General features: G+C 65.4%; 50 protein-coding genes (1 of these 50 cut by a window edge). 19 read left to right on the top strand and 31 right to left on the bottom strand.

Annotation, left to right across the window (positions count from 1 at the left end; genetic code table 11):
• Window positions 1-128: 128 nt before the first annotated feature.
• Window positions 129-368, bottom strand: a complete 240-nt coding sequence (locus IE126_RS25960; RefSeq protein ID WP_229825492.1) for a hypothetical protein — start codon at window positions 366-368, stop codon at window positions 129-131.
• Entirely contained in the window at window positions 365-604 is a 240-nt protein-coding gene (locus IE126_RS13480) for a hypothetical protein (protein WP_229825491.1), read from the bottom strand. The genes IE126_RS25960 and IE126_RS13480 overlap by 4 nt, the downstream gene beginning before the upstream one ends.
• Window positions 605-906: 302 nt before the next feature.
• On the opposite strand from IE126_RS13480, the gene IE126_RS13475 reads away from it, so the two are divergent.
• The 10 genes from IE126_RS13475 to IE126_RS13430 all read left to right on the top strand — a co-directional run bounded on the left by IE126_RS13475 (window position 907) and on the right by IE126_RS13430 (window position 11,419).
• The gene (locus IE126_RS13475) at window positions 907-1,380 is read left to right on the top strand and encodes an Lrp/AsnC family transcriptional regulator (protein WP_189381312.1); all 474 of its coding nucleotides are present in this window, start codon (window positions 907-909) and stop codon (window positions 1,378-1,380) included.
• Between the two features lie 94 nt (window positions 1,381-1,474).
• Window positions 1,475-2,056, top strand: a complete 582-nt coding sequence (locus IE126_RS13470) for an RBBP9/YdeN family alpha/beta hydrolase (protein WP_229825490.1) — start codon at window positions 1,475-1,477, stop codon at window positions 2,054-2,056.
• 264 nt (window positions 2,057-2,320) lie between these two features.
• The gene (locus IE126_RS13465; RefSeq protein ID WP_054302107.1) at window positions 2,321-3,328 is read left to right on the top strand and encodes a LacI family DNA-binding transcriptional regulator; all 1,008 of its coding nucleotides are present in this window, start codon (window positions 2,321-2,323) and stop codon (window positions 3,326-3,328) included.
• A 55-nt stretch (window positions 3,329-3,383) separates the two neighbouring features.
• Window positions 3,384-4,256 carry a carbohydrate ABC transporter permease gene (locus IE126_RS13460; RefSeq protein WP_229825488.1) on the top strand — a complete coding sequence of 291 codons (873 nt, stop codon included), beginning with the start codon at window positions 3,384-3,386 and terminating at the stop codon, window positions 4,254-4,256.
• Window positions 4,246-5,079 (top strand): carbohydrate ABC transporter permease, encoded by an 834-nt coding sequence (locus IE126_RS13455; protein ID WP_189381311.1) that lies wholly within the window; start codon window positions 4,246-4,248, stop codon window positions 5,077-5,079. Before IE126_RS13460 ends, IE126_RS13455 begins: the two co-directional genes overlap by 11 nt.
• Before the next feature lie 24 nt (window positions 5,080-5,103).
• Complete coding sequence (locus tag IE126_RS13450; RefSeq protein ID WP_189381310.1) at window positions 5,104-6,378, top strand: ABC transporter substrate-binding protein; 1,275 nt, start codon at window positions 5,104-5,106, stop codon at window positions 6,376-6,378.
• 79 nt (window positions 6,379-6,457) lie between these two features.
• A complete protein-coding gene (locus IE126_RS13445; RefSeq protein ID WP_189381309.1) occupies window positions 6,458-7,903 on the top strand; it encodes an FAD-dependent oxidoreductase in 1,446 nt (481 codons plus the stop codon).
• 60 nt (window positions 7,904-7,963) lie between these two features.
• Entirely contained in the window at window positions 7,964-9,058 is a 1,095-nt protein-coding gene (locus IE126_RS13440) for an ABC transporter ATP-binding protein (RefSeq protein WP_189381308.1), read from the top strand.
• A gap of 11 nt (window positions 9,059-9,069) precedes the next feature.
• Entirely contained in the window at window positions 9,070-9,798 is a 729-nt protein-coding gene (locus IE126_RS13435) for an SDR family oxidoreductase (RefSeq protein ID WP_189381307.1), read from the top strand.
• 10 nt (window positions 9,799-9,808) lie between these two features.
• Entirely contained in the window at window positions 9,809-11,419 is a 1,611-nt protein-coding gene (locus IE126_RS13430; RefSeq protein ID WP_189381306.1) for an FGGY-family carbohydrate kinase, read from the top strand.
• A gap of 8 nt (window positions 11,420-11,427) precedes the next feature.
• Here IE126_RS13430 and IE126_RS13425 read toward each other — a convergent pair whose 3' ends face one another.
• The 7 genes from IE126_RS13425 to IE126_RS13395 all read right to left on the bottom strand — a co-directional run bounded on the left by IE126_RS13425 (window position 11,428) and on the right by IE126_RS13395 (window position 19,324).
• Window positions 11,428-12,954 (bottom strand): L,D-transpeptidase family protein, encoded by a 1,527-nt coding sequence (locus IE126_RS13425; RefSeq protein WP_189381305.1) that lies wholly within the window; start codon window positions 12,952-12,954, stop codon window positions 11,428-11,430.
• Window positions 12,947-13,954: an ABC transporter ATP-binding protein gene (locus IE126_RS13420; protein ID WP_229825486.1), complete on the bottom strand. Its 1,008-nt coding sequence runs from the start codon at window positions 13,952-13,954 to the stop codon at window positions 12,947-12,949. The genes IE126_RS13425 and IE126_RS13420 overlap by 8 nt, the downstream gene beginning before the upstream one ends.
• Window positions 13,947-14,924 (bottom strand): ABC transporter ATP-binding protein, encoded by a 978-nt coding sequence (locus IE126_RS13415; RefSeq protein WP_189381304.1) that lies wholly within the window; start codon window positions 14,922-14,924, stop codon window positions 13,947-13,949. The genes IE126_RS13420 and IE126_RS13415 overlap by 8 nt, the downstream gene beginning before the upstream one ends.
• Entirely contained in the window at window positions 14,921-15,739 is an 819-nt protein-coding gene (locus tag IE126_RS13410; RefSeq protein ID WP_054302096.1) for an ABC transporter permease, read from the bottom strand. The genes IE126_RS13415 and IE126_RS13410 overlap by 4 nt, the downstream gene beginning before the upstream one ends.
• Before the next feature lie 9 nt (window positions 15,740-15,748).
• Window positions 15,749-16,681, bottom strand: coding sequence for an ABC transporter permease (locus IE126_RS13405; RefSeq protein ID WP_054302095.1), 933 nt, complete (start codon window positions 16,679-16,681; stop codon window positions 15,749-15,751).
• Window positions 16,682-16,743: 62 nt separating this feature from the next.
• The gene (locus tag IE126_RS13400) at window positions 16,744-18,381 is read right to left on the bottom strand and encodes an ABC transporter substrate-binding protein (RefSeq protein WP_189381303.1); all 1,638 of its coding nucleotides are present in this window, start codon (window positions 18,379-18,381) and stop codon (window positions 16,744-16,746) included.
• A gap of 43 nt (window positions 18,382-18,424) precedes the next feature.
• Window positions 18,425-19,324, bottom strand: coding sequence for a serine hydrolase (locus tag IE126_RS13395; protein ID WP_229825506.1), 900 nt, complete (start codon window positions 19,322-19,324; stop codon window positions 18,425-18,427).
• Window positions 19,325-19,465: 141 nt separating this feature from the next.
• Here IE126_RS13395 and IE126_RS13390 point away from each other — a divergent pair, with 141 nt between their 5' ends.
• Window positions 19,466-20,392, top strand: coding sequence for a LysR substrate-binding domain-containing protein (locus IE126_RS13390; RefSeq protein ID WP_189381301.1), 927 nt, complete (start codon window positions 19,466-19,468; stop codon window positions 20,390-20,392).
• A 5-nt stretch (window positions 20,393-20,397) separates the two neighbouring features.
• On the opposite strand, the gene IE126_RS13385 is transcribed toward IE126_RS13390, so the two are convergent.
• The 4 genes from IE126_RS13385 to IE126_RS13370 all read right to left on the bottom strand — a co-directional run bounded on the left by IE126_RS13385 (window position 20,398) and on the right by IE126_RS13370 (window position 24,068).
• A complete protein-coding gene (locus IE126_RS13385; RefSeq protein ID WP_189381300.1) occupies window positions 20,398-21,729 on the bottom strand; it encodes a type II toxin-antitoxin system HipA family toxin in 1,332 nt (443 codons plus the stop codon).
• Window positions 21,729-21,986 carry a helix-turn-helix domain-containing protein gene (locus IE126_RS13380; RefSeq protein WP_108129552.1) on the bottom strand — a complete coding sequence of 86 codons (258 nt, stop codon included), beginning with the start codon at window positions 21,984-21,986 and terminating at the stop codon, window positions 21,729-21,731. The genes IE126_RS13385 and IE126_RS13380 overlap by 1 nt, the downstream gene beginning before the upstream one ends.
• Window positions 21,987-22,068: 82 nt before the next feature.
• Window positions 22,069-23,412 (bottom strand): sensor histidine kinase, encoded by a 1,344-nt coding sequence (locus IE126_RS13375; protein ID WP_189381299.1) that lies wholly within the window; start codon window positions 23,410-23,412, stop codon window positions 22,069-22,071.
• A complete protein-coding gene (locus IE126_RS13370; RefSeq protein WP_189381298.1) occupies window positions 23,409-24,068 on the bottom strand; it encodes a response regulator transcription factor in 660 nt (219 codons plus the stop codon). The genes IE126_RS13375 and IE126_RS13370 overlap by 4 nt, the downstream gene beginning before the upstream one ends.
• Before the next feature lie 144 nt (window positions 24,069-24,212).
• On the opposite strand from IE126_RS13370, the gene IE126_RS13365 reads away from it, so the two are divergent.
• On the top strand, window positions 24,213-24,524 hold the full coding sequence (locus tag IE126_RS13365; RefSeq protein WP_108129549.1) for a PepSY domain-containing protein: 312 nt from the start codon (window positions 24,213-24,215) through the stop codon (window positions 24,522-24,524).
• Window positions 24,525-24,539: 15 nt separating this feature from the next.
• Here IE126_RS13365 and IE126_RS13360 read toward each other — a convergent pair whose 3' ends face one another.
• A complete protein-coding gene (locus tag IE126_RS13360) occupies window positions 24,540-25,433 on the bottom strand; it encodes a serine hydrolase domain-containing protein (protein WP_189381297.1) in 894 nt (297 codons plus the stop codon).
• Between the two features lie 150 nt (window positions 25,434-25,583).
• Here IE126_RS13360 and IE126_RS13355 point away from each other — a divergent pair, with 150 nt between their 5' ends.
• The 4 genes from IE126_RS13355 to IE126_RS13340 are packed head-to-tail and all read left to right on the top strand — an operon-like array spanning window position 25,584 to window position 29,579.
• Window positions 25,584-25,913: a hypothetical protein gene (locus IE126_RS13355; RefSeq protein ID WP_189381296.1), complete on the top strand. Its 330-nt coding sequence runs from the start codon at window positions 25,584-25,586 to the stop codon at window positions 25,911-25,913.
• Between the two features lie 33 nt (window positions 25,914-25,946).
• Window positions 25,947-26,417 carry a DUF2271 domain-containing protein gene (locus IE126_RS13350; protein ID WP_189381295.1) on the top strand — a complete coding sequence of 157 codons (471 nt, stop codon included), beginning with the start codon at window positions 25,947-25,949 and terminating at the stop codon, window positions 26,415-26,417.
• A gap of 11 nt (window positions 26,418-26,428) precedes the next feature.
• Entirely contained in the window at window positions 26,429-28,636 is a 2,208-nt protein-coding gene (locus IE126_RS13345) for a PepSY domain-containing protein (protein ID WP_189381294.1), read from the top strand.
• A complete protein-coding gene (locus IE126_RS13340) occupies window positions 28,617-29,579 on the top strand; it encodes an FAD:protein FMN transferase (protein ID WP_189381293.1) in 963 nt (320 codons plus the stop codon). The genes IE126_RS13345 and IE126_RS13340 overlap by 20 nt, the downstream gene beginning before the upstream one ends.
• On the opposite strand, the gene IE126_RS13335 is transcribed toward IE126_RS13340, so the two are convergent.
• The 9 genes from IE126_RS13335 to IE126_RS13295 all read right to left on the bottom strand — a co-directional run bounded on the left by IE126_RS13335 (window position 29,574) and on the right by IE126_RS13295 (window position 39,774).
• Entirely contained in the window at window positions 29,574-30,662 is a 1,089-nt protein-coding gene (locus IE126_RS13335) for a 4-oxalomesaconate tautomerase (RefSeq protein ID WP_189381292.1), read from the bottom strand. The genes IE126_RS13340 and IE126_RS13335 overlap by 6 nt on opposite strands.
• A 97-nt stretch (window positions 30,663-30,759) precedes the next feature.
• Window positions 30,760-31,356: a glutathione S-transferase family protein gene (locus tag IE126_RS13330; protein WP_189381291.1), complete on the bottom strand. Its 597-nt coding sequence runs from the start codon at window positions 31,354-31,356 to the stop codon at window positions 30,760-30,762.
• Between the two features lie 2 nt (window positions 31,357-31,358).
• Window positions 31,359-32,723 (bottom strand): MmgE/PrpD family protein, encoded by a 1,365-nt coding sequence (locus tag IE126_RS13325; RefSeq protein ID WP_189381290.1) that lies wholly within the window; start codon window positions 32,721-32,723, stop codon window positions 31,359-31,361.
• 19 nt (window positions 32,724-32,742) lie between these two features.
• On the bottom strand, window positions 32,743-34,098 hold the full coding sequence (locus tag IE126_RS13320) for an MmgE/PrpD family protein (protein WP_189381289.1): 1,356 nt from the start codon (window positions 34,096-34,098) through the stop codon (window positions 32,743-32,745).
• A gap of 4 nt (window positions 34,099-34,102) precedes the next feature.
• On the bottom strand, window positions 34,103-35,500 hold the full coding sequence (locus IE126_RS13315; protein ID WP_189381288.1) for an MmgE/PrpD family protein: 1,398 nt from the start codon (window positions 35,498-35,500) through the stop codon (window positions 34,103-34,105).
• A gap of 57 nt (window positions 35,501-35,557) precedes the next feature.
• Window positions 35,558-36,277, bottom strand: a complete 720-nt coding sequence (locus IE126_RS13310; protein WP_369814581.1) for an amino acid ABC transporter ATP-binding protein — start codon at window positions 36,275-36,277, stop codon at window positions 35,558-35,560.
• A 78-nt stretch (window positions 36,278-36,355) separates the two neighbouring features.
• Window positions 36,356-37,462 (bottom strand): amino acid ABC transporter permease, encoded by a 1,107-nt coding sequence (locus tag IE126_RS13305; RefSeq protein WP_189381287.1) that lies wholly within the window; start codon window positions 37,460-37,462, stop codon window positions 36,356-36,358.
• A gap of 3 nt (window positions 37,463-37,465) precedes the next feature.
• A complete protein-coding gene (locus IE126_RS13300; protein WP_054302077.1) occupies window positions 37,466-38,662 on the bottom strand; it encodes an amino acid ABC transporter permease in 1,197 nt (398 codons plus the stop codon).
• Window positions 38,663-38,748: 86 nt separating this feature from the next.
• The gene (locus IE126_RS13295) at window positions 38,749-39,774 is read right to left on the bottom strand and encodes an amino acid ABC transporter substrate-binding protein (RefSeq protein WP_054302202.1); all 1,026 of its coding nucleotides are present in this window, start codon (window positions 39,772-39,774) and stop codon (window positions 38,749-38,751) included.
• A gap of 138 nt (window positions 39,775-39,912) precedes the next feature.
• Here IE126_RS13295 and metC point away from each other — a divergent pair, with 138 nt between their 5' ends.
• The gene (gene metC / locus IE126_RS13290) at window positions 39,913-41,079 is read left to right on the top strand and encodes a cystathionine beta-lyase (protein WP_189381286.1); all 1,167 of its coding nucleotides are present in this window, start codon (window positions 39,913-39,915) and stop codon (window positions 41,077-41,079) included.
• On the top strand, window positions 41,076-41,735 hold the full coding sequence (locus IE126_RS13285; RefSeq protein ID WP_189381285.1) for a GntR family transcriptional regulator: 660 nt from the start codon (window positions 41,076-41,078) through the stop codon (window positions 41,733-41,735). The genes metC and IE126_RS13285 overlap by 4 nt, the downstream gene beginning before the upstream one ends.
• A gap of 19 nt (window positions 41,736-41,754) precedes the next feature.
• Here the strand turns inward: IE126_RS13285 and IE126_RS13280 are convergent, their stop codons facing one another.
• The 3 genes from IE126_RS13280 to IE126_RS13270 form a co-directional block, all read right to left on the bottom strand.
• On the bottom strand, window positions 41,755-42,453 hold the full coding sequence (locus IE126_RS13280; RefSeq protein ID WP_054302074.1) for a GntR family transcriptional regulator: 699 nt from the start codon (window positions 42,451-42,453) through the stop codon (window positions 41,755-41,757).
• Between the two features lie 134 nt (window positions 42,454-42,587).
• Window positions 42,588-44,165: a hydantoinase B/oxoprolinase family protein gene (locus IE126_RS13275; protein WP_054302073.1), complete on the bottom strand. Its 1,578-nt coding sequence runs from the start codon at window positions 44,163-44,165 to the stop codon at window positions 42,588-42,590.
• Window positions 44,162-46,243, bottom strand: coding sequence for a hydantoinase/oxoprolinase family protein (locus tag IE126_RS13270; RefSeq protein ID WP_189381284.1), 2,082 nt, complete (start codon window positions 46,241-46,243; stop codon window positions 44,162-44,164). Before IE126_RS13270 ends, IE126_RS13275 begins: the two co-directional genes overlap by 4 nt.
• 155 nt (window positions 46,244-46,398) lie before the next feature.
• Between IE126_RS13270 and IE126_RS13265 the strand changes: the two genes are divergently transcribed.
• The gene (locus tag IE126_RS13265) at window positions 46,399-47,061 is read left to right on the top strand and encodes a TetR/AcrR family transcriptional regulator (RefSeq protein WP_189381283.1); all 663 of its coding nucleotides are present in this window, start codon (window positions 46,399-46,401) and stop codon (window positions 47,059-47,061) included.
• Here the strand turns inward: IE126_RS13265 and IE126_RS13260 are convergent.
• The 5 genes from IE126_RS13260 to IE126_RS13240 form a co-directional block, all read right to left on the bottom strand.
• On the bottom strand, window positions 47,043-48,377 hold the full coding sequence (locus tag IE126_RS13260) for an NAD(P)/FAD-dependent oxidoreductase (protein ID WP_229825483.1): 1,335 nt from the start codon (window positions 48,375-48,377) through the stop codon (window positions 47,043-47,045). The two genes, IE126_RS13265 and IE126_RS13260, sit on opposite strands and share 19 nt — an antisense overlap.
• A 7-nt stretch (window positions 48,378-48,384) precedes the next feature.
• The gene (locus tag IE126_RS13255) at window positions 48,385-50,205 is read right to left on the bottom strand and encodes an ABC transporter ATP-binding protein (RefSeq protein WP_189381281.1); all 1,821 of its coding nucleotides are present in this window, start codon (window positions 50,203-50,205) and stop codon (window positions 48,385-48,387) included.
• Between the two features lie 16 nt (window positions 50,206-50,221).
• The gene (locus IE126_RS13250) at window positions 50,222-51,034 is read right to left on the bottom strand and encodes an ABC transporter permease (protein ID WP_054302069.1); all 813 of its coding nucleotides are present in this window, start codon (window positions 51,032-51,034) and stop codon (window positions 50,222-50,224) included.
• Window positions 51,031-51,978 (bottom strand): ABC transporter permease, encoded by a 948-nt coding sequence (locus tag IE126_RS13245; protein ID WP_189381280.1) that lies wholly within the window; start codon window positions 51,976-51,978, stop codon window positions 51,031-51,033. Before IE126_RS13245 ends, IE126_RS13250 begins: the two co-directional genes overlap by 4 nt.
• A 101-nt stretch (window positions 51,979-52,079) precedes the next feature.
• Window positions 52,080-52,793, bottom strand: partial view of an ABC transporter substrate-binding protein gene (locus tag IE126_RS13240; RefSeq protein WP_054302067.1) — the 3' portion only. Its footprint extends 816 nt past the window's final position; the window shows 714 of its 1,530 coding nt (coding positions 817-1,530); its start codon lies beyond the right edge, outside the window; the stop codon is at window positions 52,080-52,082.

Raw genomic sequence — 52,793 nt, 5'->3', positions numbered from 1 at the left:
ATGATCTTCGTCTGACCTTCAACGGGCGGACGCCCCCCTGATCTTGCGCGGCCCGGCTGAATGCCGGGAGCCGCCGGGGCCAAGAAGGCCCCGGCGGCAGTTGCGCAGGCCGCACTCCTGCGCGGTGGTCAGTTGCCCCGCATCACGCGCGGCACCGGCCAGCCGGTCAGGCGCTCGCGCCCGGTTTCGATGGTGACACGGCCGTCATTCAGTTCGGCCACTTTCAGGCCCTGGGCAGTGACGGTTCCGGCGAGTTTGATCGTGATCAGCATGTCGGTCTCTTTCGTTTCGGGGGCCGGGCGATGCGCGGCAAAACGAGGGAAAACGGGCAGAAGCCCCAGCGGGATGGCAGGAAAGGCCATGGTCATCGGCGTGCCAGCGGGTCAAGCGGTTCGATAAGTGCTTCCCAGACCGCAGGGTCGCGCCCCTCCAGCAATTCTGCTGCGGCTTCGGCCGGACGGCGCGAGAACAGGGTCAGCGGCCTCCCGTTGATCCGGTGCAGGGCGCCGGTGCGCCGGTCGACCAGACGCACGGCACAGGTGCGCAGATCGCCTTGCATCTTGTGCATCGACACGGGCTGCGCATGGGCGGCAAATACGGTCATCTTGCGATCTCCTTTGCTTGGGGCGGCGGGCTGCCGCCGTTGTTCATTAATAACGACATACTTGATCGAGTATTTCCAGAGAAAATTCACGTTCATTTTTATCGTGTATATGGAATTTTCCTGCTGCGGGCGCTCTTCTGGCTGAAGGCCCGTTCTTTAAGATAAAAGAATCAATATCTTGTGAGCAATCTGAGTGCCGCAAAAAATCACGATCAAATATATAGACATTTCTTCAAACCCTGCCATGCTGGAGATGTTGGCCCGGAAGTTCATCGCAGCTCATCCCGTCAGGAGGACCAAAGATGGAGGCACTTGATCTGATCGACCGCAAGATCATGGCCGAACTCATGCGGGACGCCACACTGCCTCTGGCCCAGATCGGCGAGAAGGTCGGCCTGTCGCAGACGCCGTGCTGGAAGCGTATCCAGCGGCTTCAGGAAAGTGGCGTGCTGACTGCAAGGGTGGCCATGGCCGATCCGGCCAAGCTGGGCTTTGGCCTGACCATCTTCGTCGGGATCGAGGCGCCGGATCATGGCGCAGACTGGCGTGCGGCCTTCACCCGGGCAGTGACGAGCCTGCCCGAGATCATGGAAGTCTATCGTATGGCGGGCGAGATGGATTACCTGCTGCGCATCGCGGTACCGGACATGACGGCGTTCGACACGCTGTACAAACGGCTGACCGATGCGGTGCCGATCAGGAATGTCACCTCGCATTTTGCGATGGAACGGATGAAGTTCACCACCGCCTATCCGGTGGATACCCGCAGCCGCTGAGAAGGATTTTTCCTGCAAGGGGGGAGTCTTTGGAAACAAAATCACGACAAGATTGATAGATTTATCTGGTGCAACCCGAGGAAAGGAGCCCGCCATGACCATGACCAAGACGCTGATCGTGCCCGGCCTTGATGGCTCACCCGCGCCGCACTGGCAGCATTGGTGGGCGCAGACCGATCCCCATGCGCAGATGGTAGATCTGTCCTTTCCGCATCATCCCTCGCCCGAGGTCTGGGAGTTTGAGCTTGCGGGCGCAATCCTGCAACATCCCGATACGGTGCTTGTCGGTCATTCGCTTGGTGCGGTGCTGATCGCGCGGCTGTTGACGAAATGGCCGCATCTGCGCGTGTCGGCGGCGTTGCTGGTGGCACCGGCGGAGACGGCGGGAAATGATCACATCGGCCATTTTGGCGCCATTCCAGAGCAATCGCTGGATCTGCCTGCAATTGTCGTGGGCAGTCGCAATGACCCGTGGATGTCGTTTGAACGCGCCAGCGCGCTGGCCGGTGTGTGGGGGGCGCAACTGGTTGATCTGGGCGACGCCGGTCATGTGAATGTCGCCTCGGGCTATGGGCCCTGGCCGCAGGGGAAAGCCCTGGCCGCCATGCTGCGCCCGGAGCCGCTCGCTTCTGCGTCGAGGCGGATGGCGCATAAGGAGGGCGGGCTCTGGCTGTGACCTTCAGCCACGGACCGGCATGCTGCCTGCCGTGGCCGCGCGAAACGGTTCGCTCTGCACAATGTGCGGCAGATCACGGGTTCGGGGCGGCTGCTCCGGGAATTTGACATCCCCATGCGGCCGGATCGGCAAGGTCCGGTCGCATAAGTATGAGCATCGGATGTCCCGCAAAACGTCCCGGCGAAAGATCCCGGTTGACAGAAGGTTGCAGTGAAGGTTAAACGTTTAACGAATGAAGTTAAACGTTTTGCCAAGCGAGGCGCCGTGTCAAGAATCACCATCAAGGATGTGGCGGCACAGGCGGGCGTGTCGATCGCAACGGTTTCCAATGCGTTCAGCGGGCGGAAATCCGTCAGCCCCGATATCATCCAGCGGGTCGAGGACGCCGCCCGCGCGCTTGGCTATCAGAAGAACATCGCCGCCTCGCAGTTGCGGTCGGGCAGGGTGCGGGTGGTGGGCGTGCTGGTGCCCAGCCTCGCGGATACATTCTTCGCCTCGCTGGTGTCGCATCTTGAGGAACTGGCCGAGGCTGACGGCTTTCAGGTGCTGGTCGCCACCTCGCGCGATGATGCCCGCCACGAAAGGGCGCAGCTCGACGCGCTGCTGGGGTGGAAGCCTTCGGGCCTGATCGCAGTGCCCTGCACCAACCAGATCCCCGAAAATCTGCGCCGCGAATTTCCGGGCCTGCCAATGGTTCTGGTCGACCGTATCGGTGAGGACGACCTGCCGGTCGACACCGTGACAGTGGATAACCATGCCGCCGGGCGCGAGGCGGCCGAGCATGTGCTGGATCTGGGGCACCGGGATATCCTGATCGCGGCCTCCGTCGCGGCCCTGCGTCCGATTGCCGAGCGTATCCGTGGCATCAGCGGAGCCTGCCATCACCACGCAGGCCAGCCGCCCCGGATCATCGAGCTTGGTCCCGACGTGGAAACCGGGGCGGCCCGGCTGGAGGCATGGCTGGCCCGGAACAGCCATCCGACAGCGGTGATCGCAATGACCAACGTGACCACACTCGCGGTTCTGACCGCCTTTGCACAGCGCGGAATCGACATTCCGGGGGCGGTCTCGCTGGTGGGATTTGACGACTACGCCTGGATGACGGCCCGCAAGGTGCCGCTCTCTGCCGTACGCCAGCCGATCCGCGACATCGCGGCTGCGGCCTGGACCAGGCTGATGGAAAGAATGGACGGTTCCGAGGAAGCACCGGCCCGGATCGTGCTGGAGGCGCCGCTGCAACGCCGCGATTCCGTGGGGGCGGTTCCGGCCTGACCGGACCGGCCGACCGAAGGAGAGACCGGCCTCGCGCCGGTCGGGGAGATATGCCGTGAGGAAGACCAGGTTTCTGGGGGTAATACCCCTGCTTGCGCCCGTGCAGCTGTTGCTGCTGTGCGTCGTGATCCTGCCAGCGCTCTATGTCGTCTGGCTGAGCTTTCATCTGTCGAGCTTCGGTCAGGCACCGGAATTCGTCGGGTGGCAGAATTATCTGCGCGTCCTGTCGGACCCGGCGTTCCGAAGTGCAATGTGGAACACGGTGATCATCGTGGTGGTCGCGGTGCATCTGGAAATGCTTGTCGCGCTGGGGATGGCGCTGCTGTTCAACAGCGGGGTGAAGTTCCGCCGCTTCCTGCTGGTTGCCGTTCTGGCGCCCTATGCGGTGTCCGAGGTGGTCGCGGTCGCGATGTGGCGCTTTCTGTTCGATCTGGACATCGGCCCGGTCACGCTTGCCTTGCAGGCGCTGGGTCTGCCCGTGCTCGAATGGTCCTACGAGCCCAGCCATGCGATGATCATGATCATCCTGCTGACCATCTGGATGCATCTGCCCTTCACCTTCGTCATCCTCTATGCGGCCCGGCTGGCCATGCCTGCCGACCTGTACGAGGCGGCGCGGATCGACGGCGCCACGCGGCTGCAATGCTTCTGGAGGGTGACGCTGCCGCTGATGGGGCCGGCGATCATCGTGGCGCTGCTGTTCCGCTATATCTTTGCGTTCCGCATGTTTTCCGAAGTCTGGCTGCTGACCGGGGGTGGCCCGGCCCGCTCGACCGAAGTGGTGGCGGTTTATCTGTATCAGGAGGCGTTCAGCTACAACGCTTTCGGCACCGCCTCGGCCACGGCCCTGCTGATGGTGATCGCCTCGCTGGTGCTGGCATCCGGTTATATCTGGCTCTTGCGTCGGCAGGTGAAGAATGCGCGCTGAATCCCTTCTCGTTCCGATTGGCAAGACGCTGGCCGTGGCCGCGATCCTTGTCTGGTCGCTGTTCCCGATCGTCTTCATCGTCGCCTCGTCGGTGAAGCCGGGACAGGACATCTTCGCCGTGCCGCCGCAATGGGTTTTCGAGCCGACCTTGCAGCATTACGCGACGCTCTGGGCACAATGGGGGGTATTCTTCCGCGGGCTCTGGAATTCGCTCCTCATCACCATCGGGGCGACGGTGCTGGCCGTCGTGGCCTCGACCTGCGCGGGCTATGCCTTTTCGCGCCATGCCGCGCGCTGGCTGGACCTGTCGGTCGTCGGGTTGATCGCGGTGCGTCTGATCCCGCCCATCGTGGTGACGCTGCCGCTGTTTCCCATCGTGAACCGTCTGGGGCTGGCCGACACCCATCTGGTGCTGATCGTGCTTTACGCGACCTTCTTCGTTTCGCTGGGCACGGTGCTGATGCGCACCTTCATCGACCAGATCCCCCGCGATCTGGACGAGGCGGCGGCCATCGACGGTGCATCGCGGCTTACAATCCTGTGGCGGGTGATCGTGCCGCTGGCGGCGCCCGGTATCCTTGCGGTGGCGGTCTTCGTGATCGTCTTCGCCTGGAACGAATTCCTGTTCGCTTTCATCTTCACCGGGACCAATGCCAAGACCGCGCCGCTCGTGATTTCCGAGATGATCGGCTCGATCGACGGGGTGGATTGGGGAGTGCTGTTCGCCGCCTCGACCGTCCAGCTCGCGCCGGTTCTGGCCTTCGTGATCCTGATGAACCGCTACCTCGTGGCCGGGCTGACCGCCGGTGCCACCAAAGGCTGATCCATGTTTCTGGGAGGAGACACCATGACAAGACCGATGCAGATGAACCGCCGCGGATTTCTGGCCAGCGCAACCGGGACGCTGGCGCTGCTGGCCGCAGCCCCGGCCCTTGCGGCGGGCAAGGTGCTGAATATCCTCAGTCACCGGGTCCATCAGGCGGTTCTGGGCGAGGGTGAGGGCGATCTGATGGCGGGCTGGAAAACGGCCAATGACGCCGATCTGGCCTTCACCACCTTCGATTCCAACCCGCTGATGGACCGGCTGTTCCGCGAGGCGAGCCTGCCGGAAACCGAATTCAGCGTGGGCTACATGGTCGACAACCGCCCCACCTCGGATATCGCACGTCTGTTCGAGCCGCTGGATGGCTGGCAGGAAAAAGACCCGATTGCCGATTTCGCGGATCTGGCCCCCGGTCTGATCAAAGGCATGACCATCGACGGCAAGCTGATCGGCATTCCGGTGCGCACGGCGACGCAGGCGCTGTTCTACAACGAAGATCTGCTGGAGCAGGCGGGCTTCACCGCACCGCCCGCCACGCTGGAGGAGTTGGTCGCGCAGGCGCAGAAGATTTCGGCCGACAAGATCGCGACCGGCATGGTGCTGGCCTCGGATCTGGCGGTCTTCCCGGTGATGTTTGCCCGTGCTTTCGGTGGCGATTTCCTCACGCAGGATTTCAGGCTGCTGCCCGATCCCGCCGCGATGGAACAGGCACTGACGGTGCTTGCGGGAATGTTCGCCGACGGCTCATTGCCACGCAGTTATGCCACCACCAAGAATGACGATCAGGTCACCTGGATGCAGCAGGGGCGTGCAGCCTTCACCGTGCTGCCCTTTGCCCGTGCGGCGCAGCTCAACAATCCTGAGCAATCCAAATTCCCCGGCCGCATCAAGGCGGTGGGCTTCCCGGTGACGGGGGGACTGGTCGGCAAGACTCCGATGGCGGCGGTGGTGGAGGCCTGGGCCATGGTGATCCCGGCCAATGCCAGGGACAAGGATCTGGCCTGGAGCTACATCAGGCAGGTTTCCTCACCAGAAACCACGCTGGGCATGGCGCTGAACGGCAATGGCGCGGCGCGGGTCTCGACCTTCTCGGACCCCAGGCTGATCGAGAAGAACCCGCTGGCCGCCATTGAGGCTGAGGCGCTGGCCAATGCGCGCGGTGCCTTCCCGCCCTTCCCCGAAGCCGCCCGCGCGCAGGCGCTGTTCCTTGAGGAAGTCCAGCTTGCCGTCATGGGTCGCAAGACCCCGGCCGAGGCGGTGGCCGCGATCTCCGAACGGGTGGCACCGCTGCTGCCCTGACCCTCAGGCTTCGGGCGGGGCTGTCATGGCCCCGCCGTCCTTCCCCTTTTCCGAATTCCACGATCAGGATCTGCGAAACATGGCACAGACTGCCACCATCCACGAACCCGCCCGCGAAATCCCCGTCAGCGCGGACTATGATGTGCTTGTCGTCGGCGGCGGCCCGGCGGGGCTGACTTCGGCGCTGGCAGCGGCGGAAAGCGGTCTGCGGGTCGGTCTGCTGGAAAGCCGCAGCTTCGTCGGCGGCAACATGACCATCGGCCTGCCGGTGCTGGGCTTCCTTGGGCAGAAGGGCAACCAGATCATCGAGGGGCTGCCACAGAAATTCATCGACCGGCTGAAGGCGCGCGAGGCGGCCTCGGAACACCGGGCCTGCCCGCTGCATATGGGTATCACACTGGTGGAACCCGAGGCCGTCAAGACCGTGGGCCTTGAGATGCTGACCGAAGCCGGGGTGGATGTGGTGTTCTACACCTTCGTCGCGGGCGTGGTGATGGATGAGGACGGCCACACGATCCGGGGCGTCATCACCGAAAGCAAATCGGGGCGCAGCGCCGTGATGGCCCGCGTCGTGATCGACTGTACCGGCGATGCAGATGTGGCCCACCGCGCCGGGGTCGTGACCGAAAAGGGCAATGAACATGGCGGGATGCAGCCGCCCACGCTGATGTTCTGTCTGTCGGACGTGGATACCGACAAGCTGCGCATGGCCATCGCCAATGCCCCGAAAGAGGCGCGCACCTATCTGACCGATTTCATTCCGGCTGATTACTTCGGCCAGAACCACCAGTTCATCGTGGTGGGTCTGCGCGAGTTGATGGCGAGGGCCAGGCAGGAGCGCGCTCTTGATATTCCGAACGAGCGCACGATCATCATCACCGGGCTGAAGAAAGGCGAGGCCTGGATCAACATGACCCGCGTCGCGGGCACCGATGGCACCGATGCCCGCTCGTTGTCCAATGGCGAGATCGTGGCCCGGCGGCAGATCGACGATATCGTGGAATATCTGGTCAACTATGTTCCGGGGTTCGAGAAGGCGCATTTTACCAAGACCGCGCCTTTCCTCGGCATTCGCGAAACCCGGCGCATCGTCGGGCGCTATGTGATGAACGAACAGGATGTCCTGGGGTGCCGGCATTTCGAGGATGCGATTGCCGTTGCCTCCTACCCCATCGACATTCACCGCCCCGGCGACGAAGGCTGTACCCTGATCTGGTGCGGGGATTGCTATGACATCCCCTATCGCTCGCTTCTGCCGCAGCGGGTGGAAAACCTGATCGTGGCCGGGCGCGCGATTTCCACCACGCATGAGGCGATGGGTGCGATCCGTGTGATGGCGACCTGCATGGCGATGGGCGAGGCTGCGGGTCGCGCCGCCGCGCTGGCGATCCGGCAGGATATCCGGCCACATGAGGTGGATATTCATGCCCTGCGCCGCGACTTGCTGACCCACGGTGCCTATCTGCGCGGCCTGATGGGCGAGCGGCTGACCCCCGAGACCGAGGCGGTCGCCATTCCCGGCTGATCCGCCGACAAAGGGCCCCGCAGGCCGGGGCCCGTCACCTGCCTAACAACGGAGGACACCATGGCCGATCTGCGGCTTACAGGTGTGAAGAAGGATTACGGCGGACATTCCGTCATCAAGGGCGTGGATCTGGAAATCCGCGACGGCGAGTTTGTCGTTTTCGTGGGACCTTCCGGGTGCGGCAAGTCCACGCTGCTGCGGATGATTGCGGGGCTTGAGGAGATCTCGGACGGGACGCTCGACATCGGTGGCAAGCGCGCCAATGACCTGTCACCACGCGACCGGGGCATTGCCATGGTCTTCCAGTCCTATGCGCTTTATCCGCATCTGACGGTGGCCGAAAACATGGGCTTCGGACTGTCGCTGCGCAAGACGCCGCGCGCCGAAGCCACCGCCCGCGTTGCCCGCGCCGCCGAGATCCTGCAAATCACACATCTTCTGGACCGCAAGCCCAGCCAGCTTTCCGGGGGCCAGCGCCAGCGGGTCGCCATCGGCCGTGCCATCGTGCGCGAACCTTCGGTCTTCCTGTTCGACGAGCCGCTGTCGAACCTCGACGCGGCGCTGCGCATGGACATGCGGATGGAGATTGCCAGGCTGCACCGCGATCTGGGCGCGACGATGATCTATGTGACCCATGATCAGGTCGAGGCGATGACGCTGGCGGACAGGATCGTCGTGCTGAACGGCGGGATCGTGCAGCAGGTCGGCCGCCCGATCGACCTGTTCCGCGACCCTTGCAACGCCTTTGTCGCGGGCTTCATCGGCAGTCCACGGATGAACTTTCTGCCGGTGACGGTTGACAGTCTCAATGGTGGTATGGCGCAGGTCTCTGCCGCCGGGGTCGGGCCGGTGGCCGTGGCCGCCGGGCGCATCACCATGCCCGGCCCGGCCATTCTGGGCATTCGTCCGCAGGCGTTGAAACCGGATCAGGCCGCAGACCGCCGCCCCCTGCACGGCCATGTTGTCCTGCTGGAGCGGATGGGCACGGAAACCGTGGTCAATCTGCGCCTGCATAGCGGCCAGTCGGTTCTGGCCGTCGTGCCCGGCGACCTGGAATTGCAACCGGGGCAGGACATCACCTTTTCCTTCGCCCCCGCCGATGCCCGCCTGTTTCCGGCGAGCGACCTGCCGGATCAGCCCGGCACCCCCCATTGAGATAAAGCGACATGGCACAGACACTGAACGGAAAGACAGCGGCAATCACCGGGGCCGCCTCGGGGATCGGGCTGGAATGTGCGCGGCATCTGGTGGAGGCCGGGGTGCGAACCTTCCTCATCGACCGTGATGCCGCTGCGCTGGACCGGGCGGTAGCCGAACTCGGGCCTGCGGCCCTTCCGCTGGTCGTCGATCTGCTGGACCCCGAAAGCGTGGCCGGGATGATGCCCGCCATTCTGGAGCAGGTACCGGGGTTGGACATCTTCCACGCCAATGCCGGGGCCTATGTCGGCGGCGCGGTGGCCGGGGGCGACCCCGCCGTCTGGGACCGGGTGCTGAACCTGAACATCAACGCGGCCTTCCGGTCGGTTCATGCGGTTCTGGGCCATATGGTGCAACGCGGTTCCGGCGATATCATCATGACCTCGTCAGTGGCGGGCGTCGTACCAGTGATCTGGGAGCCGATCTACACCGCCTCCAAATTCGCGGTGCAGGCTTTCGTTCATACTGTCCGGCGGCAGGTGATGGGGCAGGGCATCCGTGTGGGCGCGGTGTTGCCCGGCCCGGTGGTGACGCCCCTGATTGACGACTGGCCGCGCGAGAAGCTGGAGCAGGCCCTGGCCGAAGGCAGCCTGATGCAGCCCGCCGAAGTGGCGGAGGCGGTGATGTTCATGCTGACCCGCGACCCGAATGTCACGATCCGCGATCTGGTGATCGTGCCCCGCAATCTTGACCTGTAAGGAGGCTGCGATGACCCCGGCCTGTTACATCGGCGTCGATGTCGGAACCGGCAGTGCGCGGGCCGGTGTCTTTGACGCAAGCGGACAGCTGCTTGCGACCGCCAGCCACCCGCTGAAGATCTGGCGCCCCAGGCCGCATCATGTGGAACAATCCTCGGCGGATATCTGGGCAGCGGTGTGTCAGGCCACGCGCAGTGCGCTGGCGCTGTCGGGCCGGTCGCCGCAGGCTGTGCGTGGCATCGGCTTTGACGCGACCTGCTCGCTGGTCGTCCTTGGCCCTGAAGGCCGTCCCCTGCCAGTGAATGACGCAGGCGAGGCGGACCGCAATGTGATCGTCTGGATGGACCACCGCGCCGAGGCGCAGGCCGGGCGGATCAACGCCACCCGCCATCGGGTGCTTGACCATGTGGGCGGGCGAATCTCACCCGAGATGGAGACGCCGAAGCTTCTGTGGCTGAAAGAGCATCTGCCCGACACCTATGCCGGGGCGGCGCATTTCATGGATCTGACGGATTTCCTGACGTGGAAAGCCACCGGCAGCCTGTGGCGATCCACCTGCACGGTGGCCTGCAAATGGACCTATATGGCGCATGAGCAGGCATGGGATGCCTCCTATTTCCGGGCCATCGGCCTCGCGGATCTGGCGGAGGCGGGTTTTGCCCGCATCGGGCCGGAGATCCGCCCGCCCGGCACCGCCATTCCCGGCGGGCTGGAGGCCGCAGCCGCGACGGAGCTTGGGCTTCCGGCCGGGGTGGCCGTGGGCATGGGGCTGATCGACGCCCATGCCGGGGCGGTGGGCACGCTGGGGGCGCAGGGCCTGCCGGGCGATCTGGCTCAGCGCATGGCCTATGTCTTTGGCACCTCGGCCTGCACGCTGAACGTTTCGGCTGAGCCGGCGTTCGTGTCGGGCGTCTGGGGGCCTTACTTCTCGGCACTGGTGCCCGGTCTCTGGCTGAGCGAAGGTGGGCAATCTGCGGCAGGGGCGGCGATAGATCATCTGGTGCGACTGCATCCGCTGGCCCCGGAGGCAACGCGGCAGGCCGAAGCCACCGGGCAGAGCCTCGTCGGCTGGATTGAGGCACAGGCCGCGCGCGCACTGGCGGACCGGCCACTTGCCGGTCTGCTGGATGATCTGCATTTGGTTCCGGAATTTCTTGGCAACCGCGCGCCTTTCGCCGATCCGGGCGCCCGCGCCATTATCGCGGGCCTCGGGCTGGAGGAAGACGAGAACAGCCTGATCGCGCTTTACCTCGCCGGGATCTGCGCCATCGGCTACGGGCTTCGCCAGATCGTTGCCGCGCTGAAGGCGGGCGGCGCCGATCTGCAAACCGTGGTGATCAGCGGCGGCGCGGGGCGCAGTGCGCTGGTGCGGCGGTTGCTGGCCGATGCCAGTGGCACCGCCATCGCGGTTTGCGCGACGGAAGAGCCGGTCCTGCTGGGCGCGGCGATGACTGCCGCGATTGCAGATGGCGCCCGGCCCGACCTGCCGACGGCCATGGCCGCGATGTCGGTGGCGGAGGAGACGATCACGCCGGACCCGGCCTGCCGCGCCCTGCACGACAGACGTTTCGCCGCCTATGAAAAGCTGCAAGCCCTGTTCCGCGAGCTCCGCCAGCCCTGACCGTGCCGCTATCCGGCGGTGCCGTGAAGGCAGAGGAAGCACATCTCGGTTCCTGCCTTCACCTTGCCGCTGGCAAAGATCACCGCCCCGTCATGCGGCGCGGTTATCGGGCTGCCGTCCGCACGCTGACCGATCACCTCGCCAGCGCGGACCGGCTCGCCGGTGACGAAGCTGCGCAACAGACGGTCGTCATCGCTTTCGGCAAAGATCGCATCGCCGATCTGGAGGATCTGCGGCGGGGGCGGCGGCGGGCCTGCTTCGGCCATGATCATGTCAAGTGCCGCCAGACCGCGTGCAATCACGTCATAGGCCACACCGACCGAGGCCGGGTCCTTGTGCGAACCGCATTCCACCGTGATCGCAGCCCCACCGACAAACCGCATGAATTCGGTGGTGCCGACGGCATGAGCGATGTCCTGCGCCCGGCCCTGCTGCGCCAGCGCCTTCAGATGGGCGGGCATCCAGCCCTGCACCGCGAAGGGCAGACCCAGCGCGCGGATCAGGCGGCGTTCCTCGTCCGGGCGGGCATGGGGTTCCAGCGCGCCGCCCGGCGCATCGGGGCCAAACAGCGCAAAGGCGGGCCCTTCCGACCCGAAGGAATGCAGGTCGATCAGCACGTCATGGGCGCGCAGCAGCGGACACAGCACATTCGCCACCCGGTCCTCGTTCACCTGCGGCACCGGATAGTCGCGGAGGTTGCGGTTCAGGTTCCGCTCGCCCTCGCGCTGGTCAAGCCGATAGGCCAGGGCATTGACCACCGGCACGAAGGTCACCGAGCCGCACAGCAGCTTGCGGCGCCCGCTGCGGAACTCGGCGATCATCCGGGCAATAGCCTTCGGCCCGCAGACCTCGTTGCCATGGACGGCGCCGGTCACGATGACGCGCGGGCCGGGCCGCAGGCTGTGGAAGCTGACGCTTTCCAGACTGTCGGGCAGGGCAAGCGACCCTGCCGTCTGATCCGGCGCGGCGATGTCGATGATCATGCCGGGCCGCAGGCGGCGCGCAAGGTTCAGCAACTGGTCATGCGGCACGGCGACACAACCGGCGGTGCCCGTCATCTCGGGGCGGGCGGCATGCAGGAAGATCGCGCTGCCCCCGGCCGCGCGCGGCACCGCATCGTTCCAGCCCAGCGGGATGAAGATGTCGAACAGCTTCGGGGCGCGGTCGGGCGGCGGCTCGTTATGGCTGCGGGCGCGCATCCGGTTGTAATCGGGGCTGGCCGGGTTCTCGATCCAGTCATAGCTGTCGGGCTTGGGCTTGAACGGAAAGGCCATTTCGGCCATTTCGGCGTCGGCAAAGACGCCCGGCTCGTAGTACCCGTAGCGCAGGGCAAAGCGCCCTGCCGGGGTGGCACCATCACCCTCGCGTTTCAGCGCCGGATCGACGATGCCCGACCGGCCGACGGCACAGGGCACGGACCAGTCACCGATGGTCAGCGTGCCGCGATGCGGGGCGGCAGGATCATCCCCCGCGCGCACCGTGATGATCAGATCCGGCCCGATTTCGGGAATGGGGGCGGCAAAAAGCTCAGACATGGGGGTTTCCGGTTTGCAGCAGATGACAGCGCGCCCGATGATCGGCGCTGATGCGGGTGAATTCGGGTCCGTCCCCGCTGCGGCAGCGGGGCATGGCCAGTGGACAACGCGGGTGAAAGGCGCAGCCTTCCGGCGGGCTGAGCGGGCTGGGAATTTCCCCCCCCAGCCGGGCGGGCGCCCGGTCACGGTGCATCGGATCGGGGATCGCGGAGATCAGTGCGCGCGTGTAGGGATGGGCGGGGGCGGTGAAAATCTCGCGCCAGCCGCCTTCCTCGACGATCCGGCCCAGATACATGACAGCGATCCGGTCGCTCATGTGTTCGACCACGCCCAGATCATGCGAGATGAGCAACAGCGCAATGCCCAGCCTGTCCTTCAGCTCCAGCAGAAGGTTGATGATCTGCGCCCGGATCGAGACGTCCAGCGCTGACACGGGTTCGTCGCAGATCACCAGTTTCGGCCGCAGGATCAGCGCGCGTGCGATGCACAGCCGCTGGCGCTGGCCGCCGGAAAATTCGTGCGGGTAGCGGCTGGCGACTTCCGGCGCCATGCCGACCAGCGACAGCATCTCGGCCACACGGGCCTCACGCTCGGCCCGGTCGGTCATGCCATGCAGACGCAGCGGACCGGACAGGATCTCGCGGATGGTCTGGCGAGGGTTGAGCGACGACATCGGATCCTGAAACACCATCTGCGCCGACCGCGCCAGCGCCATGGCCGGAACCCGCGCATTGCCGGTGATCTCGTGCCCGTCCAGCCGGATCATGCCTTCGGTGGCGGGCACCAGACCCAGCAGCGCCTGCGCGATGGAGGATTTGCCGCAGCCGCTTTCCCCCACCAGACCAAGGCACTGGCCCGTGTGCAACGTCAGATCGACCCCATCCACCGCCTTGACGGCAAGTGGCTTGCCGCGCCAGCCGTGCCGCACCGGATAATGCACCCTGAGGCCCTGTACCGACAGCAGGGGTTCGGCTTCGGGGATCATTGCAGCCTCAGACATGATGCAGACACCGGACCCGGCCCCCCTTGTTCAGATCGGTCATCGAAACGGGCGCCGCACGGCATTCAGGGGTGACGCGGCCACAGCGTGGCGCAAAGCGGCAGCCCTGCGGGAAATCGCGGATCGCAGGCACCACGCCCCCGATCTCTGTCAGCCGTTCCTGCCCGCGCTCCAGCCGACGCCCCAGCCGGGGCAGGGCATCGACCAGCCCGCGGGTATAGGGATGGGCCGGGGCGGTGAAGATATCCCCTGCACTGCGCTGTTCGACGATCTGGCCCGCATACATCACCGCCACACGGTTGCAGATGCGCGCCACCAGCCCGAGGTCGTGCGAAATCATCATCACCGCCGTGCCCCGCGCGCGGCAGAGGTCCAGCACCAGTTCGACGATCTCAGCCTGAATGGTGACATCCAGCGCGGTGGTCGGCTCGTCCGCGATCAGCAGCGCCGGATCGCAGGCCAGCGCAATGGCAATCATCACCCGTTGCCGCATCCCGCCAGAAAGCTGATGCGGATAGGCCCTGATGCGCCGTTCGGGGCTGGAGACCTGCACCTGTTCCAACGCCTCGATGGCTTTCATCCGGGCGGCACGGGCGGTCAGACCGCGATGCAGCACGAACATCTCGCCGATCTGGTCGCCCACCGTCATCAGCGGGTTGAGCGCCGTCATCGGCTCCTGAAAGATCATCGACACCATATTACCGCGCAGATGGCGCATCTCGCGCGTGGGCAGGGTGGCCAGATCGCGACCCTCCAGCAAAATTTGCCCGCCGCTGATCGCCATGGGCGCCTTCAGAAGCCCGGCCAGAGCCAGTGCGCAAAGGCTCTTGCCGCAGCCGGATTCGCCGACGAGGCCAAAAACCTCGCCCCGGTTGATGCTGAAATTCACGCCATCGACCGCTGCGACGGGCGTGGGACCGTCACACAGGCTGATTGCAAGATCGCGGACGTCCAGAACCGTTTCGGTCATTTGCGGCCCTTTCCATGCGGGTCCAGCAGGTCGCGCAGACCGTCGCCCAGAAGGTTGAAGCCCAGAACGGCGGCAAACAGTGCCAGCCCCGGAAAGATGGCGACCCAGGGCGCGACCATCAGTTGCTCGCGCGCCGAGGAGAGCATGCCGCCCCAGCTCGGGTTCGGGGGCACCACGCCAAGGCCAAGGAAGGACAGCGATGCCTCCGCCATGATGGCGGAACCGACCCCCATGGTCGCCACCACGATCAGCGGCCCCGCGATATTGGGCAGCAATTCGCGGAACATGACATGCAGCGGGCCAAAGCCCATGGTGCGGGCCGATTGCACATAGTTCAGCGACTTCTGCGTCAGCACCTGCGCACGCGAAATCCGGCAGCTATAGGCCCAGTCGGTCATGCCAAGCGCGATCAGCAGACTCAGAAGCCCCGGCCCGAGGATCGCCATGAGCGCCAGCGCAAAAACAATGGTCGGGATCGACAGCATGAGGTTGGTCAGGCCCTGCACCATCTCGTCCCACCAGCCGCCGATATAGCCGGCCGACAGACCCAGCGAGACGCCGATGGCCGTGTTCATCACCTGCACCGCCAGACCGATGAACAGTGAAATCCGCGCACCATAAACCATGCGGGAAAAGATATCGCGGCCCTGCTCGTCGGTGCCCAGCCAGAACTGGGCGCCGGGCGGCTCTTCGGCATACATCAGATTGGCCGAGGTGATGGGGTCATAAGGGGCGATCAGCGGGGCAAAGATTGCCAGCACCGCGATCAGCAGGATGATCCCGCCACCGACGTAAAGGTTGGCTCCGGCTTTCATGGTGCCTCCTCAGCGGTAGCGGATGCGCGGATCGACCACCAGATAGGCAAGGTCGACCAGCGTGTTGATCAGAAGGAAGAACAGCACGATCACCAGAATGGCCCCCTGAACCGCAGGCAGATCCCGCAGCCCGACCGAATCGATCAGCAGCGAGCCGACGCCCGGCCAGGCAAACAGCTTTTCGATGACGACCGACCCACCCAGCATCGAGCCGAATTGCAGCCCGATCGTGGTCAGCACCAGCACGAAGGCATTCCGCGCCAGATGGCGCAGCACAAGCCGCCGCTCTGACATGCCCTTGGAGCGGGCGGTGCGGATGAAATCGGCGTTCAGAGTCTCCAGCACGGCGGCGCGGGTGGTGCGGGCCAGAAGCGCCATGGGCGCGATGCCCAGCGTGATGGCGGGCAGGATCAGGTGACGCAGCCCGCCCGAGCCATAGCCGAAGGTCGGCAGCCAGTGCAGCTTCAGCGAGAACAGATACATCAGCACCAGCCCCGCCCAGAAGGCCGGGATGGAGAGGCCTGATACCGCCAGCGACATGGTGGCGGTGTCGAGCCAGGTTCCCCGGCGCATCGCGGCAAAGAACCCCAGCGGCAGTCCGATGCAGACCGCGAACAGGATCGCGCCGCACGCCAGCCGGAACGACGCCCAGATCCGCCCCGCCAGCATGTCGGCCACCGGGCGCTTGGTGGCGTAGGAGATGCCCAGATCGCCCTGCGCCAGCCCCGCCATGTAGCGGCCAAAGCGTTGCGGCAGCGGATCGTTCAGACCCAGCTCGGTCTCGATCCGCTCCAGTACTTCGGCAGAGACATCGCGCTTGTCGGCCTGAAGCGACGAGGCATAAGTGCCCGGAATCACGCTGAACAGCAGGAAGACAAGGGTGATGACGACAAAGACAGTCAGCGCGGCCTGAACAAGCCGTCTGAGCAGGACATTCAGCATGGCGGACCCACGGGCTAGGAAAAGCGGGTCGGGGGGCGGTCAGCCGCCCCCCGGCAGGCAGATCAGCGCGAAGGCGCGTTTTCGTCCAGCCAGACCTGATCGACCTCGATGATCGCGGCCTCGGTCACATTGGCATCGACGCCATGCACCCAGGGCTGCGTCGCCAGCACAGCCTTGTTGTAGTTGTGGAACCAGACCGGCGCCTGTTCGAAGATATAGGCATCGGCTTTCTTCACCAGCTCAATCCGCTTGGCCGGATCGACCGTCGCCATGGCCTCGTCCAGCATCGCGTCATAGGCCGCATCCTTGAAGCCCGCCCGGTTGGTCGAACGCGGGCGGCGGCTGTCAAAGCTGCGCAGCGCCGAAATCGGGTCCGGCCCGGTGCCGTTGGAGCGGAACCACGCGGGGGCCTCGCCCTTGTTGATCGCCTCGACCAGCACGCCGGCCTCGACCACCTTGGGGGTCACGGTGATGCCCACGGCGGCAAGGAAGGGGGTCATGGCCTGCAACACGCCCAGCGACGAGGTGGCATCGGTCACCCAGGCTTCAAAGCTGACGCCATCGGCCAGCCCGGCCTCGGCCAGCAGCGCCCTGGCCTTTTCGGGATCAAAGGCATAGGGCTTGCGGTCGGGATCAAAGCCCGAAGACGGCGTAGGCAGCCAGCCCACCGCCTTGAACGCCTTGTTCTTCAACAGCTTTTCTATGATGATGTCGCGATCCACCGCATAGTTGATCGCCTGCCGCACCCGAACATCGTCAAAGGGTTTCATGTCGAGGTTCATACCCATGTGGCGGGTGAACATCTCGGCAATCTCGATCAGACCCTTCGACAGGTCCGGGTCTTGCGCATACATCACATAGCCGTTTTCCGACAGAACGGTCGCGTCGACCTCGCCCGCGCGGAAAGCCACATCCAGCGCCGAATAATCGTCGGTGATGGTGAATTCGATGGCATCGGCATAGGGCTTGCCGGGTTTGAAATACTTGTCGAACTTCTTGCCCGAGATGCGCGAACCCTCGATATGTTCAACGAAGGTGAAGGGGCCGCAGCCGACCGGGTTCGACAGGAAGGTGCCGCTTTCCACCGCCTCGCGCGGCAGGATCGCCGTGACCGCCTCGAACAGCAGATAGCCGGGATCGGCGAAGCTTTCGAAGGTGATCGAAAAAGTCATGTCGTCGATCTTCGCCAGACCCGCCACATGATCGGCCTTGCCGTCCAGATAGTCCTGCGCGCCAAGGATGTTTTGCAGGTTGGAAATGGCCGAGAGGCTGCTGCCCGGCGCAAGGATGCGCGAATAGGACCAGATCACGTCATCGGCAACCATCTGGCGGCCGTTGTGGAAAAAGATGTTGTCGAGCAGCTTGTAGGTGAAGGTCTTGCCATCCTCGCTGACCTTCACCTCGGAGGCCAGTTCCAGCACGACCGAATTGGTCGCCGAATCCCAGTTGTACAGCGAGCGGTGGAAGGCCTTCGACACCGCCATGTCCTGCGATTCATAGGTGGCATGCGGGTCAAGGCTTTGCAGCGCCGAACCGAAGGGCGCCACCATCTGCAACTTGCCGCCCGGGCGCGGCGTGCCCGCGTCCTGCGCGCGGGCGGCGAAGGGGGCAAGGCCGGTGGCGGCAGCCGCAGTGCTGGCAAGCATGGCGGCCAGCATGCGGCGGCGGCTCAGGATCAGGGATGCGGGCGAATGGGTCATGGTCAGCTTCCTGTTGTGTATCTTGCTTGTTGTCTTTGAAGGGTCAGCCAAAGGCTTCGGCGATGAAAGCGCGGGCGAAGGCGGGCAGGGTGCCCGTATGGGCGGCGGCGGCAGGGCCTTCCGTCATCACCGCCAGCGTGGCCGAACGGCCATCGGGGGCAGAAATCGCCGCCACATCATGCCGCGTCCACGAGGTATGCCCGGCTTTGGACCAGACGCGAAACCCATCGGGAATGCCGCCGGTCAGGTAACCGGCAATCTGGTCACCCTCGGGGTCCGGGGCTGCGGTGCGCTGCCAGTCGCGCGAAAGATGCCCGGCCATCCAGTCACGCCGAGGCAAGGCACCGCGCAGCATTTCATGCAGCATCGCGGCGCAGGCGCGGGCGGAAAGCTGGTTGCCGGGCCGCACCTGACGCGCCTGACGGGCGCGGCCATAGGGGCTGTCCTCATAGGTCGAATGAATCAGATGGATTCCCGCCAGCGCCGGAAGGCCCAGCCCCTCCAGCCAGTCCTGCACCTGATGGCGCGCAGTCACCCATTCCTCCAGTGCGGCGGGGTCCAGCACCGGGCCATCGAAAGCGCCTGTCAGACGACCCAGCAAATAGGTGGTCGCATCGTTCGAGGATATGCCGATCATCGCTTTGGTGGCCCGATGATCCTCGTCATCCAGCGCAAGGCGGCCCCCGGCCTCGAAAGCGGCCAGCGCGGCCAGATAGAACATCTTGCAGACCGAGGCCGGATAGATCTGTGCATCGCCGCGATGCTCCCAGACAGGTTGCGCGGCGAAGGGGCCGGGATCGGCCTCGACCAGCGGTCGGTCGTTCAGCACGGCACAAACTGCCACCTGCCCGGCCCCGAAGGCCCCCCCGGCTTCGCGCAACAGGGCGTCCAGCCCGGCTTGCGCGGCGCGGTTCAGGCGAAAGGTGCTGGCTTCGGCTGGCATGGTCACAAGATGCGTTCCCGGCTGAAAGGACGACGAGATCCTGACGGAATGCTAAGCGGCGGGTGGCGGCGGGGGATATAGAAAAGGCTATGGAAGTTCATTCATTATGGATATAAATGGCGGCGATACTCGGAGGCCCCCGTGAAACCAGAACTGAACCTGCGGCAGGTCGACGTGTTCCGCGCCATCGTGAAGTTTGGCACCGTCACGGCCGCCGCCGCTGCGCTGGGATCGTCGCAACCCACCCTGACGCGCGAGGTGTTGCGGCTGGAAGCCTCGGTCGGTTTCCAGTTGTTCGAACGCCGCCGGCAGCGGCTGCACCCGACGGCTCGGGCGCTGAAGCTCTATCACGCCATCGAAGAAGCTTATTCCGGCCTCGACAAGATCAATGCCTCGCTGCACCGGATGCGCGCCGCCTCTGGCGAGATTCTGCAGGTCTCGACCCTGCCGACCTTCGCGCAAAGCCTGCTGCCCGAGGCGGTGGCGCGGCTGCACCGCGAGGCGCCGGGCCTGACCATTGAGATCGACAATGGCGATCCGCGCAACCAGTCGCCCATTTCGGGGTTCAACTTCGACATTGGCCTGATCGAAGGAGAATATGATGACCCCACGACCGAGGTGATCCCTTTGGGAACGTTTCGCCAGGTCTGCCTGATCCCTGCCGGGCATCCCCTGGCCAGTGGCACGGGACCGCTGCGCCTTCAGGATTTCGAGGATCAGGCCTTTGTCTCGCTGGGACCGAAAGATCCCTACCGGCTGATCCTCGACCGGCTGTTCGACGAGGCAGGAGTGACCCGGCGCCTGCCGGTCACCATGCAATCGGCCAACGGCGCCTGCGAGATGGTGCGCAGCGGCATCGGGGTCAGCATCCTCAACCCCCTGACCGCACTCGGCTATCTGGGGGATCGGGTTGTGCTGCGCGCGTTTGCGCAGGCACCGGGCTTTGTGGTTTCGGCCCTGCATCCGGTGGACCGGCCGTGGGTCGATACCGCCGGGCGGCTGGCCGGGCATCTGAAGGCGATCTGCGCTGAGGCACAGCAGCGTCTGGAAGCGCTGCACCTGATCTGAACGGGCTAGTGGCCAGTGACCAGACCTGCCCCGGTCTGCGCCTCCAGAAGCGCCATGCGGTTGCGCGCATGATCGAGGATCGGCCCCGCGACCCGTTCGGGAAAGCCGACCGGCATGGTATCTGCGACCCGTTCGATGGCGGGAAGGCCCGCCGCCACAAGATCGGCGAACGCCCGGCGCCGCAGTTCTGGCGGGACCCGTGCGCGCGCAGCCGTTTCGTCGAAATGCCGGGGCTGGATCTGATCCAGCCGGTAGTGCCGCCTGCGCCCGACAGACATGGCCAGCCGCAACTCGCGGTGACGGAAGGCGCCGGACCCCATGGCAGGGGCGGCGCTGAGAATGTCGTAAAGCGGCGTCATCCGAAACCCGCCCGGCCCGAGGAAGACCGAATAGTTCTTGGCGTGTCCGTCGATGGCCGCCAGCAACCAGTTCACGATCTGGGCTTTCAGAAACAGTAGCTGATCGCCCGCCCGTTCGGCCGAACCTTCCAGCAGATGCAGAGCGTCCTGCATCCCCGGACCGCCATGCTCCTGATATTTCTGTGCTGATTCAAGCCCCTGAGCCTGAAGGAAATCTTCTTGCGGCAGGCGCAGGATGCCACCACGCGGACGGGGCGTGCGGTCAAAGCGGGTGACGACCAGAACCGTCTGATCCTCGAAGCTTTCGATCCGCGCCTCGTTTGCCGGCAGGCCAAACGCGGCGGCAAGACGCAGGCACAGCCATTCATTCTCGACACTGTCGGTCATGTCGATCCCGTGCGACACGATCCCCATGCGCCGTTTGAAGATATGGGTGGTGGGCGTCAGCCCGACGGGTTTCAGCCAGCGGCCCTCCTGCCACAGAAAGGCGGTCTTTTCCTGTGCCCCGGCCAGCGAGATGCGGAAGGACTCATCCGCGTGCAGGCCCAGCGGCGCGGTGGCAAGCTCGCGCAGCGTGGCTGCGATTTGCGCCTCGTCCTGCGGCAGCCCTTCAATGCGGAAGGGATCGCCCGGATCGCTGCCCTGCGGCAGGAACTGCATCGCGCCGATGCAATCCCGCCCGATGGCGGCCAGCAGGTCATGCGGGCGGTCGCTGCGCGCGGCGGTCCGTTCCGCGATACGGCGGCGCAGATCGGCATTGTCGGGCAGCAGGTTTTCAAACACCGCGCTGACATGTGCCCCTGACTGATTGCCCGCCATCAGCGGCAACTGGCGCGAGATCGGGAAGGCAAATTCCCATGCCAGCCAGTCGGCGTCATAGGCAAAGCTCACCCCGCCCGCGGGGGTATAGCGGTATTCTCCGGCCAGCCGTCCGTTGATGCGGACATCCAGCCGCCGCGTGACCGGCGGGCGCCCCATCAGAAGATATCCGTGATGGAGGGGGCAGGCGCGACCTTGCCCGCCTCGCCCAGCACAAGGTCCAGCCCGAGGGCGGAAATCAGCGCGAAAAGGGTCGATACCTTGGGTTCATGCGTGCCATTCTCGATCCGCGACACATGCTTTGCCGCAAGCCCGGCGCGCTGGCCAAGCTCTTCCTGGGTCAGCCCCAGCGCACGGCGGCGGCTGCGCAGCGCCTGCGTCAGGCTGGTTGCGTCACGAAGGATCTGGGTCTGCATGGCTCCGCCCCGCAAGGTGATGAGAACGTAGATTTTCAGAAATAGCCCAAAAACATCACTATTACAAGAAACCCCGAAAACATCACCTTTCGGGCATGGGTTGCCGTGGCAAGCGCACCGCGGCCTGAAAGCCCGAAAGCGTGCCCGGACGTGGCGAGGTCAGGACAAGCGCGCTGCCCGCGCGATCCGCGATGGCAGCCACGATGGCCAGCCCCAGCCCGCTGCCATCACCATTGGCCCCTGCGCGTTCGAACCGGGTTGTCAGGCGGCCCAAGACCTCCTCCGGCACTACTGGCCCGTCATTGGCAACGGTCAACACCCCGTCCAGGGTCAGCGCCACGCTGACCGGGGCGGTATCAGATCCGTGCCGCAGGGCATTTTCGGCAAGGTTGCGGCACAGGATGCCGAAAGCATCGGGGTCAAGGTCCGACAGCACCGGCGTTTCGGGTAGCGTCAGGACAATGCGGCCGGGCGCGGCGGTGCGGCCCAGATCCTCGACCATGACACGGGCAACCGGCCGCAGATCAGCAGCGTGATCCAGCCGCAGCCGCCCGCCTTCGGCCCGCGCAAGCTGCATCAGCCGCTCTGACAGCCGCGTCAGGCGTTTCAGCGTGGCTTCGATCTGCCCCGCCCGGTCGCGTGCCGCTGCATCGGCAGTCTCGGACCGCAGGCGCTGAACCTGCGCGATGGCCCCGGCCAGCGGGGTACGCAGCTCATGCGCTGCATTGGCGGCAAAGCTGCGCTCGGCCTCGAAGGCCGCGCGCAGCCGGTCCAGCAGATGATTGAGCGTGGTGGCCAGCGGGTTGATCTCGGACGGCAGATCCGTCGCGGGCACCGCCGAAAGGTCACGGGCGCTCCGCGCCTCCAGCCGGCTGCGGAACCGGCGCAGCGGTGCGAGGCTGAAACGCACCGCCAGCACAATCGCCGCCAGCGCAGCGGGCAGCAGGATGAACAGCGGCAGCGCAAGCCCGAGCTGGATCTCGCGCGCTACCTCGGCCCGATAGGCCAGAGGCTCGGCCACCGTGATCCGGACCGTGCCCTGAAGCGCCGCATCACTGTACAGCCGATGCGTAGCGGTATCGTGGAACCCCGTCCCTTCGTAGGGCGGAAAGACCGCCGGGTCGGCGGCATGGGATTGCAGCAGGATACGCCCTTCGGCATCCCGCACGACATAGGTGAAAAACTCGTCATGCTCGCGGATCGGCGCAAGGTGCTGCGTCACGCCTTCATCCTCGCGCCCGACGATATCGGTCACCGCCAGCGGCAGGATGCGCTCGGCGGTTTCGCGCAGGGCGCTGTCGAACACCTCGTCCATCTCACCGCGCAGAATGACCGCCGTGATGGTGGCGGCCAGCAGCCACAACAGGGTCAGCACCAGACCGACCGACAGACCGAGCCGGGCCTGAAGGCTGCGCGGCAGTCTCATGGCTTGCCCAGCCGGTAACCCATGCCGCGCTCGGTCTCAATCAGCGTGGCGCCCAGCTTCTTGCGCAGGCGGCTGACATGAACCTCGATCGTGTTGCTTTCGATCTCGGCATCGAAGGCATACAGCTTTTCTTCCAGCTGCGCCTTGGACAGAAGCTGACCGGGGCGGGCCAGCAGGGCCTCGAACAGTGCCCATTCGCGGGCGGTCAGCGCGACGGTCTTGCCATCCCGCAGCACACTTCGCGCGGCAAGGTCGATCTCCAGCGCGCCATGGCTGATGATCGGGTTGGGATTGCCGGAATAGCGCCGCGCCACAGATCCTATCCGCGCCGAAAGCTCGGCAAGGTCGAAAGGTTTCACCAGATAGTCGTCGGCCCCGGCATTCAGCCCCTCGATCCGGTCCGACACCTGATCAAGCGCAGTGAGAATGATGACCGGCGTCACATCGCCCCGCGCCCGCATCGCGCGCAGAAAGACGATCCCTCGCCCATCGGGCAACATGAGGTCAAGCAGAACCAGATCATAGGCCGTGCCGCGCAGGGCATCACCCGCCGCGTCAAGCCGCGTCACCCAGTCAACCGACTGGCCATCCGCCGCGATCTGGTCGCGCACCGCCGCGCCCAGAACCGTGTCATCCTCGATCAGCAGCAGCCGCATTTGTCGTTCCGTTCCTCTTGCACCGCCCCTTCCTGACCGGGCAGACTGACAAAAAGCTGACGTTTCCGCGCAGGGGGCTTCAGGCTCCTGTCAGCTTCGCCGGGCACGACAGTCCACGGTTGGCCGTGACGAGGAGTTTGGCCCATGAAGAAGACATTGACAATTCTTGGCTTTCTCGTCGCATTCCCGGCTGGCGTTGCCCAGGCGGGGCGGGATTGCCATGTGCCGATGGCGGACTGGCACCCCCGTGATGCCGTGGCGCGGCTGGCGGTCGAAAAGGGCTGGACGGTGCGCCGCATCAAGATCGACGACGGCTGTTACGAGATCAAGGGCCGCGACGCGGCGGGCCGCCAGATCGAGGTGACGGTTGATCCAGCCACGCTTGAGGTGATCGAACTGGAATACGAGGACGGCGATCACGCCTCTCACAGGCAGAAAGGGCCCGACGAGGACTGACCGGCAGGTGCAAGATCAGGCAGGATGCACCCCGGCCGCCACTGCATGTTCGGCGATCCCTTCCTCCTGCCCGTCGGTGAAGCTGGCAACGGTCAGGGGCTGGTCCATATCCGGGAAATGATATACCGCATTCACGCTGAACGGCCCGCCGCCGGTATGGCCGATCACCCGCCCGGCAGCCCCCCAGCTTCCGCTCATCACGCCAAGGCCATAGCCGCACTCTGTCCAGGGACGGCCCGGCAAGGCGGCGCCAAGCGGTTGACACAGGCACATCTGCGCCAGCATCTCTGGCCCGAGCAGCCGCCCCGCGAACAGACCATGCAACAGCCGTGCGGCATCTGCGGCGGTTCCCGTCAGGCACCCATGATAAACCCAGCCCGGATGATAACTTTGTGCGCCACCCCACAAAACCCGGCCGAACTGCTGGCGCGAGCTTGCCAGCGCGATGCTGCCCAACCCCAGCGGATCACAGATCAACAGCTTGATATTCTGCGCAAAAGACCGACCCGAGGCTTGCTCTGTCAGATCGCGGACCAGCAGATAGCCGACGTTGGAATAGGCCCAGCCTGCACCTGGCCCGAACAGACGACCCTGTGCCATCGCCACCTCTAACAGCCGGGTTGCGGGCCATGGCTCCTCGTTCCGGGCAACCGCCTCGCGGTATGCGGGCAATGCACCGTAGTCCGGCAGACCGGAGGTATGGTTCAACAGCTGACACAGCGAGAAGTCGTACCCGGCGAGGGGCATATCCAGCGACAGCAGGCCCTGTTCCACCATTCGCAGCGCGCAGATCGCCAGAGCCGTTTTGGTAAAGCTCCAGTAGGGGAAAATCTCTGAACCGGCCACAGAAGGGCTGTCGAAGCCGTGATCGGTTATCCGATGGGTGAAGATGCGACGAGGCGGCGTCATCCTTGCCTTCTATAACATGCCGGGTGTCCCCGGAACGATCTTCCCCTTCCCCTGCCTGACGGCAAGCTGAAGCAGGAAAGGCCACGCCGTCAGGTAACGCTCAGGTCGGGCCCCCAGTTTGCACGGAGCAAACGAAAGGAGACCCCTGACATGACAAAGACCCTGGCGCTTCTTGTCGCCTCCACCGCGCTGAGTGTCACCATCGGTGCCCCGGTCCGGGCGGCCACACCGACCCCCACGGCACCGGTGCAGCAGCCTCTGGCCACCCGCATCTCCGACAGCGCGCAGGCGCTCCCCCTCGTGCTTGTCAGCGGGGACGACGACGAGGACCACGAGGAGGATGACGAGGAGGATGACTGCGACGACGATGATCGCACATGCGGGGCGCAAGGTGCCAATCCCGCCCCGGCAGGCAGCGCGGCTCCGCCGAAGAACGGGCTGTTCGGCAGTGGCACCCCGCCCAAGGCGCAGCTGAACTGACCCTTCCCTGGATCTCTCAAAGGACTCCCACACATGAAATCCCTTCTTGCAACGCTGGCCCTGACCACGGCGCTTACGCTGCCCGGTCTCGCACTGGCGAAACCCGTCACGCTGAGCACCACGCTGAACGCCTATGGCGGCGAAGGTGCCTATCTTGCCTATTACGTCACAGATGCTTCGGGCGCCTATGTCGGCAGTCTGTGGATGGCGGGCGGCAAGTCGAAATATTACGAACATCTGGGCGACTGGTATCGCGCGACCGGCGGCGATACGGCGCAGGTGAACGGCATCACCGGCGCCAGCGTGGGCTCAGGTCGCAAGCTGGATGTCACGCTGGATCTGGCCGATGCGCTGTTTGATGCGGGCTACACGCTGCATATCGACGCGGCGGTGGAGGATATGCGCGACAGCCCCAATGAAATCGCGGTTCCGCTGACCACCAATGGTGCCGGCAAGGCGGTGCAGGGGCGCCGCTACATCGCCAGCTTCCAGTACGACATGTAAGAGGCAGGGCCATGATCCGCGCATTCCATCGCTGGCCGGGTCTTCTGGCCCTGGCTCTGGTCACACTTCTCGCGCTCAGTGGCGCCGCGCTTTCCGTCTTTCCGGCAGCAGAGCAGCTTGCAGCGCCGCAGGCCAGCGCCGATCTGTCGGTCGCCACGCTCGCGGGCCGCGTTCAGGCGGCCTATCCGGGGGTCGAGCAGATCCGCCGCGCGCCGTCAGGGCGGGTCACGGCCTATTGGTTCGATCAGGGCACGCCGGGCGCCGCCGTGATCGACCCGGCAACCGGGCAGGGGGTAGCCTCGGCCGATCCCGGCCAGGTCCAGCGCTGGCTGACGGGCCTGCACAGGTCGCTGTTCCTCGGGGATGGCGGTCGCCTTGCCATGGCGGCGGGGGCTGCGGCGATGCTGGTGCTGTCGCTGTCGGGCGTGGCGCTGGTGGCGCGGCGCACCGGCGGGCTGCGGCACTGGTTCACCCGCCTGCGCGGCCCGCTGGCCGGGAGGCTGCATGTCGAGATCGCCCGGATCGCGGTGGCCGGTCTTCTGCTGTCGTCTGTCACGGCGCTGTCGATGGCAGCCTCTACCTTCGGTTTGCTGCCCGAGACCGGCGGCGCGCCCGCCTTTCCTGCGGCGGTGAGCGGCCAGACCGGCATCGCGCCCGCTCAGATCGTCACGCTGACCCAGACGCCTGTCAGCACCTTGCGGGAACTGAGCTTTCCCTACCCCGGTGACGCGACGGATGCCTTCACCCTGAAGACGGATCGGGGCACCGGATATCTGGATCAGGGAACCGGCGCGCTGCTGGCCTGGGCCGATCTGACCGCCGGGCAGCGGATGTCCGAAACCATTTACATGCTGCACACCGGGCAGGGGGCAGCAATGCTGGGGCTGATGCTGGGGCTGATGGCGCTTGGCGTCCCGGTGATGGCGGGCACGGGGGTTGCACTCTGGCTGTCCGCGCGGCGCGGGCGCCCCCGCATCCGTGACAACCAGCCCGCGTCGCAGGCTGAAACAATCCTGCTGGTCGGCAGCGAAGTCGGCAGCACCTGGGGTTTTGCCGCGACGTTGCATGAAGCGCTGACCCGTGCAGGCCAGACGGTGCATGTCGGCCCGATGTCGGATTTCGCGCCGGAAACCTATGGTCGCGCCCGGCGCATCCTTCTGTTCGCCGCTACCTATGGCGACGGCGCGGCGCCCGCTTCGGCCGCCGGATTTCTGGACCGGCTGGAACGTGCCACGCCTCTGCCTGAAATCCCGATGGCTGTTCTGGGCTTTGGCGACCGCAGCTTTCCCGCCTATTGCGCCTTTGCAAATGCCGTCACCTCCGCAGCCTGCGCGAAGGGCTGGGAGGCGTTGCTGCCGCCCGACACCGTCGACCGTCAGTCCCCGCAGGATTTTGCGCGCTGGGGCCGCGCATTGGGGCAGAGGCTTGGACTGCCGCTGGAACTGTCGCACCAGCCGGTCGCACCACGCACACAGACCCTCACGCTGCTGTCACGTCGGGATTATGGCGCCGAGGTGCAGGCCCCGACCGCAATTCTGCGGTTTGCCCTGCCCCGCCAGAGCCTCTGGCAGCGGCTGACCGGCGCAGGCTTTGCCCGGTTCTCGGCGGGGGATCTGATCGGTATTCTTCCCGACGATGGCGCCGCGCCACGCCTTTACTCGCTGGCCTCCGGGCGGCGCGACGGATTTGTCGAGATCGTGGTGCGCAAGCATCCGGGCGGCCTTGTCTCATCACGGCTGACGGCGCTGCATCCGGGCGAAACTGTCACCGCCTTCCTGCGGCCCAACCCCGGCTTCCGGCCAGGCCGGGGCAAGGCGCCGCTTATCCTGATCGGGGCGGGAACCGGCATCGGGCCTCTGGCAGGCTTCCTGCGTGCAAACCGGCGGCGGCGGCCCGTCCACCTGTTCTTCGGGATGCGCCATCCTGACAGCGATTTCCTTTACCACAGCGAAATAGCCGACTGGCAGGCGCAGGGGCGTCTGACCCGGCTGGTCACCGCCGTCTCGCGCGGGGTGAAACCGCATTATGTGCAGGATGCCCTGCGCGCCGAGGCGGCGCAGGTCACGCAGCTGATCCGCGAGGGTGCCCGTGTCATGGTCTGCGGTGGCCGGGACATGGCGGCAGGCGTGACCGAGGCGCTGGCCGAAATCCTGGCCCCGAGCGGGCTGACCCCTGCCATGCTGAAAGCCGGAGGACGCTATGTCGAAGATGTTTACTGACGGAAATCGCGTCGCCCTGAACGGCGCAACCATGGGCACGCGCTGGTCGGCCCTGTTCTTCACGAACACTGACACCCCGGCGCTGCATCGCGCCCTGCAGGCCGCTGTCGACGAGGTGGATTCCCAGATGTCGACCTGGAAACCCGACAGCGACCTGATGCGCCTGAATGCCGCGCCACAGGGGGAATGGGTGGCTCTGCCCGCGCATCTTTGTCGCGTGCTGCGCCTTGGGCTTGAGATCGGGCGCGCTTCGGGCGGCGCCTTCGACATCGGCATGGGCGACAGTGTCGCGGCCTGGGGCTTCGGCCCCGAAACCGCCAGCGCCGCAGCCATCCACGCTGCCGCATCGACAGAACGGCCCCCCGCCTTCACGACGCTGGAGCTTGCAGAGCGCCGCATCCGCAAGACTGCGCCCATCCGGCTTGACCTGAACGGCATTGCCAAGGGCTATGGCGTGGACCGTCTGGCCGAAACCCTGCTGGCCCATGGCATCCGCGATGCGCTGGTCGGGATTGATGGCGAGATGCGGGCGCTTGGCTTGCGCCCGGATGGCGAGGCCTGGACCATCGCCATCGAGGCACCGGAGACCGGACGGCGCAGCCCCCAGTCGCTGCTCGCGCTTCAGGATGCCGCCGTGGCAACCTCGGGCGATTACCGCCACTGGGTCGAAACGCACGGCCAGCGGCTGTCACATACGATGGACCCGCAGCGCGGCATGCCGCTGGCCAGCTCCCCCGCCTCGGTCACGGTCGTGGCCCGAAGCTGCGCCGAGGCCGATGCCTGGGCGACGGCGCTCATGGTGCTTGGGCCAGACCGGGGCACCGCGCTGGCGCGGGAGCACGGGTTTGACGCGCTGTTCCTGATGCGCGGGGCAGAAGGGGGCGTCACCGCTCAGGGAACCGGCGGGCTGTTTCCGGCAGCACCGCCCCTTCATGCCTCATGACAAGGCGCTGGCTGGCACCAGCACCTCTCCCCGCGCCAGCAGCCGCGCGGTGCGCAGGATCCCCGCTGTGTGCAGTTCGGGCGGCGCCTCCCCGCCGGATGGGGTGAACTCCACCGTCACTTCGATACGGCCGGACGGGTGCTCCAACACCAGATCCGCAGGACTGGTCAGACCGGGAGCCAGATCGGCGGTCACGCTGCCGGGCACCAGCAGGCTTGCCGCAAGGCACTGCGCGCCCGTCACCGCCATGCCGGGGTGGCAGGTCTGCGGCATGAAATAACGTGCACTGGCAGTGCCGCCCTGCCGGGCGCGCGCCATCAGGGCGAATTTCGGCGTGACCGAGGCCGAGACGTCGCCCATTCCCATCAGCGCACCCGCCTTGACCCGGATCGCCTCGCGCCGCGCGATGAAGGCGGTATCGGCATCCAGCTCCGCCGCAGTTTCGGCGCCGGTCAGGCCAAAGGCCTCGGCCTGGGCGATCACCACTGGCATGGCCACGTCCAGACACGTCACCTCCACCCCGTCGATCCTGTCGCGCGCCTGGCCGGTCGGCAAAAGCTGGCCGGTGGCAGCTCCAACGGTTTCGCGGAACCCCAGCCGGATCGGCGCGCCCCGACGTGGCACCCCGTCGATGGCAAGATCACCGTCATAGACCACGCGGCCGCCCGGTGTCTGGATCACCGCATCGACCAGCGCCCCGGTATTCACCGCACGAATGCGTACCCGTGTGACCGGCTCCGTCGCGGCGATCATGCCCATCTCGATGGCCGCCGGGCCGACCCCGGACAGGATATTGCCGCAGGTCGGCTTGAAATCGACACGCTCTTCGTTCACCGAAACCTGTGCGAAGAAATAGTCGATATCCGCTTCCGGATCGGTCGAGCGTGACAGCATGGCGACTTTCGTGGTCACCGCCACACCGCCGCCCAGCCCGTCGATATTGTAGGGGTGCCCGGCCCCCAGAGCCGCAATCAGCACCCGCGCCAGCCGCGCAGGTTCGGCGGGCAAGTCTGCGCGGGCGAAATACAGACCCCGCGACGTGCCGCCGCGCATCATCAGAAAGGGAATAGCATGCTGCATCATGGCGTACGCCTCCGGTCGGGGTGCGGCCTGCAGCGGCCCCCGGTCTGGCAGGGTTGCAAACGGGTCGCCCGGCAAACGGGCGACCGGATCTGGAAGGTCAGTTCAGCGGGCGGATGTGGCGAACATAGCCCCCGAACGTGCCGAGCCTTTCGGCATAGGCGACAAGGCGGGGCAGGGCGGGCTTGTCACCCGCCAGCAGGAACCAGCGATGGACCGCCGGGGCGGCGCTGATATCGGCCAGCGTCAGCGATGGGCCCGCGATGAAGTCACGCCCGTCAAGCTGTCTGTCGAGCAAGGTACAGGCCGCGATCACCGCAGGCAGATCGGTGTCGTCGGTCTTCCCGGCGGAGCGTGCCTTGCGCAACCGGGTCAGCGGCGGCGTCAGGGTGATCGAGGCCCAGTCCATCCAGCCTTCGACAGCAGCCTGTCCGACGGCGGAGGAGGGCAGCAGACTGACCGCATCGAAACGCCGCGCCAGATACCGCAGGACGGTGTTCGATTCCCAGATCACCGCGTCGCCCTCGCGCAGGACCGGCACCTTACCGCAGGGGTTCAGCGCCAGAAACTCCGGCGTATCGACCGGACCAAAGCCGCGCCCGGCAGGCACCAGGCGGTATTCCTGCCCGATCTGGTCAAGCAGCCAGAACACCTTTGCGGAATTTGAGGAGTTGGGTCGGCCGAAAAGTTCGATCATCGTCACGCCTCCTCACCCGCAACAAGCGCCATCACCACATCCAGCCGGTCATCATCGGCCAGCGACAGGATGGTATCAAATGCGGCTCCGGCCTTGACTTCGCCCAGCGAGGGCGCCGCACAATCGGTGAATTTTGCCCGCAGTTCCGCATCCGACATCGGATTGGACGGGCCGCGCCCGAACCGTGTCGAGGCGCTGTCCTCGAAAATACGGCCGTCTTTCATCACCACCTGCAAACGGCCCAGATAGGCGTCAGGCGCCTGATGGCCCGTGGCCTCGACACGGGGCAGCAAGCGCGCCAGATCCGCGGTGAGGAATGTGGCATCGTCAAAATCGGCCAGACGGATCTGGCCGCAGGTCAATGCCCTGGCAGTCAGGAACTGCACGCTGAACTTCGCATCCAGGCCCGAACGCGGCTCGGGCCGGTTGGTATGGGCCAGGCGGCGTTCATGGGTGCGAATGTCGATCCGCTCGATCGCCTCCGCTGCCAGAAGCCCCTCGCGTGCAACGATGCGAAGCGCGGCATCAATCGCGGAATGCGCCGAACCGCAGCAGGGGTGCTGCTTGATGGCGATGCCGGGCTCCAGCACCTCCATCGGCCCGTCCCAGCCGTTCAGGATGGCATCGGCATCATAGGTTCCCGCACCATTGAACAGATTGAAGAACCCGTAGTTATGCTCGAATGCCTCGGGATTGGCGGTGATGCCGCGACGGGTCACGAGGGCGGCAAGGATGCCGTTATGCGCTGCCTGACCCACATGCAGCGGCTTGACCGGGGTGCCGAAATTCGACTTCAGCCCCGAAGCCATCGACACCGCCACCGCCAGCGCGGTGGTCATCTGTTCCTCGTTCAGGTCCAGCATGCGGGCAGCGGCGGCGGTGGCGCCGAAAACGCCCAGCGTTGCCGTCGGATGCCAGCCCTTTTCATAATGATGCGGCAGCAGACCGCGCGCCAGCCGGGTTTCAACCTCGACCCCGGTCATCCACGCCTCAAGCGCCTTGCCCGCCGTCGCGCCGGTCATTTCCGCCAATGCGATCACCACCGGCACCACGGGCGCGGAAGGATGGCCCCCCATGGTGGTCGAACAATCATCAAAATCGAGCGCATGGGCAGCGGTGCCGTTCACCAGACCGGCATGCAGGACAGAGGCACGGCGTCCGCCCCGCCCCCAGAGCGTGGCCTGTGACGGGGCCGCGCCGATGTCCAGCACCGCCTCCAGCGCATCAAGGCTTGAGGCATCAGACCCTGCGAGGGCCACGCCCAGCGTATCGGCAAAGGCGCGGCGTCCGATCCGGGCCGCTTCGGGCGGGGCGGTTTCCAGGCGGATCGACAGCGCCCGGCGGGCCAGTTCGCGTGCAAAGCTCATGTTCATCACTCCTTGCGGCTCAGCGCGTCGCGGCCAGGATTGCATCGGTCAGGATGCCAATGCGGGGCAGGGTGTCGAGTTGCATGAGCAGATCGAACACGCCGGTTGCTCCGGTGGCGGTCAGGCTGGGGCGGGCGCAGTCGGCGAATTTCGCGGCCAGCATCTCTTGCGGCAACGGGGTTTCCGGGCCACGCCCCAACGGCGCCGCGACGGTCTGGCGCAGGATGCTTCCATCCCGCAGAGTCACCGCCACCTCGGCACCATAATCATTGGCGTCGTCATCATGCGGCTCCATGCGGATCAGGCCCATGATGCGGGTCACTTCGGGATCATGCAGCGCCGCATCCTCGAAATGCTCCAGCAGGACCGCGCCATTCACCAGCCCGCGCGACACAGCATAGGGCAACGAGAATTTGGCGTTCAGCGCGCTGGTCGCGGGGTTGCGCACATGGGGCAGCAGGCGGCGCGGATGCATCCGCACCAGCACATCGCTGACATTGCTGCTGTCGGGCAAGGGCCCGTCATGCAACTGGATCGCAGCATCAATGGCGCCGTGCACGCTGTAGACACAGGGATATTTCTTGATCGAAATGCCGGGAGCAAGCAGATCAAGCGGTTCCGCCCAATTCACCAGCATCCGGTCGGCATCGTAGTTTCCGGCGCCGTTGAACACCTCCAGGAAGCCCTGCGGATGTTCCAGCGCCACGGGTGAGCCGTTCACCCCCCGCACCGCCATCAGTGCGGCAAAAAGACCATTGCGCGCGGCAATTCCGGCATGCAGCGGCTTGGTATCGGTTCCGAAATTCGCCTTGATGCCGGAAGCCAGCGAGGCGGAAATCGAGATGGCATTGGCGATCTGGGCCTCGTCGGCTTTCAGCAGCACAGCCGCCGCGACCGCCGCCCCGAAGATCCCCAGTGTTGCCGTCGGGTGCCAGCCCTTTTCATAGTGCTGGAAGTTCACCCCGCGCGCAAAGCGCGTCGCGGCCTCGACCCCGATGATATAGGCATCGGTCACGGCCTTGCCTGACGCGTCCTGCGCCTCGGCAAGGGCGAGAAGGCCCGGAATGATGATGACCGTCGGATGGCCGGACAGCGATTTCGACGTGTCGTCATAGTCAAGCGCATGGCCCGCCGTACCATTGACAAAAGCTGCGTCCAGCAGGCCCAGCCTTTCCCGCCGCCCCAGCAACAGGCAGGGCCCGGCAGCGTGGGTTTCCGGCAGAAGCGCGGCTTCGGTCGTCGCGGTGCGCGCGCCCAGAAGCGTGCAGCCGATCATATCGGCAATCGCGTTCTTCGCCCATTTCACCGCATCGGGATCGAAGCTGGCGGGGTCGAGCGCGACGACACGTCGGGCGATTTGGTGTGACAGGGACATCGGATCACCTTTCCTTGGCCGCGGCCGGGGCCGCCTTGGTCTGCATCTCTGGAGTTGTGGGTTCGGGCTGCATCAGCGCGCTGAGCTTGCGGGCAGAGCCCTGCGCAGGCAGCGCCATCAGCGCATCGTAAAGGCGGGCCGTGGCGGCGGCGGAAAGCGTGCGATGCGCGCAATCCTCAAACTTCGCGCGGAACTGCGCCGGGGTCATGGGATTGGCAGGGCCGCGCCCCATGGCCACGCTGGCCGAGGCGGACAGAACCTCTCCGTCCGCCAGTGTGACCCGCACATGCCCCAGCGACAGGTCGCTGTCCGCATGCGCATTCAGCCGGACCTTTGCGGCAAGCGCTGCGGTTGCCGGATCGAAGACACGGTCTGCATCGAAATCGGCAAAGCTGATGCTGCCGGTTTGCAGCGCCCGCGCGGTCAGATACTGGGTCGAGAATTTGGCATCCAGCCCGTCCTTTGGAAGCGGTCGGTCAATATTCTTCAACCGCTTGCGGTGCAGTGTGACCTCGATCTGCTCGACAGGCGCGCGCAGCACGACGGGGTGCAGCTCTGCCGCCGCGTCGATGGCGCAATGAACGAAGGCACAGCAGGGGTATTGCTTGATAGCGATGCCGGGGGACAGCAGGGCGAAATCCTGCCCCCAGCCCTCCAGCGCGGCGTCGGTGTTTTCGGGCACACCACCGTTGAAGGCGGCCATGAAGCCGAACCTGTGGTCCAGCACCTCGGGATTGGCGGTGAACCCGGCCTCTGCCAGCAAGGCGGCCTGCACCCCGTTGCGATTGGCCTGTCCGGCATGCAGTGGCTTCGTCATCGTGCCGGAATTGGCCCGCAGCCCGGCCGCGCAGGAGGCCGCGATGCCGATGGCCACGGCCATCCGCTCCGCCGGGAGCCGCAGCAGATGCGCCGCCGCCACCGCCGCACCGATCACACCGAAGGTGACCGTCGGATGCCAGCCACGTTCAGCATGGGCAGGGTTAGACAGCCGAGCGATGCGGATTTCGGCCTCGACCCCCGCAACATAGGCGGTCAGCAGATCGGCGCCCGTGGCATCCTGCCGGTCGGCCAGCGCCAGCAGACCCGGAACGATGGAAACCGAAGGGTGGCCATCCATCTCCAGATTGCAGTCGTCAAAGTCCAGCGCATGCGCGGCGATTCCGTTGATCTGTGCCGCATCCAGCGGATGCAGCCGCCCGGCCCGGCCCAGCAGCGCCGAAGGGCCGGGCGAGGCGGGCAGAACCATCGACGCGGCGCGGACCACTTCGTCATTCGCGCCCGCGATGGCACAGGCGATCGTATCGGCGAAAGCCCGCGTCGCCCAGTTACGGACGGGATCGCCAAGGCCGGCAAAGGACAACCCTGCGGCGCGGGCCGCAAGCTGTGACGTCAGACACGTCATCGGAATTCCTATCTGTAAAACCTGCGCCCGGCCCGGAGAGGCCAGGCGCCGCCGGTCTCAGTGTTTCAGGATCTGGTCGAGGAACGCGCGGGTGCGCGGTTCACGCGGATTGCCGAAGAATTCTTCCGGCGGACCGCTTTCCACAATGCAGCCATCGGCCATGAACACCACTTTGTCGGCCACGGTGCGGGCAAAGCCCATCTCGTGCGTCACCACGATCATCGTCATGCCGCTTTGCGCCAGTTCGATCATCGTATCCAGAACCTCCTTGATCATCTCGGGATCAAGCGCGCTGGTCGGTTCGTCGAAAAGCATGATTTCCGGCTGCATGCACAGCGACCGCGCGATGGCGACGCGCTGTTGCTGCCCCCCCGACAGTTGCAGGGGATATTTCTGCGCCTGTTCGGGAATATGGACCTTGCCCAGAAAATGCATCGCCAGATCCTCGGCATCCGCCTTCTTCATCTGGCGGGTCAGCATCGGGCCAAGCGTCAGGTTTTCCAGCACAGTCAGATGCGGGAACAGGTTGAAGTTCTGGAACACCATGCCGATGTTGCGGCGGATGGCGTCGATGTTCTTCACATTGTCTGTCAGCTCCAGCCCCTTGACGAGGATCTGGCCTTCCTGATGCACCTCCAGCCGGTTGATGCAGCGGATCAGTGTCGACTTGCCCGAGCCGGACGGGCCGCAGACGACAACCCTTTCGCCCTTGCGCACATCCAGGTTGACGTTTTGCAGGACCTTGAACTGTCCATACCATTTGGAGACATCGCGCATCGAGATGATGCTGTCGTCACCGGCAGCGGTGACCGGGGTAGAGGCGGTAATTTGTGACATGGTTTTCCCCTTTGCCGCTCAGATGCGCCCTTCGGCGATCCATTTTTCGACCTGCCGCGCATAGCGGGACAGCGCATAGCCGAAGAACAGATAGACCCCCGCGACGAACAGGTAGGCTTCGACGTAGAACTGCCGCCACAGCGGGTCCTGCATCACGGCCGTCGTTGCGGTCAGGATGTCGAAAAGGCCGATGATGATCACGAAAGAAGTGTTCTTCATCGCGGCGATGATGTGGTTGGTGATGGCGGGCAGGCAGATGCGCAGCGCCTGCGGCAGGATGATACGGCGCGTGGTCTGCCAGTAGCTGAGGCTCAGCGAGGCAGCAGCCTCGTATTGCCCGCGCGGGATGGCCTGCAAACCGCCGCGGATCACTTCGGCCTGATAGCAGGCGAAGAAGATCGCGATGCCCACCGTGATGCGCAACAGCTTGTCCACCTCGACGCCGGCCGGAAGGAACAGCGGAAAGACGTTGACCGCAACGAAGAGAATGGTGATCAGCGGCACGCCGCGCAGCGCCTCGATGAAGACAACGGATACCCCGCGCGCCACCGGCAACGGCGCCCGGCGCCCCAGTGCCAACAGCACGGCGATGGGCATCCCGATCAGCACCGTGCCGGTGAACAGCAGCATGGTCAGCGGCAGCCCCCCCCATTCCGAGGTCGGCACATAGCGCAGGCCCAGCACGCCCCCGAACATGAGGATGCCGATACTGACGGCAGCCCCGATCCACAGCGGCACCAGAAACCGCATGTTCCAGCAGCGCGGCCACAGCGACAGCACCACCGTTGCCAGATAGACCACCATCATGATGACCAGCCGCCAGTGCTGATCATAGGGATAAAGACCGAACAGCATTGGCCGGTGCTTTTCCCCGATGACAGCCCAGCAGGCGCCGGTTGCCTGACGGCAGGTTTCGGGGTCAGTGGCAGACCAGGCCGCATTGAAGACGCCCCAGTCCAGCACGAACCACAGGAAGCGCAGCAGGACGGCAGCTGTCGCCAGCGTCAGCAGGATCTGGCCGGGCGAGTTGAACAGGTTGGCCTTCATCCACGCAGCGGGCGTCAGGCGGGCGTTGGGGTCGAAGGTGCCGGTGCGATGGACCGGGCTTTGAGTGATCGCGGCCATGACCTAGCGCTCCTTGATCGCGACAAGGCGGTTGTAGAAGTTCATCAGCAGCGAAGTGACGAGGCTGATGATGAGATAGACAAGCATCATCACCGCAATCGCCTCGACCGCCTGTCCCGTCTGGTTCATCACCGTATTGCCGATGTTCACCAGATCCGGGTAGCCGACGACAACGGCAATGGAGCTGTTCTTGATCAGGCTGACGTATTGGCTGGTCAGCGGCGGCACGATGACGCGCAGGGCCTGCGGCAGGATCACATAGCGCAGGATGAAACGCGGGCGCAGCGAGATCGACCGTGCGGCCTCGACCTGACCTTTCGGCGTGGCCTGGATACCCGCCCGGACGATTTCTGCGATGAACCCCGAGGAATAAAGCGAGATCCCCAGCATCAGCGCGAAGAACTCCGGGCTGAGGGCCGAGCCGCCCACGAAGCTGAACCCTTTGGGTTCGGGGAAGCTGATGGCATGCGGCGCACCGGCAAACAGCCAGACCGCCAGCGGCAGGCCCAGAACCAGCGCCAGACCCGGCCCCAGCATGTCGACATATTTTCCGGTGTTTTCCCGGTGACGCCGGGCGAGGCGCAGCCCGATCAGCGTGAGGATGACGCCCAGCACCAGCGCCCAGCCCATCCAGCCATGCGCCGGATGTGCGGCCGGAACCGCCACCATCAGGCCGCGATTGCTCAGATACCCGAAGCCGAACAGCTCGATCGCCTGACGGGGGGCGGGCAGGTTGCGGATCACCGCCGACCAGAAGATTACTTGCAGGATCACCGGGATGTTGCGGACCACCTCGACATAAGTGAGCGAGATGCGTTGCAGCAGCCAGTTGCCCGAAACCCGCGCGATGCCGACCGCGAAACCGATGACCGTTGCGACGAGAATGCCCGCCGCCGAGACGGTCAGCGTGTTCATCAGCCCGACCAGCAGGGCGCGGCCATAGCTGTCACGCGGCGAATATTCGATCAGGCGTTCGCCGATCTGGAATTGCGCCACTTCGCCAAGAAAACCGAAGCCGGTGGCAATATTCTGGCGTTGCAGGTTCTCGACCACGTTCTGATACAGAAACAGGCCCAGAAATACCACCGCAGCGGCCAGGGCGACCTGGTAGATCACCGTTCGGAAGCTTTCGCTGTAAAGGATGTCCTTCATGCTCCGGGCGGGACGTTTTCCGCCTCCGGAGGGTGTGGCATCAGTCATGTGTTATCCCCGAAGGTCGTCATGAGACTTGTGCCGCCCGGTCCCGCAGCGGGCACGGGCGGCATCGACAGAGGCAGCCGCAGGCCTTATTGCATCGGGAAGCCGTAGAGCAACCCGCCCTCGGTCCAGAGCTGGTTGTAATCGCGGTCCAGTGCCACGGGGCTGTCGGGCCCGAAGTGGCGCATGTAGATGTCCTTGTAGTTCCCGACCTGCTTGACCACGTTATAGGCCCAGGCATTGTCCACCCCGAGCTTGGTGCCATTGTCACCGATCACGCCCAGCAGGGTCTGGATGTCGAGGTCTTCCGAGGATTTCATCTCGTCGACATTTGCCTGGCTCACGCCCATCTCTTCGGCGTTGAACGTGGCATAGGTGACCCATTTGACCAGATCATACCATTGATCGTCGCCCTGACGCACCGCCATGGCAAGCGGCTCTTTCGAGAAGATGCCGGGCAGCAGGATGTGATCTGCGGGATTTTCCGTATCGAAGGCCCGCACGCCGGGCAGGGCCGCCTTGTCCTTGGTCAGCGCATCGCAGCGGCCGGTCACATAGGCATCGACAAGCTGCTTGTTGTTCTCGATCACAACGGGGGTGTAGGTCAGCCCGCGCGCAGCGAAGATTTGCGCCACATTGCGTTCGGTGGTGGAGCCGGGCGCCATGCAGATGGTCGCGCCGTCCAGATCCTCGACCTTGGTAATTCCGTCGGCCGCCCGGACAAGAAAGCCGGTGCCCGTGTAGAAGATCGGCGGCGCAAAGTTCAGACCCAGCGCGGTATCGCGCCCCAGCGTCGCCGTGACGTTGCGCGCCAGCACATCAACCTCGCCCGACTGGATCGCCGGGAAACGCTGCTGCGACGACAGCGCGACAAACCGCACCTTTGTTGCATCACCGAAAATCGCCGCCGCAAGCGCGCGGCAGAAATCGACCTCGAAACCGCTCCATTCTCCGCGGCTGTCCGGCGCGGCAAAACCATGGCGAGCCGGATGCACGCCGCACAGCATTTCGCCCCGCGCCTTCACGGCGGCCAGCGTGGCGCCCGTTTCTGCCTGCGCCATGCCGGCAGCGGCCAGTGTCAGGCCGGCAATGGCGGCAAACCCGACTGCTTTCATGTTGATCACCCCGATTCTCCTCTCGCTGCTGAAGGGCGCGGCAGGGTTGTTCCCGTGTGTTTTCGACGCCCATGTGCTATTGTATACAGATGTTTTTAATAGTATGCAAGATGTACCTGACACCGAGGGATTTCTGCCATGACGATCAAGACTCCAGGCCTGGACACGCGCGTAACCCATTGTGGACGCGCCCCTGCGCAGCATTTCGGCGCGGTCAACACCCCGGTTTACCGGGCCTCCACCATCCTCTTTCCGAACCTCGCCGCGCTGGAAGCCAAGGAAAGCGCGAGGCTGCGCTATGGCCGCCGCGGCACGCCGACGACTCATGCGCTGGAAGATGCGATCTGCGCGCTGGAAGGGTCAGATCGCGCCCTTGTCGCGCCTTCGGGGGTGAATGCGATCAGCACTGTCCTGATGGCTTTCGCCGAACCCGGCGCGCATTTTCTGGTCACCGACAGCTCTTACGGGCCGACCCGCAAGTTCTGTGAGCACACGCTGCGCAAGTTCGGGATCGAGACGACCTATTACGATCCGACCCTCGGCGCCGGAATCGAAAGCCTGATCCGCCCTGAAACCCGGCTGATCTGGATGGAATCGCCCGGATCGCAGACATTCGAGGTGCAGGATGTGGCGGCCATCACCGAAGCTGCCCGCCGCCACGGCATCACCACCGTGATCGACAACACATGGAGCGGCGGTTATTTCTTCCAGCCCATCACGCAGGGCGTGGACATCTCGATCCAGGCGGGAACCAAATACATCTCGGGTCATTCGGACCTGATGCTGGGAACCATCGCCTGTCAGGCGCCGGTCTATGAACGTCTGCGCGAAACCTATCTGCGCTTCGGCGTCTGCGTGGGCGCGGATGACGCCTATCTGGCGCTGCGGGGGCTGCGCACCATGGGGGTGCGGATGCGCCACCACCACAGCAGCGGCATCCGTGTCGCCAACTGGCTGGCTGAACAACCCGAAGTGCTGCAGGTGCTGCATCCGGCGCTGCCCTCGCATCCGGGCCATGCCTTGTGGAAGCAGTATTTCACCGGCGCATCTGGCCTGTTCGGCTTCGTGATGAAACCTGTCGATCACGATGCGCTGGCGCGCATGTTCGACGGGTTCACCCTGTTCGGCATGGGGTCGAGCTGGGGCGGTTTCGAAAGCCTGATCGTGCCCAGCAATCCGGCAGTCTATCGCACCGCTACAACCTGGGCTCCGGGCGGGCAGACCGTGCGCCTCCATATCGGGCTGGAAGATCCCGAAGATCTGATCGACGAACTGCGCAAGGGGCTGGACCGGCTGCGCCCATGACCCGCGCCGCCGAAGCGCCGAAGCCGGGCGATATCCGGCGCAGCCCGTTCGAACATCTGCTCGACCTGATCGAGCGGGGCGAGCTGCGCCCCGGTCACAGGCTGCGCGAGACCGATCTTGCGCAGCGTCTGGGCATCAGCCGCACGCCGGTACGCGAGGCCCTGCACCGGCTGCATGCGATGGGGCTGGCCGAACATGCGCCCCGCCGGGGGCTGATCATCACCCGGATGAACTTTGACCAGCTCAGCCAGCTTTTCGCCGTGCGCGAGGGGCTGGAAGGCATGGCAACCCGGCTGGCCGCACTGCACGCCTCGGCGGCGGAAATCGCGGTCCTGCGCGACATGGTGGAAACCGACGCCCGTACCAGCGAACCCGCGCATCTGCGCAGCCGCAACCTGATGCTGCACCGCCAGATCGTTCAGGCTTCACACAACAGCTATATGATCGAGGCCCTGAACAACCTGCGCGTCCATCTGAGCCTTGTGCCGGGATCGACCTATGCCAGCCCGGAACGCAGCCGCTCCGCGCAGGCCGAACACGAGGCCATCGTTGCGGCCATCACCGAACGCGACGCGGATCGCGCCGAACGCGCCGCGCGCAACCATATCGCGACCGGCTTTGCGCTGCGGCTGAAGATGATGGCAGAGGAATACTGACGACGCCCGCGCGCCCGGATCAGACCGCCGGGTCAGTTTCCAGGCTGAACAGCATGCGGTGCTGCTGCGAGGCGCGGACATGCCGGCGCGCGGCCTCTTCCGCCGCTTCGCGGTCGCGAGCCAGCAATGCGTCGACAATGGCGCGGTGTTCAACTGCGGCAGAGCGCGCCCTTTCCCCCTTGTCCAGAAGGCTCGGCAACAGGGACATGGTCAGCGTCAGCTGCGACAGGCTGCGCAGCAGATAGCGGTTATGCGCAGCCAGCATCATCAGACGATGGAAATTGCGGTTGATCTCGATCAGCGCCGAAACGTCATCAAGCGACGACATTTCCTTGTTGCTCAGTTCTTCCAGCATCGACAGTTCGATGTCGCTGGCACTTTGGGCGGCCAGCCGGGCAGCGGCGCCTTCCAGAATCTCGCGCATGAAATACAGCTCGACCGATTGCTGATGGCTGAGCACCGAAACCACCAGCCCCCGGCGCGGTTCGTTGGTCAGCAGGCCATCCGCCTCCAGCCGGGAGATGGCATCCCGAACCGGGGTGCGCGACACGCCGAACCGTTCCGCCAGATCGACCTCGGTCACCCGGTCGCCGACGCGCAGCGTCCCCGTGGTGATTTCCTTTCGCACCATCTCGTAGATATCAGCGACGAGATCGCCAGATGTAGAGGCCGCGCGAAGCCTGGGGCGGGATGCGGTTTCGGCTTTCTCCCTGGTCATGGGGTCTCGTATCTTCTTTCTGGAATCGTGAGGAACAATTTTCTTATAGTCGTAGTCCGCCCGCCATGACAACACAGCCCCGCAGGACGTGCGGTGATGTCATGGCGGGAGGGTCTGCCTTGCTCCGGCCCCGGTCAGACGGGGCGGTTCCAGCCGCCACCGCCGGGGGTGTCGATCTGCACCGCCTCGCCCTCGGCCAGCGAGAAAGAACATTTGGCGGCAACCCCAGCCTGACCACCTGCCGTATCACGATGCCAGTTCGCGCCGGGCTGCCCCGGCTGGCCGCCATGCAGGCCGTAGGGCCCGGTCCTGCGACGGTCCGATTGCAGCGAAACCCGCGCCTCGTGCCCCACGGGACTGATCGCCCGGATGATGCCCAGACCGCCCGGATGATCGCCCGCGCCGCCCGAACCGTCGCGCAGTTCATAGCGTTCGACGCGCAGCGGATAGCTGATTTCCATGGCCTCAATCGGCGTGTTCAGCGTGTTCGACATATTCGCATGCACCGCGCTCATGCCGGGGCCACCGGGGCGCCCGCCCTGACCACCGCCGATCGTTTCGATATAGGTATAGGCTTCGCCGGTGCGGGGATCATGGCCCCCGATCCCGATGAGGTTCATCGTGCCCTGGCTTGCGGCGGCGATGCGGTCCGGCGCGAACTGCGCCAGAACCCGCAGCACGGCATCGGCCACCCGTTGCGTGGTCTCGGTGTTGCCCGCGCAGACTGCCGCAGGCGGCCGAGCATCAAGAAACGATCCTTTCGGAATGCGCACCTGCACCGGGCGCATCACTCCGGCATTGGCCGGGATCGTGGCATCGGTCAGAATTTTCAGCGCATAGAACACAGAGGAATGCGTCATCGGCGCCACCGCATTCACATTGCCCGGACATTGTGGCGCCGAGCCTTCGAAATCGAAGACGAGCCCCGCCGGGCCGTTGTCGATGCGCAGGCGGATCATCACCGGGTCGCTGCCAACCCCGTCATCATCCAGCCAGTCCTCGCCGGACCATGACCCCTGCGGAAGCTCTGCCAGACGCGCGCGCATCCGTCGCTCTGCATAATCCAGCACCTCGGCCAGGCCCTGTTCCAGCCCCTCGGCACCGAAGCGCCCGGCCAGTTCGCCGATGCGGCGCGCACCGACCCGAAGCGCTGCAAGCTGGGCGTTCAGATCGCCGCGCCGTTCGGCCGGGGTGCGCACATTCGCCAGGATCATCGCCATGATATCGGTCTGCTCCACCCCCCGGCGATAAAGCCGGACCGGCGGGATGATCAACCCTTCCTGAAACACCTCGCGCGAGCGGCCGGGCATCGAGCCGGGCTCCATCCCGCCCACATCGGAATGATGGGCGCGGCTGGCGACATGGGCGATGCAGCGCCCCGCGACAAAGACCGGCGCGATGAGCGTGATGTCGGGCAAATGCGCCCCGGCGACGAAGGGATCGTTCACCACGACCACATCGCCATCCTCCAGCGGGTCCAGCCGCGCCAGCGTGGGGCCGACCGCCCGCAACATCGAACCCAGATGCACAGGCACATGTTCGGCCTGCGCCACAAGCTGCGCCTGCGCATCGAAGATGGCGCAGGAGGCATCCATGCGTTCTTTGATGTTTGGGGAAAAGGCGGTCAGCTTCAGCACGACGCCCATTTCCTGCGCCGTGGCCTCCAGCGCGTTGCGCAGCACCTCAAGGCGGATCGGATCGAAGCGGGTCATTGCGCAACCTCGACGATCAGGTTGCCGGACGGGTGAACGGTCATCATGTCTCCGGGGTAAAGGATGGAGGTGGCGGAAATCTCGTCGATCACGGCAGGACCGGCGATCACATCGCCCGCCCGCAGCCTTGCGCGGTCATAGACCGCCGCGTCGTGATAGGCACCCCCCGCATCTGCTTGTTCGAAATAGATGCGGCGTCGGCCCTTCAGCGCGGCCTGCGGCGAACCATCGCCCTGGGGAAGCCGGGGCAGGGCGGGTTTTTCCAGCTCGCCGGTGCCGATGACGGACAGCCCCACGACTTCGACCGCCGCACCGGGATCGGAATAACCGAAACGCGCTTCGTGCAGCGCGTGAAACAGACCGGGCATCCCGGCCCAGAAGCCGGGCCTCGTGGCCTCGGCGGGAACAGGCAGTTCAAAGCTCTGCCCGCGATAGCGCATGTCGATCCGCGCTTCGATGGCCTGTCTGGCGGGGGGCACGCCGTCATGGTCCAGCGCGCGGCGGGCGCGGTCGGCAAGGCTGCCGATCAGGGCCAGAACCTCGGCCTCCGACAGCGCGGCATGGGCCGCGACATGGGTCTGCACATATTCATGGCGCAGTTCCGAGATCAGTTGGCCAAGCGCGCACAGGATACCGGGGTTTGGCGGCAGCATCACCCGTGGCATGCCCAGTTCCCGCGCGACGGGACTGCCATGCATCGGCCCGGCCCCGCCAAAGGGCACCAGTGCGAAATCGCGCGGATCATGACCCCGCTCGACCGAGACGACGCGGATGCCGCGCATGATATTGGCATGGGCAACCCGCAGGATACCGGCGGCAGCTTCCTCAAGGCACAGCCCCAGCGGTGTTGCGACCTGGCTGCGGATCACCTGCTCGGCAGCCGCCAGATCCAGTGCCATGTCGCCTCCCAGACGCGATTCCGCCGAAAAGCGCCCAAGCACGAGGTTGGCATCCGTCACCGTGGGCCGGGTGCCGCCGCGGCCATAGCAGGCAGGGCCGGGCACAGCCTCGGCGCTTTGCGGGCCGACGCGCAGGGCACCCCCCTCGTCGATCCAGGCAATGGAGCCTCCGCCCGCACCGATGGCATTGATGTCGATGACCGGCAGGCGGATCGGCACCGTTTCCAGAACCGCGCTGCGGGTCACGGCGGGGCGCCCGTTGCGGATCAGGCTGATGTCGGTCGAGGTGCCGCCGATATCCATGGTGATGATATCGGGCAGCCCGGCCTCCTGCGCGACATGGGCGGCGGCCACCACCCCGCCCGCCGGACCGGACAGCACGGTATGCACGGGATGGGCGCGCGCATGATCCAGTGTCATCAGCCCGCCTGCCGCATCCATCACCATCACCGGCTTGCCCGGAGCAAGCCCCAGCCCGTCCCCGGAATGCAGCAGGTCGGACAGCGCGCGCAGGTAGTGATCCATCACCGGGCGCAGCCAGGCATTCAGCACCGTGGTCGAGCCGCGTTCATATTCGCGGAACTCTGAATTGATCTCGGTCGAGATACAGACCGGCACGCCGGGCAGCATCTCTTGCAGGATCGCCTGGGCGCGCTGTTCATGCGCCGGATTGGCATAGGAATGCAGAAACAGCACCGCCACGGTTTCCACCCCGGCAGCGGCCATGGCCCGTGCCGCGTCGCGCACATCATCTTCGTTCAGCGGCTGAAGCTCGACGCCGCCCGGCGCCAGCCGTCCCCGCGCGGTGAAACACAGCTCGCGCTCCACCAGCGGTTCGGGGCGCACGATTTTCAGATCGAACAGCGTCGGGCGGTTCTGTCGGCCGATCAGCAGGATGTCGCGAAAACCGTCGTTCACCAGAAAGGCGGTGCGGGCGCCGGTGCGCTGGATGACCGCATTGGTCGTGGTTGTGGTGCCATGACCGACATAATCGACCTCGGCCCCGCTGGCCCCCAGCAGGGCGACAGCCTTCTTCAGACCGGCCACCGTGCCTTCGGCGCGGTTATGCGGGGTGGTCGAGACCTTGGCCACCGCGATACGGCCTGTGCGGCTGTCATAGGCGATGCTGTCGGTGAATGTGCCCCCCACATCGGAGGCGACGCGCAGGCGGGTGGTCATGGTGGCTCCCTGAGTCGCATTTAGTAACTGTAACGTTACAGTTACTATTGACGGAAGCCGCAGGTTTGTAAATCATACATTTGCGGGCCGCGTGATTTTCTTGACGGCCCCCGAAAGGAATGCTGACTGCGCCAGAGCGCCGGAAAGGACATGCCATGACACCGCCCGAGGAAAGCCAGAAGCTCAGCGCACATGAGGAAAAGACCCAGACCACGCGCACGCGCATTCTGGAGGCGGCCCGGCAGGAGTTTGTGGAACGCGGGCTGGAAGGTGCGCGGATCGAGCTGGTGGCGAAGCGGGCAGGGGTCAACAAGGCTTTGATCTACCGCCACTTCACCGACAAGGGCCGGCTGTTTCAGGCGGTTCTGGAAGGCTGTTACCATCAGATCCGCGCGGCAGAGCGCGCGCTGGACCTGCCTGCCGACCCGCTTGCGGCGCTGGATAAGATCTGCGGTTTCACGCTGGATTATTACCGCAGTCATCCCGACCTTCTCGTGCTGGTCGGGATCGAGAACCTGCATGGCGGTGAGCATATCCGGCACGCCGACCGCGCCGGGATCGGGGCCGAGGATCTGCTGGCGCGCATGGCGGCGATCGTGCAGCGCGGCGAACAGGCAGGCCTGTTCCGGCCGGGGATCGACCCGGCAGAGCTGTGGCAGCTGCTGTCGGCCCTGTGCTGGGTGACGGTGGCGAATGCCCATACCTCGGGCTTCACTTTCGGGGTGGACATGCTGCACCCCGACCGGATCGGGGTGCGGCTGGACAACATCCGCCAGATGGTGCGCCGCTTTGTTGCCGCTCAGGCCGCAGCGGGCTGAGCCTGTCCGGGCCGCAGCCGGGTAAAGGCAAAGACATCGGCCGGGACAAGGGTGTTTTCGCCCAGGATCAGCTGCGCCATCATACGCCCCGCCCCCGGCCCGATACCGAAACCATGACCGGAAAAACCCGAGGCGATGTTGAGGCCGGGCAATGCGGGCACCGGGCCGATCACCGGAATGGCATCGGGCGTCGCATCCATGTAGCCTGCCCATTCATGGGTAATCCGCGCGCCCTGAAAGGCCGGGAAGGCGCGCGCCAGCCGGTGCAGCGCCTTGCGGGTATAACCCGGCACCGGATCCGGGTTCAGGATGCGCACCTGTTCAAAGATGGTGCGCCGGTCCAGTGCCCAGCGGCGCGCGGTGGCCAGATCCTCCAGGAAGGTGCGGCCGATGCGGGGCGACAGCTCGCGCCAGCTGGTGCGCAGCCCGGGCAGGTAATCACCCAGCAGACGGAAGTGATCGGGGGTCAGCGGCGCGATGGCCCGGTTGCGCACCGCAATGGTGTAGCCGCCATCCTGACGATGGCGGAAGGCGAAATTCTCGGCCCCCACCGGCATATCGGTGATCAGGGGCACGCCCTCCACCCGTGCGACCGGACCCAGCACTTTCAGTTGCGGAAAGTCGATCCCCAGATTGCCCGCGAACAGCCGGGACCACATGCCCGCCGCGATCACGACCTGCTGGCAGGCGACCGTGCCGCGTTCGGTAACGACAGCACTGACCCGGCCTGAAGCGGTTTCGAGGCCGCGCACCGCGCAGCCCGTCACAATGCGCGCGCCCTTTGCCCGGGCGGCAGCAGCAATGGCGGGCACCGCGATCCACGGCTCGGCCTTGCCATCGCTGCCGGTGTGCAGGACACCCAGAATACGGCCATCATTGCCCGGCAGGCGCGTGTCAATTTCGGTGCGCGACAGCATCCGGCCATCGACGCCATGCTCCGCACCGATCTTTTCCCAGTTGCGCCAGTGATCCAGCTCGCGCCTTGTATAGGACAGATAGGCGATGCCGGTGCGCCGCCAGCCGGTGTCGGCGCCGATCCGTTCGTTCATGCCTGCCCACAGCCGCAGGCTTTCCATGCACAGCGGCAGTTCGCGCGGGTCGCGACCCATCTGGCGTGTCCAGCCCCAGTTGCGGCTGGATTGTTCCGCGCCGATCAGACCCTTTTCACACAAGAGCACGCTGACGCCGCGCTCGGCCAGTTCCAGCGCAGTGCAGACACCGATGATGCCGCCACCGATCACCACCACATCGGCGGCCTCTGGCAGGTCTGCATCCCCCGCGAAGGGCGCAAGCGGGAAGGACAGGAATTGCATCATGGTTTCCTCATGCCCATTCCGCGCCGGGTTCAAGAACGAAATGGCCGGGGGCAGGCTGGTGATAGACACGGGCGGGCGGGGTGAAGCCGACCGGACGCACGGGAGACGACAGTTCACGCCCCGGCAGGCTTCGCCGCTGGTGCCGCCGGGCCGGATCAGGCAGCGGCACCGCCGCAAGCAGGCTTCGGGTATAAGGATGCGCGGGATTGCCGAAGACGGCGTGGCGTGGTCCGATCTCGACAATCTCGCCCATATACATCACCGCAACCCGATGGCTGATGCGTTCGACCACCGCCATATCATGACTGATGAAGATGAAGCCAAGGCCCATTTCCTCCTGAAGCTTCATCATCAGATTCACCACCTGCACCTTCATCGTAACATCCAGAGCCGATACCGCCTCGTCCGCCACAATGACCTTGGGTTTCAGCGCCAGCGCGCGCGCGACGCAGATGCGCTGCCGCTGTCCGCCCGAAAATTCATGCGGGAAGCGCGAGGCCATTTCGGGCAGCAGGCCCACCGTCTGCAACAGCTGACCGGCCAGCGCGGCATGTTCGTCAGGATTGCCGACCCCCTGGATCAACAGGGGTTCGGTGATCGCCTCGCCCACGCGCAGGCGGGGGTTCAGACTGGCATAGGGGTCCTGAAACACCATCTGTACATTGCGGGCCAGCGCCCTCGGGTCATTGGCCGCGACCGGCTTGCCCTCGATCCGCACCGAACCGGCATCGGGGCGGTGAAGCTGCGTGATCAGCCGCCCGAGGGTGGATTTGCCACAGCCGGATTCCCCGACGATCGACAGGGTTTCCCCGTGGCGCAGTTCGAAACTGACATTCTCGACCGCATGCACCCGCTTTTGCAGCCGCCGCAGCGGCGGGGCGGGCACGTCGAAACGCTTGGTCAGACCGCGCACCTCCAGAAGCGGCGCGGCAGCCTCGCGCAGGGTCGAGGGGCGCGGCGGCGGCGGCACGAGGCTGGCCGTGGTCATGTCATAGACGGGGTAGGGCAGGGGGTCGTGATCCCCGGCCATCGAGCCAATCTGCGGCACTGCCGACAGCAGCGCGCGGGTATAGGCCTGCTGCGGTGCGCCGAAGATGCGCTCGGTCGGGCCGGTTTCCACCGTATCGCCACGAAACATCACCAGCGTGCGGTCGGCGACCTCGGCCACCACCCCCATGTCATGCGTGATGAACAGCACACCCATGTCGTTTTCGGCCTGAAGCTCCTTGATCAGCTCCAGCACCTGCGCCTGAATCGTCACGTCCAGCGCGGTGGTCGGCTCATCCGCGATCAGAAGATCGGGCTGACAGGCCAGCGCGGCCGCGATCATCACCCGCTGCCGCATCCCGCCGGAAAAGCGGTGCGGATAATCGTCATAGCGCGCCGCTGCCGAAGGGATATGCACCCTGTCCATCATGGCGATGGCCTGACGGCGTGCCTCGGCGCGCGAGACATTGCGATGCGACAGCACCGCCTCGGCGATCTGGTCCCCGATGGTCAGTACCGGGTTGAGCGAGGTCATCGGTTCCTGAAAGATCATCGAGATCCGGTTGCCACGGATCTTTTCCATCTGGGGTTCGGAGAGGCCCAGCAGTTCCTGCCCGGCCAGACGGATTGATCCCTGCACCCGCGCGGTGGCCCTGGGCAGAAGCTGCATGATCGCCATGGACGACACGCTTTTCCCCGATCCGCTTTCGCCGACGATGGCCAGCGTCTCGCCCTTGTCTATGGTGAAGGCGATGTCACGCACGACATTCACCCAGTTCGCGCCATGGCCGAACGAAACGGCCAGATCCCGAACGTCCAGCAGATGAGGTGCGGCGGTCATCGAAATCACTCCGGTTTCAGGCGGCGGAACTGCGGCGCGGATCGAAGAGATCGCGCATGTGGTCGCAGAAGGCGTTGAGAACAAGGATCAGCCCCGTCAGCACGATGCAGGGTGCAAACAGCAGCCACGGCTCGTCGATGACGGTGGCGCGGGCGGCGCCGATCATCATGCCCAGCGAGGGTTCGGGCGGCACCACCCCAAGGCCGAGGAACGACAGGCCCGATTCCAGCACGACCGACATAGCCATGACAAAGCTGAACTGCACGCTCAGCGGTCCGGCGATATTGGGCAGGATGGTGCGCAGCACGATGCGGGCAGGCGAAGCCCCCATCAGCCGCGTGGCCTCGACGTAATCGAGGGTGCGGATGGTCAGCACGCTCGCATGTGCCACGCGGGTGAACGAGGGCACATAGACCAGCGCCAGCACCGGCACCAGTGTCAGCGGGCCGGAGCCGTAAAGCGTCGCCGCCAGCATTGCCAGCAGCAGCGGCGGGAAGCACAGGACGATATCCATGAACCGCATCGACAGCATCTCGGTCAGGCCGCGGTTGTAGGCGGCAACGATCCCCAGAAGCGAGCCGATCACCCCGGCCAGCACCGCAGCACTGCCCGAAATCAGGATGGCACCACGCAGGGCATGGACCAGGCGCGACAACAGATCACGGCCGATTTCGTCCTGGCCCAGCAGATGCGCCGCCGAAGGACCGGCAAAGCGATTGGCGACGTCCAGCTTCAGCGGGTCGTGCAACGGCAGGATCGGGGCGGCCAGCGCCAGCAGGACGATGACCGACAGAAGGATGCCCGAAGGCGACAGCAGGGCTTTCTTCATTTCCGCACCCGGGGATCGACAAGGCCATAGATGATGTCCACCAGCACGTTGAGCGCGATGTAGCAGGCCGAAACCACCAGGATCACGCCGGTCACCACCGGGTAATCGCGCGCGCTGACCCCCGCGACCAGCATGCCGGACAGGCCCGGCCAGTTGAATACGCTTTCCACCAGCACCGTGCCCGCAAGCAGCCCGCCCAGTTGCAGCGCCACGATGGTGATGACCGGCATCAGGGCGTTGCGCAGCACATGGCGCAGCGTGACCTGCCGCGCGGGCACCCCCTTGGCGCGGGCCGTGCGCACATAGTCCAGTGGCATCACATCCAGCATCGAGGCGCGGGTGATGCGGAAGACCACCGCCGACAATCCGACAGCAATGGTCGCCGCCGGCATGAGCAGCAGGATCAGGTGCCGCCCCGGATCCCGGTCGAAGGCGACATAGCCGCCAGCGGGCAGCCAGCCCAGATATTGCGCGAAGATCAGCACCATCAGCGAGCCGATTACGAAGACCGGAACGCTTTGCGCGGTACCTGCCATGGCATTAGCCATGCGGCTGAACAGGCCGGTCGGGCGCAGCGCGGCCACGATCCCGGCGGGCAGGCCGAGCAGCAGGCTCAGCAGACCCGCCGCCCCGATCAGTTCCAGCGTGCGGGGCAGGCGGCGCAGGATCTCGCGCGCGACCGGCGTTTCATCCACCAGCGAACGGCCAAGATCCATATGGGCCAGCTGCTCCATCTTGAACAGATATTGCTGCCAGACCGGGAGGTTCAGCCCCAGATCCTCGCGCAGCAGCGCCACCATGGTCGGATCGGGCGTGCCACCGCTGTTCGACAGCAGCAGCTCGACCGGATCGCCAGGCACGAAGTTGATGGAAAGAAAGACCAGGGTGATGACGACCCAGAGCATCACGACGCCCTGTAGCACCCGGCGAAGGAACCAACCCATTGTCTCTGCCTTCGGACTGCGGGGGAAGGGGGTTCACGGCGCAGCGGGCGCCGGGAACACGCGGCGGGCGCGGCCGTCAGTGCGGCCGCGCTGCCATGATGTCAGGCAATGTCGATCTTGTCGAACAGCACCGACGAGAAAGGCGACAGCTGGTCGGGCAACATGGCCAGCGGCGTCACGGCGGCAGAGCGGCCGAAGCCGGTGGCACGATAGGCAACGCCACACATGGTCGTATTGTCCAGCGCGATCTGGTCGGCAGCCCGGTAGATCTCGACCCGCTTCGCCTCGTCAAACTCGCCGCGGCCCTGCGCCAGCAGGTCGCTGAGACCCGGCGCCTCGATATCCCGGCTGCGCGAATAGGCATGCGACAGCGCGGGGTCCATGATCGACACGGCGCCATCGGGATCGAGGCTGTCCAGACCGAAACCCTGAACCGCGAAATCACCGGCACCGCGCGTGCCCAGGGCCACGCGGGTTGCCCAGTCGGGCATGTTCAGCTCTACCTCAATCCCCACCTCGGCCAGATGGCTTTGCACCAGAACGGCGGTATCGCGGTGCATGGTATATTGCGAGGTGGCCAGAAGCTGCACCTTCAGCCCGGTTTCATACCCGGCTTCCTTCAGCAGCGCCCTGGCCTTGTCCGGGTCATAGCCCCAGTAATTCGCCTGTTCCTCGTTCCAGAAGGGCGATCCGCTGGCGCGCGGGATGCCACGCATCTCGGCTCCGTAGCCGAAGAACACCGACTCGACGAATTCATTGCGTTTCAGCGCAAAGGCCACCGCCTGACGCAGACGGGCATCCTTGAACGGCCCCGA

Origin of the sequence: Gemmobacter nanjingensis, from assembly GCF_014652195.1 — a bacterium.
Classification (GTDB): Bacteria; Pseudomonadota; Alphaproteobacteria; order Rhodobacterales; family Rhodobacteraceae; genus Gemmobacter; species Gemmobacter caeni.
This window is presented reverse-complemented; position numbering and strand designations above follow the sequence as displayed.

Bases quoted from the DNA above. Each gene is read 5' to 3' on its own strand.
- IE126_RS13325 (WP_189381290.1), bottom strand. From the start codon at position 32,723: ATGAGCTTTGCACGCGAACTGGCCCGCCGGGCGCTGTCGATCCGCCTG.
- IE126_RS13440 (WP_189381308.1), top strand. From the start codon at position 7,964: ATGGCCGATCTGCGGCTTACAGGTGTGAAGAAGGATTACGGCGGACAT.
- IE126_RS13355 (WP_189381296.1), top strand. From the start codon at position 25,584: ATGACAAAGACCCTGGCGCTTCTTGTCGCCTCCACCGCGCTGAGTGTC.
- IE126_RS13475 (WP_189381312.1), top strand. From the start codon at position 907: ATGGAGGCACTTGATCTGATCGACCGCAAGATCATGGCCGAACTCATG.
- IE126_RS13330 (WP_189381291.1), bottom strand. From the start codon at position 31,356: ATGATCGAACTTTTCGGCCGACCCAACTCCTCAAATTCCGCAAAGGTG.
- IE126_RS13315 (WP_189381288.1), bottom strand. From the start codon at position 35,500: ATGACGTGTCTGACGTCACAGCTTGCGGCCCGCGCCGCAGGGTTGTCC.
- IE126_RS13470 (WP_229825490.1), top strand. From the start codon at position 1,475: ATGACCATGACCAAGACGCTGATCGTGCCCGGCCTTGATGGCTCACCC.
- IE126_RS13415 (WP_189381304.1), bottom strand. From the start codon at position 14,924: ATGACCGAAACGGTTCTGGACGTCCGCGATCTTGCAATCAGCCTGTGT.
- IE126_RS13350 (WP_189381295.1), top strand. From the start codon at position 25,947: ATGAAATCCCTTCTTGCAACGCTGGCCCTGACCACGGCGCTTACGCTG.
- IE126_RS13365 (WP_108129549.1), top strand. From the start codon at position 24,213: ATGAAGAAGACATTGACAATTCTTGGCTTTCTCGTCGCATTCCCGGCT.
- metC (WP_189381286.1), top strand. From the start codon at position 39,913: ATGACGATCAAGACTCCAGGCCTGGACACGCGCGTAACCCATTGTGGA.
- IE126_RS13400 (WP_189381303.1), bottom strand. From the start codon at position 18,381: ATGACCCATTCGCCCGCATCCCTGATCCTGAGCCGCCGCCGCATGCTG.
- IE126_RS13370 (WP_189381298.1), bottom strand. From the start codon at position 24,068: ATGCGGCTGCTGCTGATCGAGGATGACACGGTTCTGGGCGCGGCGGTG.
- IE126_RS13455 (WP_189381311.1), top strand. From the start codon at position 4,246: ATGCGCGCTGAATCCCTTCTCGTTCCGATTGGCAAGACGCTGGCCGTG.
- IE126_RS13405 (WP_054302095.1), bottom strand. From the start codon at position 16,681: ATGCTGAATGTCCTGCTCAGACGGCTTGTTCAGGCCGCGCTGACTGTC.
- IE126_RS13360 (WP_189381297.1), bottom strand. From the start codon at position 25,433: ATGACGCCGCCTCGTCGCATCTTCACCCATCGGATAACCGATCACGGC.
- IE126_RS13410 (WP_054302096.1), bottom strand. From the start codon at position 15,739: ATGAAAGCCGGAGCCAACCTTTACGTCGGTGGCGGGATCATCCTGCTG.
- IE126_RS13480 (WP_229825491.1), bottom strand. From the start codon at position 604: ATGACCGTATTTGCCGCCCATGCGCAGCCCGTGTCGATGCACAAGATG.
- IE126_RS13280 (WP_054302074.1), bottom strand. From the start codon at position 42,453: ATGACCAGGGAGAAAGCCGAAACCGCATCCCGCCCCAGGCTTCGCGCG.
- IE126_RS13430 (WP_189381306.1), top strand. From the start codon at position 9,809: ATGACCCCGGCCTGTTACATCGGCGTCGATGTCGGAACCGGCAGTGCG.
- IE126_RS13260 (WP_229825483.1), bottom strand. From the start codon at position 48,377: ATGATGCAATTCCTGTCCTTCCCGCTTGCGCCCTTCGCGGGGGATGCA.
- IE126_RS13310 (WP_369814581.1), bottom strand. From the start codon at position 36,277: ATGCGCGATGTCTCCAAATGGTATGGACAGTTCAAGGTCCTGCAAAAC.
- IE126_RS13345 (WP_189381294.1), top strand. From the start codon at position 26,429: ATGATCCGCGCATTCCATCGCTGGCCGGGTCTTCTGGCCCTGGCTCTG.
- IE126_RS13320 (WP_189381289.1), bottom strand. From the start codon at position 34,098: ATGTCCCTGTCACACCAAATCGCCCGACGTGTCGTCGCGCTCGACCCC.
- IE126_RS13305 (WP_189381287.1), bottom strand. From the start codon at position 37,462: ATGGCCGCGATCACTCAAAGCCCGGTCCATCGCACCGGCACCTTCGAC.
- IE126_RS13295 (WP_054302202.1), bottom strand. From the start codon at position 39,774: ATGAAAGCAGTCGGGTTTGCCGCCATTGCCGGCCTGACACTGGCCGCT.
- IE126_RS13425 (WP_189381305.1), bottom strand. From the start codon at position 12,954: ATGTCTGAGCTTTTTGCCGCCCCCATTCCCGAAATCGGGCCGGATCTG.
- IE126_RS13420 (WP_229825486.1), bottom strand. From the start codon at position 13,954: ATGTCTGAGGCTGCAATGATCCCCGAAGCCGAACCCCTGCTGTCGGTA.
- IE126_RS13270 (WP_189381284.1), bottom strand. From the start codon at position 46,243: ATGACCACCCGCCTGCGCGTCGCCTCCGATGTGGGGGGCACATTCACC.
- IE126_RS13380 (WP_108129552.1), bottom strand. From the start codon at position 21,986: ATGCAGACCCAGATCCTTCGTGACGCAACCAGCCTGACGCAGGCGCTG.
- IE126_RS13395 (WP_229825506.1), bottom strand. From the start codon at position 19,324: ATGCCAGCCGAAGCCAGCACCTTTCGCCTGAACCGCGCCGCGCAAGCC.
- IE126_RS13445 (WP_189381309.1), top strand. From the start codon at position 6,458: ATGGCACAGACTGCCACCATCCACGAACCCGCCCGCGAAATCCCCGTC.
- IE126_RS13335 (WP_189381292.1), bottom strand. From the start codon at position 30,662: ATGATGCAGCATGCTATTCCCTTTCTGATGATGCGCGGCGGCACGTCG.
- IE126_RS25960 (WP_229825492.1), bottom strand. From the start codon at position 368: ATGACCATGGCCTTTCCTGCCATCCCGCTGGGGCTTCTGCCCGTTTTC.
- IE126_RS13385 (WP_189381300.1), bottom strand. From the start codon at position 21,729: ATGGGGCGCCCGCCGGTCACGCGGCGGCTGGATGTCCGCATCAACGGA.
- IE126_RS13250 (WP_054302069.1), bottom strand. From the start codon at position 51,034: ATGAAGAAAGCCCTGCTGTCGCCTTCGGGCATCCTTCTGTCGGTCATC.
- IE126_RS13435 (WP_189381307.1), top strand. From the start codon at position 9,070: ATGGCACAGACACTGAACGGAAAGACAGCGGCAATCACCGGGGCCGCC.
- IE126_RS13245 (WP_189381280.1), bottom strand. From the start codon at position 51,978: ATGGGTTGGTTCCTTCGCCGGGTGCTACAGGGCGTCGTGATGCTCTGG.
- IE126_RS13450 (WP_189381310.1), top strand. From the start codon at position 5,104: ATGACAAGACCGATGCAGATGAACCGCCGCGGATTTCTGGCCAGCGCA.
- IE126_RS13275 (WP_054302073.1), bottom strand. From the start codon at position 44,165: ATGACCCGCTTCGATCCGATCCGCCTTGAGGTGCTGCGCAACGCGCTG.
- IE126_RS13265 (WP_189381283.1), top strand. From the start codon at position 46,399: ATGACACCGCCCGAGGAAAGCCAGAAGCTCAGCGCACATGAGGAAAAG.
- IE126_RS13300 (WP_054302077.1), bottom strand. From the start codon at position 38,662: ATGACTGATGCCACACCCTCCGGAGGCGGAAAACGTCCCGCCCGGAGC.
- IE126_RS13255 (WP_189381281.1), bottom strand. From the start codon at position 50,205: ATGACCGCCGCACCTCATCTGCTGGACGTTCGGGATCTGGCCGTTTCG.
- IE126_RS13340 (WP_189381293.1), top strand. From the start codon at position 28,617: ATGTCGAAGATGTTTACTGACGGAAATCGCGTCGCCCTGAACGGCGCA.
- IE126_RS13375 (WP_189381299.1), bottom strand. From the start codon at position 23,412: ATGAGACTGCCGCGCAGCCTTCAGGCCCGGCTCGGTCTGTCGGTCGGT.
- IE126_RS13285 (WP_189381285.1), top strand. From the start codon at position 41,076: ATGACCCGCGCCGCCGAAGCGCCGAAGCCGGGCGATATCCGGCGCAGC.